This is a genomic window from Ensifer sp. M14, assembly GCF_003355565.1.
GTDB lineage: Bacteria > Pseudomonadota > Alphaproteobacteria > Rhizobiales > Rhizobiaceae > Ensifer.
In genome coordinates this window covers 743404-797467 of sequence record NZ_QJNR01000007.1, presented here as the reverse complement: position 1 = coordinate 797467, position 54064 = coordinate 743404, and the positions used below count along the sequence as shown (strand labels likewise).

Annotated in this window: 59 protein-coding genes and 1 pseudogene (2 of these 60 running past the window's edge); 23 read left to right on the top strand and 37 right to left on the bottom strand. The window is 62.2% G+C overall.

Annotation, left to right across the window (positions count from 1 at the left end):
* The 3 genes in view from BLJAPNOD_RS25470 to BLJAPNOD_RS25460 are tightly spaced (at most 2 nt apart) and all read left to right on the top strand, a layout consistent with a single transcriptional unit that may run on beyond the window.
* Positions 1–361, top strand: partial view of a transketolase gene (locus BLJAPNOD_RS25470; RefSeq protein WP_077501468.1) — the end only. It extends 575 nt beyond the left edge of the window; 361 of the gene's 936 nt are visible here — the last part of the coding sequence; its start codon lies beyond the left edge, outside the window; the stop codon is at positions 359–361.
* Positions 362–363: 2 nt separating this feature from the next.
* Positions 364–1365: a transketolase C-terminal domain-containing protein gene (locus BLJAPNOD_RS25465; RefSeq protein WP_077501469.1), complete on the top strand. Its 1002-nt coding sequence runs from the start codon at positions 364–366 to the stop codon at positions 1363–1365.
* Positions 1365–2483 carry a RuBisCO large subunit C-terminal-like domain-containing protein gene (locus BLJAPNOD_RS25460; RefSeq protein WP_077501470.1) on the top strand — a complete coding sequence of 373 codons (1119 nt, stop codon included), beginning with the start codon at positions 1365–1367 and terminating at the stop codon, positions 2481–2483. The genes BLJAPNOD_RS25465 and BLJAPNOD_RS25460 overlap by 1 nt, the downstream gene beginning before the upstream one ends.
* Positions 2484–2596: 113 nt before the next feature.
* On the opposite strand, the gene BLJAPNOD_RS25455 is transcribed toward BLJAPNOD_RS25460, so the two are convergent.
* Together BLJAPNOD_RS25455 and BLJAPNOD_RS35225 are read right to left on the bottom strand one after the other, a co-directional pair.
* Positions 2597–3859, bottom strand: a complete 1263-nt coding sequence (locus tag BLJAPNOD_RS25455) for an MFS transporter (RefSeq protein ID WP_115421851.1) — start codon at positions 3857–3859, stop codon at positions 2597–2599.
* Positions 3860–4379: 520 nt separating this feature from the next.
* A complete protein-coding gene (locus tag BLJAPNOD_RS35225) occupies positions 4380–4565 on the bottom strand; it encodes a hypothetical protein (protein WP_139353897.1) in 186 nt (61 codons plus the stop codon).
* Between the two features lie 315 nt (positions 4566–4880).
* Between BLJAPNOD_RS35225 and BLJAPNOD_RS25440 the strand changes: the two genes are divergently transcribed.
* From BLJAPNOD_RS25440 to BLJAPNOD_RS25430, 3 genes are read left to right on the top strand one after another with little or no spacing between them, the layout of a single operon-like run.
* The gene (locus BLJAPNOD_RS25440; protein ID WP_115421849.1) at positions 4881–5675 is read left to right on the top strand and encodes a helix-turn-helix domain-containing protein; all 795 of its coding nucleotides are present in this window, start codon (positions 4881–4883) and stop codon (positions 5673–5675) included.
* Entirely contained in the window at positions 5675–5854 is a 180-nt protein-coding gene (locus BLJAPNOD_RS25435; RefSeq protein WP_115421848.1) for a hypothetical protein, read from the top strand. Before BLJAPNOD_RS25440 ends, BLJAPNOD_RS25435 begins: the two co-directional genes overlap by 1 nt.
* Positions 5851–6699 (top strand): CoA ester lyase, encoded by an 849-nt coding sequence (locus tag BLJAPNOD_RS25430; protein WP_115421847.1) that lies wholly within the window; start codon positions 5851–5853, stop codon positions 6697–6699. Before BLJAPNOD_RS25435 ends, BLJAPNOD_RS25430 begins: the two co-directional genes overlap by 4 nt.
* A gap of 121 nt (positions 6700–6820) precedes the next feature.
* Here BLJAPNOD_RS25430 and BLJAPNOD_RS25425 read toward each other — a convergent pair whose 3' ends face one another.
* The 6 genes from BLJAPNOD_RS25425 to BLJAPNOD_RS25400 form a co-directional block, all read right to left on the bottom strand.
* On the bottom strand, positions 6821–7252 hold the full coding sequence (locus BLJAPNOD_RS25425; protein ID WP_077501477.1) for a heme-binding protein: 432 nt from the start codon (positions 7250–7252) through the stop codon (positions 6821–6823).
* A 268-nt stretch (positions 7253–7520) separates the two neighbouring features.
* The gene (locus BLJAPNOD_RS25420; RefSeq protein WP_244611085.1) at positions 7521–8366 is read right to left on the bottom strand and encodes an ABC transporter ATP-binding protein; all 846 of its coding nucleotides are present in this window, start codon (positions 8364–8366) and stop codon (positions 7521–7523) included.
* Entirely contained in the window at positions 8363–9127 is a 765-nt protein-coding gene (locus tag BLJAPNOD_RS25415) for an ABC transporter permease (RefSeq protein ID WP_077501478.1), read from the bottom strand. The genes BLJAPNOD_RS25420 and BLJAPNOD_RS25415 overlap by 4 nt, the downstream gene beginning before the upstream one ends.
* Before the next feature lie 168 nt (positions 9128–9295).
* Complete coding sequence (locus BLJAPNOD_RS25410; protein WP_199566026.1) at positions 9296–9838, bottom strand: VOC family protein; 543 nt, start codon at positions 9836–9838, stop codon at positions 9296–9298.
* 27 nt (positions 9839–9865) lie between these two features.
* On the bottom strand, positions 9866–10864 hold the full coding sequence (locus tag BLJAPNOD_RS25405) for an ABC transporter substrate-binding protein (protein WP_077501481.1): 999 nt from the start codon (positions 10862–10864) through the stop codon (positions 9866–9868).
* Between the two features lie 40 nt (positions 10865–10904).
* Positions 10905–11843: a fumarylacetoacetate hydrolase family protein gene (locus BLJAPNOD_RS25400; RefSeq protein ID WP_210189526.1), complete on the bottom strand. Its 939-nt coding sequence runs from the start codon at positions 11841–11843 to the stop codon at positions 10905–10907.
* 110 nt (positions 11844–11953) lie between these two features.
* Between BLJAPNOD_RS25400 and BLJAPNOD_RS25395 the strand changes: the two genes are divergently transcribed.
* Positions 11954–12733, top strand: coding sequence for a glutathione S-transferase family protein (locus BLJAPNOD_RS25395; protein ID WP_158556171.1), 780 nt, complete (start codon positions 11954–11956; stop codon positions 12731–12733).
* Positions 12734–12767: 34 nt separating this feature from the next.
* Positions 12768–13376 carry a malonic semialdehyde reductase gene (locus tag BLJAPNOD_RS25390; protein WP_115421845.1) on the top strand — a complete coding sequence of 203 codons (609 nt, stop codon included), beginning with the start codon at positions 12768–12770 and terminating at the stop codon, positions 13374–13376.
* 56 nt (positions 13377–13432) lie between these two features.
* Here BLJAPNOD_RS25390 and BLJAPNOD_RS25385 read toward each other — a convergent pair whose 3' ends face one another.
* The 3 genes from BLJAPNOD_RS25385 to BLJAPNOD_RS25375 are packed head-to-tail and all read right to left on the bottom strand — an operon-like array spanning position 13433 to position 15720.
* The gene (locus BLJAPNOD_RS25385) at positions 13433–13840 is read right to left on the bottom strand and encodes a RidA family protein (protein ID WP_115421844.1); all 408 of its coding nucleotides are present in this window, start codon (positions 13838–13840) and stop codon (positions 13433–13435) included.
* Positions 13837–14757, bottom strand: a complete 921-nt coding sequence (locus BLJAPNOD_RS25380; RefSeq protein ID WP_115421843.1) for a dihydrodipicolinate synthase family protein — start codon at positions 14755–14757, stop codon at positions 13837–13839. Before BLJAPNOD_RS25380 ends, BLJAPNOD_RS25385 begins: the two co-directional genes overlap by 4 nt.
* 6 nt (positions 14758–14763) lie before the next feature.
* On the bottom strand, positions 14764–15720 hold the full coding sequence (locus BLJAPNOD_RS25375; RefSeq protein ID WP_077501491.1) for an alpha/beta hydrolase: 957 nt from the start codon (positions 15718–15720) through the stop codon (positions 14764–14766).
* Between the two features lie 192 nt (positions 15721–15912).
* Here BLJAPNOD_RS25375 and BLJAPNOD_RS25370 point away from each other — a divergent pair, with 192 nt between their 5' ends.
* The 3 genes from BLJAPNOD_RS25370 (at position 15913) to BLJAPNOD_RS25360 (ending at position 18089) form a co-directional block, all read left to right on the top strand.
* Positions 15913–16317 (top strand): VOC family protein, encoded by a 405-nt coding sequence (locus BLJAPNOD_RS25370; RefSeq protein ID WP_077501493.1) that lies wholly within the window; start codon positions 15913–15915, stop codon positions 16315–16317.
* A gap of 104 nt (positions 16318–16421) precedes the next feature.
* Positions 16422–17357: a 2-hydroxyacid dehydrogenase gene (locus BLJAPNOD_RS25365; RefSeq protein WP_115421842.1), complete on the top strand. Its 936-nt coding sequence runs from the start codon at positions 16422–16424 to the stop codon at positions 17355–17357.
* A gap of 81 nt (positions 17358–17438) precedes the next feature.
* Entirely contained in the window at positions 17439–18089 is a 651-nt protein-coding gene (locus tag BLJAPNOD_RS25360; protein WP_077501495.1) for a GntR family transcriptional regulator, read from the top strand.
* Between the two features lie 81 nt (positions 18090–18170).
* Here the strand turns inward: BLJAPNOD_RS25360 and BLJAPNOD_RS35450 are convergent, their stop codons facing one another.
* Positions 18171–18473: a hypothetical protein gene (locus BLJAPNOD_RS35450; RefSeq protein ID WP_158556170.1), complete on the bottom strand. Its 303-nt coding sequence runs from the start codon at positions 18471–18473 to the stop codon at positions 18171–18173.
* Between the two features lie 45 nt (positions 18474–18518).
* On the opposite strand from BLJAPNOD_RS35450, the gene BLJAPNOD_RS25355 reads away from it, so the two are divergent.
* Both BLJAPNOD_RS25355 and BLJAPNOD_RS25350 read left to right on the top strand, forming a co-directional pair.
* Positions 18519–19451 (top strand): sugar ABC transporter substrate-binding protein, encoded by a 933-nt coding sequence (locus tag BLJAPNOD_RS25355; protein WP_158556169.1) that lies wholly within the window; start codon positions 18519–18521, stop codon positions 19449–19451.
* Between the two features lie 203 nt (positions 19452–19654).
* Positions 19655–20356: an L-2-amino-thiazoline-4-carboxylic acid hydrolase gene (locus BLJAPNOD_RS25350; RefSeq protein ID WP_115421840.1), complete on the top strand. Its 702-nt coding sequence runs from the start codon at positions 19655–19657 to the stop codon at positions 20354–20356.
* 191 nt (positions 20357–20547) lie between these two features.
* On the opposite strand, the gene BLJAPNOD_RS25345 is transcribed toward BLJAPNOD_RS25350, so the two are convergent.
* The 7 genes from BLJAPNOD_RS25345 to BLJAPNOD_RS25315 all read right to left on the bottom strand — a co-directional run bounded on the left by BLJAPNOD_RS25345 (position 20548) and on the right by BLJAPNOD_RS25315 (position 28256).
* Positions 20548–21309, bottom strand: coding sequence for an ATP-binding cassette domain-containing protein (locus BLJAPNOD_RS25345; RefSeq protein ID WP_077501498.1), 762 nt, complete (start codon positions 21307–21309; stop codon positions 20548–20550).
* A gap of 10 nt (positions 21310–21319) precedes the next feature.
* The gene (locus BLJAPNOD_RS25340) at positions 21320–22519 is read right to left on the bottom strand and encodes an alanine racemase (protein WP_115421839.1); all 1200 of its coding nucleotides are present in this window, start codon (positions 22517–22519) and stop codon (positions 21320–21322) included.
* A 13-nt stretch (positions 22520–22532) separates the two neighbouring features.
* A complete protein-coding gene (locus BLJAPNOD_RS25335; protein WP_077501500.1) occupies positions 22533–23510 on the bottom strand; it encodes an ABC transporter permease in 978 nt (325 codons plus the stop codon).
* Positions 23511–23561: 51 nt separating this feature from the next.
* Positions 23562–24626 (bottom strand): substrate-binding domain-containing protein, encoded by a 1065-nt coding sequence (locus BLJAPNOD_RS25330; protein WP_244611083.1) that lies wholly within the window; start codon positions 24624–24626, stop codon positions 23562–23564.
* A 65-nt stretch (positions 24627–24691) separates the two neighbouring features.
* On the bottom strand, positions 24692–25750 hold the full coding sequence (locus BLJAPNOD_RS25325; protein WP_199566025.1) for a substrate-binding domain-containing protein: 1059 nt from the start codon (positions 25748–25750) through the stop codon (positions 24692–24694).
* 35 nt (positions 25751–25785) lie between these two features.
* Positions 25786–27045, bottom strand: a complete 1260-nt coding sequence (locus BLJAPNOD_RS25320; protein ID WP_115421838.1) for a M20/M25/M40 family metallo-hydrolase — start codon at positions 27043–27045, stop codon at positions 25786–25788.
* Complete coding sequence (locus BLJAPNOD_RS25315; protein WP_077501503.1) at positions 27042–28256, bottom strand: ROK family transcriptional regulator; 1215 nt, start codon at positions 28254–28256, stop codon at positions 27042–27044. Before BLJAPNOD_RS25315 ends, BLJAPNOD_RS25320 begins: the two co-directional genes overlap by 4 nt.
* A 334-nt stretch (positions 28257–28590) precedes the next feature.
* Between BLJAPNOD_RS25315 and BLJAPNOD_RS25310 the strand changes: the two genes are divergently transcribed.
* On the top strand, positions 28591–29442 hold the full coding sequence (locus BLJAPNOD_RS25310; RefSeq protein WP_115421837.1) for an alpha/beta hydrolase: 852 nt from the start codon (positions 28591–28593) through the stop codon (positions 29440–29442).
* 128 nt (positions 29443–29570) lie between these two features.
* Here the strand turns inward: BLJAPNOD_RS25310 and BLJAPNOD_RS35445 are convergent, their stop codons facing one another.
* Both BLJAPNOD_RS35445 and BLJAPNOD_RS25300 read right to left on the bottom strand, forming a co-directional pair.
* Positions 29571–29744: a hypothetical protein gene (locus BLJAPNOD_RS35445; RefSeq protein WP_158556168.1), complete on the bottom strand. Its 174-nt coding sequence runs from the start codon at positions 29742–29744 to the stop codon at positions 29571–29573.
* A 115-nt stretch (positions 29745–29859) separates the two neighbouring features.
* Positions 29860–30030: pseudogene (locus BLJAPNOD_RS25300) on the bottom strand (MOFRL family protein); the annotation flags it as partial.
* A gap of 296 nt (positions 30031–30326) precedes the next feature.
* On the opposite strand from BLJAPNOD_RS25300, the gene BLJAPNOD_RS25295 reads away from it, so the two are divergent.
* The 3 genes from BLJAPNOD_RS25295 (at position 30327) to BLJAPNOD_RS25285 (ending at position 33628) form a co-directional block, all read left to right on the top strand.
* Positions 30327–32105, top strand: a complete 1779-nt coding sequence (locus BLJAPNOD_RS25295) for a PAS domain-containing methyl-accepting chemotaxis protein (RefSeq protein ID WP_115421836.1) — start codon at positions 30327–30329, stop codon at positions 32103–32105.
* A 73-nt stretch (positions 32106–32178) separates the two neighbouring features.
* The gene (locus tag BLJAPNOD_RS25290) at positions 32179–33138 is read left to right on the top strand and encodes an HD-GYP domain-containing protein (protein ID WP_115421835.1); all 960 of its coding nucleotides are present in this window, start codon (positions 32179–32181) and stop codon (positions 33136–33138) included.
* A 103-nt stretch (positions 33139–33241) separates the two neighbouring features.
* Positions 33242–33628 carry a YciI family protein gene (locus BLJAPNOD_RS25285; protein ID WP_115421834.1) on the top strand — a complete coding sequence of 129 codons (387 nt, stop codon included), beginning with the start codon at positions 33242–33244 and terminating at the stop codon, positions 33626–33628.
* Between the two features lie 72 nt (positions 33629–33700).
* Here BLJAPNOD_RS25285 and BLJAPNOD_RS25280 read toward each other — a convergent pair whose 3' ends face one another.
* Positions 33701–34411 (bottom strand): DUF6198 family protein, encoded by a 711-nt coding sequence (locus BLJAPNOD_RS25280; protein WP_077501509.1) that lies wholly within the window; start codon positions 34409–34411, stop codon positions 33701–33703.
* Between the two features lie 168 nt (positions 34412–34579).
* Positions 34580–36307, bottom strand: coding sequence for an amidohydrolase family protein (locus BLJAPNOD_RS25275; RefSeq protein ID WP_199566024.1), 1728 nt, complete (start codon positions 36305–36307; stop codon positions 34580–34582).
* A gap of 193 nt (positions 36308–36500) precedes the next feature.
* On the opposite strand from BLJAPNOD_RS25275, the gene BLJAPNOD_RS25270 reads away from it, so the two are divergent.
* Positions 36501–37403: a LysR family transcriptional regulator gene (locus BLJAPNOD_RS25270; protein WP_077501511.1), complete on the top strand. Its 903-nt coding sequence runs from the start codon at positions 36501–36503 to the stop codon at positions 37401–37403.
* 21 nt (positions 37404–37424) lie between these two features.
* Here BLJAPNOD_RS25270 and BLJAPNOD_RS25265 read toward each other — a convergent pair whose 3' ends face one another.
* The 4 genes from BLJAPNOD_RS25265 to BLJAPNOD_RS25250 all read right to left on the bottom strand — a co-directional run bounded on the left by BLJAPNOD_RS25265 (position 37425) and on the right by BLJAPNOD_RS25250 (position 40388).
* Positions 37425–37883 carry a MarR family transcriptional regulator gene (locus BLJAPNOD_RS25265; RefSeq protein ID WP_115421833.1) on the bottom strand — a complete coding sequence of 153 codons (459 nt, stop codon included), beginning with the start codon at positions 37881–37883 and terminating at the stop codon, positions 37425–37427.
* A 20-nt stretch (positions 37884–37903) separates the two neighbouring features.
* Positions 37904–38815, bottom strand: a complete 912-nt coding sequence (locus BLJAPNOD_RS25260) for a twin-arginine translocation pathway signal protein (protein ID WP_244611082.1) — start codon at positions 38813–38815, stop codon at positions 37904–37906.
* 361 nt (positions 38816–39176) lie between these two features.
* Complete coding sequence (locus BLJAPNOD_RS25255) at positions 39177–39740, bottom strand: GNAT family N-acetyltransferase (protein WP_077501517.1); 564 nt, start codon at positions 39738–39740, stop codon at positions 39177–39179.
* A gap of 9 nt (positions 39741–39749) precedes the next feature.
* Positions 39750–40388 (bottom strand): FMN-binding negative transcriptional regulator, encoded by a 639-nt coding sequence (locus BLJAPNOD_RS25250; RefSeq protein ID WP_077501519.1) that lies wholly within the window; start codon positions 40386–40388, stop codon positions 39750–39752.
* A 74-nt stretch (positions 40389–40462) separates the two neighbouring features.
* Here BLJAPNOD_RS25250 and BLJAPNOD_RS25245 point away from each other — a divergent pair, with 74 nt between their 5' ends.
* Entirely contained in the window at positions 40463–41941 is a 1479-nt protein-coding gene (locus BLJAPNOD_RS25245; protein ID WP_115421832.1) for a PLP-dependent aminotransferase family protein, read from the top strand.
* A gap of 14 nt (positions 41942–41955) precedes the next feature.
* Here BLJAPNOD_RS25245 and BLJAPNOD_RS25240 read toward each other — a convergent pair whose 3' ends face one another.
* The 4 genes from BLJAPNOD_RS25240 to minC all read right to left on the bottom strand — a co-directional run bounded on the left by BLJAPNOD_RS25240 (position 41956) and on the right by minC (position 44986).
* Positions 41956–43056 carry an NAD(P)/FAD-dependent oxidoreductase gene (locus BLJAPNOD_RS25240; protein WP_077501523.1) on the bottom strand — a complete coding sequence of 367 codons (1101 nt, stop codon included), beginning with the start codon at positions 43054–43056 and terminating at the stop codon, positions 41956–41958.
* Positions 43057–43135: 79 nt separating this feature from the next.
* Positions 43136–43399, bottom strand: coding sequence for a cell division topological specificity factor MinE (gene minE, locus BLJAPNOD_RS25235; protein WP_077501524.1), 264 nt, complete (start codon positions 43397–43399; stop codon positions 43136–43138).
* Complete coding sequence (gene minD / locus BLJAPNOD_RS25230) at positions 43396–44211, bottom strand: septum site-determining protein MinD (RefSeq protein ID WP_077501525.1); 816 nt, start codon at positions 44209–44211, stop codon at positions 43396–43398. Before minD ends, minE begins: the two co-directional genes overlap by 4 nt.
* A gap of 31 nt (positions 44212–44242) precedes the next feature.
* Entirely contained in the window at positions 44243–44986 is a 744-nt protein-coding gene (minC, locus tag BLJAPNOD_RS25225) for a septum site-determining protein MinC (protein ID WP_077501526.1), read from the bottom strand.
* Positions 44987–45338: 352 nt separating this feature from the next.
* On the opposite strand from minC, the gene BLJAPNOD_RS25220 reads away from it, so the two are divergent.
* Positions 45339–45677, top strand: a complete 339-nt coding sequence (locus BLJAPNOD_RS25220) for a hypothetical protein (protein ID WP_077501527.1) — start codon at positions 45339–45341, stop codon at positions 45675–45677.
* 379 nt (positions 45678–46056) lie between these two features.
* Here BLJAPNOD_RS25220 and BLJAPNOD_RS25215 read toward each other — a convergent pair whose 3' ends face one another.
* Positions 46057–46773 carry an SDR family NAD(P)-dependent oxidoreductase gene (locus BLJAPNOD_RS25215; RefSeq protein ID WP_158556167.1) on the bottom strand — a complete coding sequence of 239 codons (717 nt, stop codon included), beginning with the start codon at positions 46771–46773 and terminating at the stop codon, positions 46057–46059.
* A 51-nt stretch (positions 46774–46824) separates the two neighbouring features.
* On the opposite strand from BLJAPNOD_RS25215, the gene BLJAPNOD_RS25210 reads away from it, so the two are divergent.
* Positions 46825–47451: a Crp/Fnr family transcriptional regulator gene (locus BLJAPNOD_RS25210; RefSeq protein WP_115421830.1), complete on the top strand. Its 627-nt coding sequence runs from the start codon at positions 46825–46827 to the stop codon at positions 47449–47451.
* Between the two features lie 57 nt (positions 47452–47508).
* Positions 47509–48078: a methyltransferase domain-containing protein gene (locus BLJAPNOD_RS25205; protein ID WP_077501530.1), complete on the top strand. Its 570-nt coding sequence runs from the start codon at positions 47509–47511 to the stop codon at positions 48076–48078.
* Between the two features lie 44 nt (positions 48079–48122).
* On the opposite strand, the gene BLJAPNOD_RS25200 is transcribed toward BLJAPNOD_RS25205, so the two are convergent.
* From BLJAPNOD_RS25200 to cyoA, 5 genes are read right to left on the bottom strand one after another with little or no spacing between them, the layout of a single operon-like run.
* Positions 48123–48863 carry an SURF1 family protein gene (locus BLJAPNOD_RS25200; protein WP_115421829.1) on the bottom strand — a complete coding sequence of 247 codons (741 nt, stop codon included), beginning with the start codon at positions 48861–48863 and terminating at the stop codon, positions 48123–48125.
* 22 nt (positions 48864–48885) lie between these two features.
* Positions 48886–49293 (bottom strand): cytochrome o ubiquinol oxidase subunit IV, encoded by a 408-nt coding sequence (cyoD, locus tag BLJAPNOD_RS25195; protein WP_077501532.1) that lies wholly within the window; start codon positions 49291–49293, stop codon positions 48886–48888.
* Entirely contained in the window at positions 49290–49913 is a 624-nt protein-coding gene (gene cyoC, locus BLJAPNOD_RS25190) for a cytochrome o ubiquinol oxidase subunit III (protein WP_077501533.1), read from the bottom strand. Before cyoC ends, cyoD begins: the two co-directional genes overlap by 4 nt.
* Before the next feature lies 1 nt (position 49914).
* Complete coding sequence (gene cyoB / locus BLJAPNOD_RS25185) at positions 49915–51918, bottom strand: cytochrome o ubiquinol oxidase subunit I (protein WP_115421828.1); 2004 nt, start codon at positions 51916–51918, stop codon at positions 49915–49917.
* A 31-nt stretch (positions 51919–51949) separates the two neighbouring features.
* Positions 51950–53143, bottom strand: a complete 1194-nt coding sequence (cyoA, locus tag BLJAPNOD_RS25180; protein ID WP_115421906.1) for a ubiquinol oxidase subunit II — start codon at positions 53141–53143, stop codon at positions 51950–51952.
* Positions 53144–53407: 264 nt separating this feature from the next.
* On the opposite strand from cyoA, the gene BLJAPNOD_RS25175 reads away from it, so the two are divergent.
* Positions 53408–54064, top strand: the start of a protein-coding gene (locus BLJAPNOD_RS25175; protein WP_077501536.1) for an MFS transporter. Its footprint extends 666 nt past the window's final position; only the first 657 of its 1323 coding nucleotides appear in the window; it begins with the start codon at positions 53408–53410; its stop codon lies off the right edge, out of view.

Here is a 54064-nt window from a genome sequence, read left to right as displayed (position 1 = left end):
CCACGGCATCGACAACGTCCGCGTCATCGTCGACGTCAACCGCCAGCAATGCGACGGCGCCATGTCCTCGGTTCTCGATCTCGGCGATCTTGCCGGCCGGGTTGCCGCTTTCGGCGCCACCTGCCGCTCGATCGACGGCCACGATTTGCAAGCCATGCGCGATGCAGCCGACAGCGCCGAGCCGGGCAAGCCGCTGGTCATCCTCGCCAATACCTCGCCGTTCCAGGGCATGAACTTCCTCAAGAAGCGCTTCCCGCGCCTTCACTATGTGCGCTTCAAGAGCGCCGAGGAGCGGCTTGAGATGCAGGCGGCACTGGCTGTCGAACTGGGCGTGAGCCCAAACGAAATGGAAGGGGCCTGACCATGGTCGAAATTGTCAACCGCCCTTATGCGCGAGCATTCGAGGATTTTGCGACAGTGCGCCCGGAAGTGCTTTGCCTTTCCGCCGACCTCACCTCATCCTGCGAGGTCGATGGTTTTCGCGACCGGCATCCGGAGCAGTTCCTGTCGCTGGGCATGGCCGAGCAGAACATGCTCTCCTTCGCCGGCGGGCTGGCCATGCAGGGCTACCGGCCGTTCATCCACACCTTCTCGGTCTTCCTCTATCGGCGTCCCTACGATCAGCTGATCAATTCGATCGCCTACTCCAATCGCAAGGTGCGTCTGATGGGCTTCCTGCCCGGCATCACAACACCCGGTGGCATCACCCACCAGGCGATCGAGGACATTGCAGTCCTGCGCGCCGTGCCGAACATGACGATCCTGGAAACCGGCGACGCGACCGAGGTCGAAACGGTGCTCGAGGTGGCCGACGCGATCGACGGGCCGGTCTATGTCCGCATCCTTCGCGGTGAAGTCCCCCGGCTCTTTTCGACGCCATTCGCGTTCAACAAGCTACGCACGCTATCGGAGGGCGACGACATCCTCGTCGTCAGCTCCGGCGTCTGCACCGAGGAAGCCTTGCGCGCCACAAAGCCGATCGAAGCGCGCGGCATCGGGCTTCATCATCTGCACGCCTCGACGCTGAAGCCGTTTGACCGCGACGGGCTCATCAAGGCCGCGCGCGGCAAGAAGGGCATCGTCACGCTCGAAAACCACACCATCGTCGGTGGACTTGGTTCGATTGTTGCCGAGATCGTTGCCGAAGAGGGTCTTGGCGTCCGCCTCAAGCGTCTCGGCCTGAAGGACACCTTTGCCCATGGCGCCTCGAAGCCTTACCTGATGAAGAAGTATGGCCTCGATGCCGGCGCGTTGGTGGTGGCGATCGAGGAGCTGACCGGCAGGTCGCTCGAAATCGGTGAAGACGAACTGACCGAAGTTCGCCTCGATCATGTGCACTCCGCGCAGAAGGCGGAGGCGCTCTGATGGCTCCGCGGTTCACCGTCAGCTACTACGTCAGGGCCGCGGACGAGGCCGAGGCGCGCGCACGGGCGCTGGATATCGCCCTGGAACAGACGGTCGAAATCCCGCGGGATGTCGTGCCCAAAGGCTATGTCGAGGACGAAATCCTCGGCAAGCTCGAAGCCCTCGACAAGGACCCGAACGGCCGTCCCGGTTATCTCGCCGATATCTCCTACAGCGAAGACGATGTCGGCGGCGACTTCCTCCAGTTCCTGAACATCGTCTTCGGCAACAGTTCGATCAAGCCGGGCCTGAAGGTCGAGGACATCGGACTGTCCAAGGGTATCCTCGCGCTTTGCCCAGGCCCAAGGCATGGCATTGCCGGCTTACGGCAAAGGGCCGGCATCGGCGCGCAACCGCTGTTGATGTCGGCCATCAAGCCGGTCGGCCTGTCTTCGGTCGAGCTTGCTCGGCGCGCCCATGATTTCGCGCTCGGCGGCATGCATTTCGTCAAGGACGACCATGGGCTGGTGGATCAGAGGACGTCGCCATTTGCCGAACGGCTGGCCGCCTGCGTTGATGCCGTCGGCGAAGCCAATGCCAAGAGCGGCGGGCGGGCGAGTTTCGTGCCAAATATCACTGCGTCGTCAAAAGAGCTGTTCGATCGGGCGAAGATGGCGGAAGAGGCCGGCGCCGGCGCGGTGATGATTTCTCCGGCCCTTGCCGGCTATGACGTCATTCACACGCTGGCGTCCGACCCGGATTTCACGTTGCCGATCGTTTCGCACCCCGCATTTTCGGGCGCCAACGTCGTCTCGCCGGATACCGGCTTTTCGCATCGGTGCTTCTACGGCGCCTTGCAGCGCCTGATGGGCGCCGACGCAGCGATCTATCCGAATTTCGGCGGCCGCTTCGGCTTCACCCGCCAGGAGTGCCAGTCGATCGCCAAGGCCTGCGCCACCGATATGGGCGGCCCGAAGGCAATCGTACCGGCCCCCGGCGGCGGCATGAACCTTGGCCGCGTTCCAGAGATGCGCGAGGCCTACGGCAACGACGTCATGTACCTGATCGGCGGCGCTTTGTTGCAGGACACGGATATTGTTTCGGCCAGCCGCCGGATCGTCGAAGCGGTTGCAGGCTAAGCGCCCCGCCGTTCAGCAATGAGATAGCCTCCCAAGGCTCTGCCGGGCGCGCTGGTGCGCCCGGCAGGTTCGATCTACCTCCCCACCGGTACGCGGCGATAACGCCCGTCCATTTATTTCGGCCCAGCGCAAGGCGCTGTTGCGGCTGCTTGCTCCTTCGCACCGACAACATCGCCGGCCACCGGCCGTGTCGTGTGCGCGGTTCGCCTGAGATCGAGCTGCTTCAAGCCCGGCAGAAACACGGCGAGCAGTGTCGTCGCAGCCAGGGCTGCGGCGCAACCAAAGAGCAGCCATTGCGCGCCAAAGATTTCGACCGCCCCGCCGGCAAGAATGATAGCCAGCGGGATCGCCGAAAGTTCCAGCGCATCCGCCGCCCCCAGCACCCGCCCGCGCAGCTTGACCGGCACACGGCGAAGCGCGGCGGTCGCGACGATCGGCCCGATCGGTCCCGTCGCAAAACCGGCCACGGCGCCGGCGGCGATCAGCACCGAAACCGGAGGTGCGAGCGCGAGGACGAGAATGGCGAGCGCCTCGACGGCGCAACCGAAGATCAGTATCCCGCGCCCGGAAAGCCGGTGTCCCCAGGCGGCATAGGCAAGGGTTCCGACGATGGCGCCGCCGCCGCTTGCCGACAGAAACAAGCCGAGGCTCATGGCGCCTTGCCCTGTTGTCTTGAAGAAGGCCGGCATGACGACCGCCTCCATCGCACCGAAGATGATGCCGAACAGCGTCCCGAGCATGATCAGGCTGCGCAGCAGCGGATCGCCTAGCAGAAACCGGACGGCTTCCCATGCGCCAGCCAGACCGATCGCGACATCCTCGCCGCCCGCCGATTTCCGGCGCGTCGGCAGGGAGATGACGTCGAGCATCGCTGCGGCGAGCGAACATCCGGCGGTCAACCACAAGGTGTCCTCGACGCCAACAAGCGCGATCATCACGCCGGCAAGCGCCGGCCCGACGAGCACGCCGGCATTCTCGATCAGCTCATCCACGGCCTTGACCCGCTCCAGCCGGAACCCCGCAAGACGCGCCAGTTCCGGATGGCGGCTTTCGGCAGCGATCGATGCCGGTCCGTCCATTGCCGCGCCGATCGCAATCAGGACGACGAGCGTGCCGATCCCGAGCATATCGAGATGATAGAGAAACGGGACCGCTGCGACCGCAAGCGCGCTCGTCAAATCACCGGTGAATGCGATCCAGCGCGGGCCGAAGCGATCGACAAGGCCGCCACCGAACAGCGAGCCGGCAATCATCGGCAAGACGCCTGCGGCAGCCGCAATGCCGGTCCACAAAGGGCTTCCGGTCAACGTCAGCACGAACCACGGCAAAGCCACCATGGCGACGGCATTTCCGAGCGTCGAGAATGCGCCAGCCATGACGACTGCCCAGCACCGGCAGTCGCCGCCTTACGCGAATAGAATGGGGTTTCATGCGCGGGCCATCGGGCATAAATGGCGCTGGGATTGCCTGACGGAGGCGAGCATCGGAACACAGTTGGTGCTGGAGGACTGGGCAAGGCTGCACGCAGCCGGGTGAGATCGAAGCATCGGATTTAATTAACCGATTACTTGATCTATTATTCGCATGCGCTATTTCCGACGTCAAGCGGGCGCGCCGGCACGCTCGAACCAAGCCGATCCGCGCCGGCATGGGCCGACCAGATTGCGGAACCTATGCCCGTGCTTGAACAGGAAACAACCGAGTTCCGGCGGAGAACCTGCCTGAGCGGCGATATGCTCCGCGGCGGTCCCCTTGTCGCGGGATAATGTTGCGGGCGCTTTGCGCCAGCTGGCGGCGCGAAATAAAGCCGTCTTCGCGACCTTCGAAGACGGCTCCTATGTGGAACTGGACCACCGGACGCTCCTGCGCCTGGGAAAATCGGCAGACTTCAGATCGTCAGTCGGTGTCGCGATCGAACTGATTGACGATGCGCATCGTCGCCGCTCTCTGAGCGTGGCGCACGTCGGCATCGCGCTTGCTTTTCAGCATCAGGTGGGCGGCACGGACAGCCGGAAGGGCCACCGGCTTGTAACCTGGAACGGGGATGGGGCGCGCGGCTTCTGTCAGTTTAGGCTTACGCATATGTTCACTCCTCATTCGAACACTGGCCAGGTTGCGGCTCGACAGGAATGGTCGAGGACCGGGCAAGAAGGCAGCGTGCCTGCCAATGGAGGCAAGCGTTTGATCGGCCGTTTCAAGATTTATTGCGGACTGAAATGACGACACGGCTCGATTGCATCAGCCAATCCGCCGCGAAAGTCTTCGGAAGGAGCGGATCAACCGAAGCGTTCGTGTCGGCCACTGGCGGGCGCATAGCCCAAGGATACCTCCTAGGACGGCCAAGCCGGCGGCACCTTGACGTGGGTGCTCGCGCTCAGTAGGTTCAATATACGGTGTATGTTCAATATACTGAACAAAAGGATCGCGATGGGCGGCCGAGGCGCGGAAAGAATTTTAGACCTGGTCGAGTGGTTGGCATCGCGCAGCGAAGCCGTCTCGCTTGTCGAGGTCGTGCAAGCGCTGAGCCTGCCGAAAAGCAGCACGCTGCTACTGCTGCGCACGTTGGTTGAAGCCCGTTACGTCACCCGCCAGGCCGACGGACGCTATCTGCTGATCCGGCTGCCCGGCGAGCCGTCGGAAGCAAATAGCGGCTGGGGCACGATCCTGAGAGTAGCGGAATCGATCCTGCGCGAAACGGTGGCTGCAATCGAGGAGACAGGTTTCATCGCCGTGCTGACGGATGACCGGCAGGTTCGCTATCTCAACAAGATCCTGCCGATGCGGGAGATCCGCTATGACCGCGACATCGCAACGCAGCGTGTCGCCCACTATGTGGCAAGCGGGCTGATGCTGCTGTCCGGCCTGACGGATGAGGATCTCGAAGCCTATCTCCGCCTCTCCGTCTCCGAAGAGGACGACCCGGGAGCCATCTCCGCGCGCGTGAGCGCCGCGCGCCGGGAAGGCTATGTCGCCAATCTCTATGGCCGGGTCGAGGGAGCGGCGGGGGTCGCAGCGCCAATCCGCGACCCCGCGGGTCGCATCGTCGCCGTCGTCAACGTGTCCGGCCCGCGCGAACGGATCGCCACCAACCTCGGTCGCGTCACCGAGGCGACGGTCGAGGCAGGGCGCCGCGCAAGCGAGGCGCTTTCGCGGCGGATGTTCAAGAGCGGGAAAACCCCAGCGAGGAATTGATGTCCTATTTGCCAAAAGCTTCCGTCGACTTTGCCTGCCGCATCGGCGTGAATGTCGGTCGCGCCGAACCCCAGGCGCGACCATCGCTTTCGCTTGCACAGAGCACCCGTGGCATACTCGGCGCCGCCGATCTGTCGGCCGACGAACGCGGCGTGGCCATGGGAGGCCGGTCCGAATGAGGTTACGTTCGCTGCTTTATGTTCCCGGCAGTTCGCCGCGCTTTCTGGAAAAGGCCCACGAGCGCGGCGCCGATGCTGTGATCATCGACCTGGAGGATGCCGTCGCCGCCAACGAGAAGGACGCAGCGCGCGCAGCACTCGGTCGATCCGTAACCATGGTCGGTCGGGGCGGCGCTCAGGTGATAGTCCGGATCAACACCCACGACGAACCCGCCATGTTGGCCGATGCCGCTGCCGCCCGCGAGGCGGGCGCGCAGGCGCTTTACATTCCCAAGGTGTCTTCGCCCGAAATTCTCCACCGGCTCGACGCGTACCTGCGGCCGCTGGAAGGGGCTGCAAGCCGCCAGCCGATGCAGTTTGCACCGCTGATCGAGGACCCGGCCGGACTGCTGAACGCCGCGTCGATCGCCGCGGGGCCGCGCGTCTTTGCGCTCTCCATCGGCGGCGAAGACCTTGCCACCGCCATGGGCGCCCAGCCGACACCGGAAGTTCTGCGACTGCCGAAGCTGATGGTCCATTATGCCGCGAAGGCCGCCGGCGTTCTGTCCTTCGGACTGCTGCGCAGCACCGCCGACTATGCCGACAAGCCGGCATTGGCGGCGGCCATCGCCGAAGCGAGGGATTTCGGTTTCGACGGCGCCACCTGCATTCACCCGAGCGTCGTTCCCCTCCTCAACGACGGCTTTTCACCTTCACCAGAGGAACTCGAGCGGGCAGGTCGCCTGATCGCGGCCGCCGATGAAGCCAACCAGGCCGGGATCGGCGCTTTCACCTTCGAAGGCAAATTTGTCGACATGCCGATCGTCAACCGCGCCCGCGCACTTCTTGCGCGCGCCTCGGGCTGATCGCATCACCCGAGGATAGGGCGTCGCGTCAGGCGCGGCCGCCGCGAAACGCATCGTTCCGACTTGTGCTTGATGGGCTTGGGCACACGCTGTTTGAGGAGCCTGTGCCCTCAGGCTCTATTTATCCGGCATCCGCCACGAGGCCGACCGCCTCGATACCGGCGACGGCACAGGCTTCATCATTGTCGGACGTATCGCCGGTGATGCCGACCGCACCGATGAGATCGCCGTCAGCCGTGCGCACCAGCACGCCGCCGGGCACCGGCACGATGCGGCCGCCCGAGACGGCCGAAAGCCCTTGCACGAAATGCGGCCGCTCGATCGCCGTATTGCTCAGCCAACGCGAGCCCATGCCGACGGAAAGCGCGCCGTAGGCTTTGCCCGAGGCGATCTCGAAGCGCAGCATCGAGGATCCGTCCTGCTTCTGGAAAGCGATGAGATGGCCGCCGGCGTCGAGAACGGCCACCGAAAGCGGCTTCATCCCGCCCTTTGCCGCCGCATCGAATGCGGCGCGGATAATCCCATTGGCGAGTTCGAGTGTCAGTTGAGGCATAACAATTCCAATCGCAATTTTGCCGGTGCACGCCGGCCTGATGATTTCCGTTGATGGCAGGAAAGGCAACCCGGATTCCCGAATGCCAGTCCGCTTCGTAAGTCACGACAAACGCAACTTGCCCGCCTCCCCGGAGATAATCTTCCGAAGAGGCGGGCAAGATCGAGCCGCTTGTGCGTTTCCGTTTAGGCGGAACCGCAAAACCGCTCTATCTCTCGTCCTCGCGCATTTCGGGCGGAGAGGCGTTTGGCATTTGCCTCCAAGGGCTCTAGCTGGCGACGCCCATGACCTTGCCGAGATAGGCGACGTATTCGCCGAACTTCGGCATCGCGCGGGTGGTGGCCGCATTGCGCGGACGCGGCAGATCGATCGTCACTTCCTCGACGATCTTGCCGGGGCGATCGGCCATGACGAGCACGCGGTCTGAGAGGAATACGGCTTCGGCGATGCTGTGGGTGATCAGCATCACGGTCTTGCGGGATTCCTGCCAGATGCGCAGCAATTCGACATTGAGCTTGTCGCGGGTCAGCGCGTCGAGCGCGCCAAAGGGCTCGTCCATCAGCAGGATCTGCGGATCGAGGACCAGCGCCTGGCCGATCGAAGCACGCTGGCGCATGCCGCCAGACAGCTGATGCGGATGCGCATCGGCAAACTTGGTCAGCGACAGCACGTCGAGGATCTTGTCGACCGCCGCGTCGCGGGCGTCTGCCGGCATGTTGCGGATGCGCGCGCCAAGCTCGACATTGCGGCGGACCGTCAGCCACGGCAGCATGTTGTTGGTCTGGAAGACCACGCCGACATCCGGGCGCGGCGCCCGTACCTTCTCGCCCTTGATCGTCGCCGAGCCGCTTTCATAGGGGATCAGGCCGGCAACGATGCGCAGCAGCGTGCTCTTGCCGCAGCCGCTCGGGCCGAGCACCGACACGAACTCCTGATTGTTGATGGTAAAGTCGATATCCTCAAGTGCCTTGAACGAGCCGAAGGTCTTGTTGAGACCTTGCGCCTCGATATGGTTGACGGCAGGCTCGGCCGCAACGTTCAAACCCTTACCTGATTTCGGCACTTCGGCCGTGGCTGTCGACACCATCTTTTCCTCCCGAACTGAAATGTTCATACCTGAATTCCCCGCCACCAGACCGACTTGGCCGCAAACTCGATCAGGGCGTAGAGCGCCAGCGAAATCAGCGTGATCACGATGATGCAGCCGAAGACGAGGTCGGTGCGCGTCGATGCGGTTCCCAGCATGATCAGGTTGCCGAGGCCGCGCTCGGAGCCGACGAGTTCGCCAATGATCGCGCCGATCATCGCAAGCGGCATCGCCACCCGACATCCATCGATGAAGCTTGGCAAGGCGCTTGGCAGCCTGAGCGTCGTAAAGGTGCGCCAAGGCCCGGCATTGAGCGCGCGAAAATGTTCCTCCAGGTTCTTCGCCGTGCCGGCAAAGCCGCCGAGCGTCGCCACAACGATCGGGAAGAAGGCAAACAGAAACGCCATCGCCACCTTGGAGATGAAGCCGTAGCCGAACCAGACGATCATCAGCGGTGCCAGCGCGCTTTTCGGCGTCGTCTGCAACGCGGTGACAAGCGGATAGATGGTGCGCTGGGCAAAGGGCGAGACATAGACGACCATGCCGAGCATGACGCCGACGACGACGGCGGCGCCGAAGCCGATCAGCACCTCGGCAAGCGTGTACATCGAATTCTCGAAGATTTCGCTTCGCGCTTCCCAGACCGCGACGGCGATCGCCGAGATCGGCGGAAGGATGTAGCTTTTGACTTCGAAATATCGGACGCCAAATTCCCAGAAGAGTAGAAAAGCACCGAAAAACAAGACGACTTGGCTATAGGCGGCAAGTCGCGAAGTAACGCCTGGCATGTGGGCCTCCGAAGAGCGAGTTGGCATCCGTGGTGAGACGCGACGACTGGCGTCGGCGCGCTGGAGCATCTCCGGGAAACGCCTGAAGCGGCGTTCCCCAGGCAATGCCTTGGGAGCAAGGAGAGCGAGCGTTCCTGTCACGCAGGTTGAACCGAAACGCTCGGGGACTCATTGACCCTGCTTGTCCTTGACCACCTGGTGCGGTGGCGGCACGACGAAGCGCTTGAAGCGCCATTGGTCGAACGCGTCGATGTTGCGCTCCCAAACCTGCGGCGTATGCGGGTTGTCCTCCGTGACCTGGATCATGTCACAGTAGATCTCGCAATTGTTGCCGTCGGGATCCTTGAACACGAGGAAGCAGTTGGCGCCCGGACCGTGCTTGCCGATACCGCGGACGATCTCGACGCCGCGCTCCTGCAACATCTCGGCGGCAGCTTCCATGTCTTCGAGGCTGTCGACGAGATAGGAGAAGTGCTCGAGGCCCGGCCTCGTGTACTTCGGCAGATCGTCACGATCGGGCGAATCCGCCGGCAACTGCGACAGAGCGAGATCGTGATGGTCGCTGCCTGCACGCAGGAACACCATCTTGTCCTCGATCCAGTCCGAGACCTCAAGGCCGACGACATTGGTATAAAAATCGACGGACTTTTGGATGTCGCGGACCATCAGCACCATATGGCCAAGCTTCCGCACGTTGATCTTCTTCTTCATGTTCCTCATCCCAGGTTTGGGCCGACCTCAGCGACTGATGTTGCGGTAGAGGTCGACGGTCTTGATGCTGTCGTCGACGACGAATGCTTCACGCACGAAGCCCATCGTCTTTTCCATGCGATCGGCGCGAACGAAGCCGAGATCCTTGTTTTCCGCGTGCGGATCGCGCACGAGCGCGTTGATCTGCTTGATCTGGTTGAGCACGACGCTCTTCTTCAGCGTCGGATACTGCTTGACGATCAGATCGGCGGATTCTTCCGGATGCGCGGCCATGTATTCGTAGCCGCGGTAGGAGGCGTCGAGGAACTTGTCGACGACCTCGGGCTTCTCGGCCAGCATCGCTTCGGTAGTGACGAAGCCGCTGCCATACATGTCGAGACCGAAATCCCGGTACTTGATCATGCCGATCTTCTTGCCGGTCTCCTGTGCATTCTCGTTGAGAATGGGCAGGCTGGCACCTTCCCAGCATTCGGCAAGGTCGACCTGTCCTTCAAGGAAGGACGAAGTAATGACCGCCGGGTTCATCCGGAGCAGCTTCAGGTGATCCTTCGGCAGCCCGTTCTGCTCGAGCCAGGCCGGCACGATGTTCTGGACCGGCGATGTGGCACCGCCACCGACCGATTTGCCGCTGAAATCGGCAAGCACCGGCGTCTTCTCGCCGTCCTTCTGGATGTAACAAAGCGCGCCCGGCCAGACGGTGTTGATCGAGCCGACAAAGACGGCCTTGCCGCCGTTGACGCGGTTGAGAATGACGCTCACCGGGTCGCCGTAGCCGATATCGAACAGGCCCTGGTCGATCTCGTTGACGGTGCGCTGACCGCCATAGCCCTGATAGACTGACACATTGAGATCGGCCTCGTCGTAAAAGCCCTTGGCCTTGGCAACGAGAACGCCTCCCACGCTCCCTTGCGGCAGCCACGACATGTTGAACGAGATTTCCTCGGCCGCCTGGGCAGCCGTCATCATCGAAGCGAGCGCTCCGGCCAATGCGGCCAGGCGAAGTGAATTTCCAAACTTTTTAGCCATACTGTCCTCCTCAGTTTAGCCATTGCTGGCGGTTTGGGTGTTAGTCGATCCGAGCTCCTCTGATCGGATTGGTGATGGTGCCGACCTTCTCCACGGCGGCCGTGACGATATCGCCGGCATTCAGGAATTCTCCCGTGCCCATTCCGACCCCGTCGGGAGTTCCGGTTGCGACGAGATCGCCCGGACGCAACGTCAGGATCGACGACAGATAGGAAATCTGCTCGGCCACCGAGAAAATCATCGAGCCGGTGCTGTCGTCCTGCTTGCGGGTTCCGTTGACGTCGAGCGTCAGGCGCAGGTCCTGCGGGTCGCCGACACAATCGGCCGGGACCAGCCAGGGGCCGAGCGGCGCGAACGTGTCGAAGCTCTTGCCGCGGAACCAGTCATGCTTGAAGGGAAAGTCGCTGCGGCGTGTCAGGTCGCGCGAGGTGATGTCGTTGATGACGGTATAGGCAGCGACATGGTCGAGTGCCTTTTCGACCGGAATGTCGCGGCCGCCGATGCCGATGACGGCTGCAAGCTCGACCTCCCAGTCGACCTTCTGTGCCCGCTGCGGAAGAATGATCGCCTCATCGGGTCCGATCACGCTCGAATCCGCCTTCATGAAGACGAAGGGCTGACTCTCGGACTTCGCCGCTAGCACCGTCCCCATCTCCTGCGCATGCTCGACATAATTCGAAGCGGTAGCAAAGATCCGGACCGGACGATAGGGCGCGCAAAGCTTCGTCCCCGTTCCAAGCGGCTCGAACTTCGGGCCGCTGGCGGCAAGGTTGTCGGCAAGCGCTGCCAGCGCCGGCTCGACCTCGGTCCAGGCGTCGAGCATCGCGGCGATGCCGCCTGCACGCCACCGGCTCCAGTCCTCGCCCGGCCGCCCCAGGACGCGCGACACCAGATCCAGATCGTAGACCCCCTGCTCGGTCACGATGACCGGTCGTATTTCTTCCCTGATGAGCCTTTGCCCAAGCGCATGCCAAACCACCGGCTGTCTCCTTCCATGCTGTCGGTATCGTCTTGCATACAATTTCGTCATTATGTATTCTTGTCAAGTACACTGGTGCACACAGAGACGAAAGTTGCGAAAAAATGCACATGGGGCGTATCGAGCTGTTTCACGAATGGGGGTCGATCCAATCCCACAAGGTCCGCCTCTGCCTCGCCGAGCTTGACCTTCCCTGGATTTCCCGCCGCGTGGATCTCGCAGCCTTTGCCAATCTCCAGGCGGACTTCCTCGCCATCAACCCACTCGGCCTCGTGCCGGCATTGAGGTTCGGCGATGAGATCGTCACCGAATCGTCGCGCATCAACGAGCGACTGAATGACCTGGCGAGCGGCGGGCTCTTGCCGACGGCGCCTGACGTGCGGCAGCGCGTGCGTGCGTGGACGTCGGTGGCGGACAACGTGGTTCATCCGGCCGTCAGGCCACCGACATTCAACCTGATCCTGAAGGTGCGCGTACAGCGGCTGCCGGCGGGCGCGCTCGACGCCGCGATGGACCGCCATCCGATCGCGGCCCGCGCCGATGCTTACAGAGAGGCAGCAACAGCCCCGATCGATTGCCCGGCGATCATCCGTTCGATTGCGACGATGAAGCAGGTCCTTGCCGAAATGGACGAGGCACTCTCGCAACGGCGATGGCTTGCGGCAGAAACCTACACATTGGCGGATGTGGCGATGTCCGCCTTCATCGACCGGCTCGATCGGCTCGCCATGTCGACCCTTCTTGATGCCGTTCCGAATGTTCACGCATGGGCGACGAAAATCAGAAACCGGCCAAGCTTTCCTCTGGCCAAGGGGCCTGAAACCGAACGCCCCGATCCGCTCGTCGATTGCGCCCTGGTCGAACGGCTGATCGCTGCCGCCAATTCATAAACCGCCGAGATAACCAACGTCCGAAAGGGAACCCATGGACCATCGAAGCCTCCCATCCACGCAACCGGACACCGGCCTGCTGGAAAGAATGTTCACCCAGGCAAGAAGCCAGAACGGCTGGCTCGATCGGCCCGTGCCAAACGCGCTGATCGAGCAGATCCACGATCTCGCCCGCCTGGCACCGACGAGCATGAACTGCTCGCCGCTGAGGATCACCTACCTCGTCACGACAGAGGCGAAGGACCGCCTGCGCCCGGCGCTTGCCGCCGGCAATGTCGAGAAGATGATGACCTGCCCTGTCGTCGCCATCTTCGCGACCGACTTCGCCTTTGCCGAGCGCCTGCCGTTTCTGTTCCCGCATACGGACGGCAAAGGGTTCTTCGAGCGCAATCCGCACCTCGTCGAGGACACAGCTTTTCGGAACGCCACGCTGCAGGCGGGCTACTACATGCTGGCGGCCCGCGCGCTCGGGCTAGACTGCGGCCCGATCTCCGGCTTCGACGCCAAAGCGGTGGATGCGATCTTCTTCGAGCATACGCAGCTGAGATCGAATTTTATTTGCGGCCTCGGCCATGGCGACCCGTCCAAACTCTTTGCCCGGCACCCGCGGCTGCCATTCGAAGAGGTCTGCCGGATCCTCTAACGGCAAAAGCCCCCGGTGAGATCACCGGGGGCCTTCCGTCAGAACATCGCCAAGACTCAGGCCGGCGCGCGCGCCACCACCTTCAATTCCACGACCATATCGGGATGCGGCAGCTCGTTGACGCCAACCGTTGTGCGGGCCGGCCCATCGGCGGCAAACCACATATTGTATTCGTCGTTCATCGCCCGGTAGTAGCGCATGTCGGTCAGAAACACCGTGACATCGACGATATCGCCGAAACTCCCGCCGTTGCGGGCAAGCGTCTCGCCGACCTTTCGCAGGATCGCCCGCAACTGCTCGGCGACATCGTAGGTCGTTTGACCGTCAGCGTCGCTTGCTGAGCCAGCAATTGTGCCATCCGCCTGCCGGGCGCTCATGCCGGACAGGAAGAACAATCCGCCCGCCCGCTTGAGATCGGGATAATTGGCAAGCGGCTTTATGGCCCCCGGAACCGACGCGTTCATGCGGGCTCCATCGTCGCAGCCCAGGGCTTGAAGCCGATCTCGGTGGAGGCGGAGACGAACTTTTGCTCGGCCTGACGGTCAAGTTCGACCAGCGGCGGCCGCACGGCCCGCCAGGTCTCGTCGCCGGTATGGCGAGCCATCGCCACCTTCATGGCCTGGATCATCGGGAACTGCTGGAACATTGCACGTACCGGCGCTATCGGAGCGAAAGCCTGTGCGGCACCCAAAGTCCTTGAAGCCGCGACCGCATCGACCATCGCCTTGGCGTTGACATTGGCGGTTGCCGAAATGCAGCCGACCGCACCGCGTTCGATGGTCTCGCCGAGCAGGATCTCGGAAGCGGGAAAAACGCGGAACCCGTTGCCGACCGAGAGAAAGCCGTTCAGCGTATCGCGATCACCGGAACTGTCCTTCACGCCGAGAATGTTGGCGGGATACCGGCGCCGCAGGGTCTCGATCAGCTCAAGGGTGATGGGCACGCCGGTGAATTGCGGGATGTGATAGAGAACGATCGAGAGGCGATCGGATCCGACCGCTTCGATCAGCCGGCCGTAGTATCGGGCGAGACCGTCCGTCGTCAGCGGCTTGAAGAAGAACGGCGGCAAGACGAGCACTGCGGGCGCGCCGGCATCGACGGCCGCACGCGTAAGCTCGATGGTTTCCTCCAGGCTGCAGGCACCGACCCCCGGCATCAATGCCTTCGTCGGGATGCCGGCCATGACGACCGCATCGAGCAGGTCGCGCTTCTTGCGCAACGCCAGCGACGCGGCTTCGCTGTTGGTGCCGAAAACCGCGAGCCCGGCGCCCTGTTCGACGATCCAGCGGCAATGCTCGATGAACCGGGGTGTGTTGCAGCTCAGGTCAGCCTTGTAGGGTGTCAGGACCGGAGCGTAGACGGAAAAGAGGTCTGGATTCATGGCTGTTCACTTTCGATTTTGACAGGTGAGACCGCAGGAAAAGAAGCCGCATTCCTGCTGGGCGAACCGGATAATCTCGCGTCCAAGCTCCTCCTCGCGCGTGTCGAAATGCGCGACGATGGACGTGTGATTGTGGCGGTTGAGCTGCAGGAAACGCGGCGCCTTGCCCTTGCGGAGCGCATGGCGCTGGACGAATTCGGCACCATAGGCATCGATGTAGCGGTTCTCGTGCTCTGCCACGGCGACCAGCACCGGCAGGTCGCGCGTGCCCGCATGGGTCACGGGGGAGCGCGCCTCGTACGTGGCGATATCGTCCCCGAAATACTGCCGGACATTGGCGGCGTTGGGATTGTCGGCCAGTTGATCGGCGCGAAGCCGTGCGCTGATGAAGACCGCGCCCTTGACCGCGGGGCTCGCTAATCGCCCGGCTTCCGGATCATAGAGATAGCCCGCGACATGGCAGCCGCCGGCCGAATGACCGATGAGCAGGATGGATTGCGGATCGCCGCCGTAATCGGCGATCGAGGAGGTTATCCAGTCGATCGCCGCGGCGACGTCGCGCGCGCCCTGCGGATACTGTGCCCCGGGTGCCAGGCGGTATTCGATGTTGACGCCGACAAAGCCCTGGCGGGCGAACCAGCGCAGCACGTTGTCGTAGATCAGCCCGTCGGCGCTCTTTGATCCGCGCGTGAAGGCCCCGCCGTGAACGAAGGCAACGACATTGCGCCGGCGGCCGCCGGCGCAGGAATAGGCGCTTTCGAACACGTCCAGGCGCTGCGCGCCGTCTTCGCCATAGGGGATGTCGCGGTGTTCAGCCAGTGGCTGGCGGGCAACGCTTGCTTCGACATGCGGCCGGTAGACATCGAGCACGACCTTGCGGCTTGCCGCCAGGTCGTCGTTCCAGATGGCGCCGACGGCGTCCAGCCTCGCCTGATCCGTGACCGTCAATCCCGCAAACCTCATCCCGCACCTCCATGCTGATCTGACGGCGTTTTCCGTGGACCGGCGCCGTTGTGCATTTCGATAACACCCAAAAACACACTTGACAACCATTTTGCATACACAGATTAGTAATTGCATACACGAAACGATTTGACTTCGTGTTGCGCGCCGCATGTCGCGTCGCGCTCTTCATCGACAGAAGGAAATTGACCCATGGCAAAGTTGCGCCATCTCGCTATCGCGGTTTCGGATCCGGAAGCTGCAGCCCAGTTCTTCGAAAAGGCATTCGGCATGACCCGCGCCGGCCAGGCCATGCGCGGCGTCTACATGACCGACGGCATCATGAACGTGGCCCTGCTCAATTTCGGCGAAGAGCCCGTCCCGGGCTTCGAGACCGAGAAGGACTATAACGGCCTCATCCACTTCGGCGTCTGGGTCGATTCCGTCGAGGAAACCGACCAGCTGGTGCGCGCTGCCGGCGGCTCCTACATGGCCGGCCGCAAGGAAACCAATCCGAACGTGTTCTACGAGGTCAAGTACAAGACGCCCGAAGGCATCGTCTTCGACGTCACTGAGAACGGCTGGAAGGGCGCGGTCAAGAACGTCAACGCCGCCTGATCACGGCCTGTCGCGGCCGCGCCTCCGGCGCGGCACGCCACCTGCCTGAAATATCGTCGGCTCGCAGAACGGGACGACACGACAAACACATTGGAGATACTGACATGGCGAGAAAGACGATTGTGGTTTCGATACCGGTTTCCGAAAAATGCCTGTCACGTCTGTCCAGTGCCTACGATGTGATCACGCTGCCCAATGGCTTGGGCAGCGGATCACCGGCTCTCGACACGAGCACCGTCTGGGCGGTCGTGACCAACGGCAGCACCGGATTGTCGCAAGCCGACATGGCGCAGCTGCCGGGCCTCGATCTCGTCTGCTCCTATGGTGCCGGTTACGAAAATATCGATCTCGGAGCAGCCAGGCAGCAGGGCGTGCGCGTCACCCATGCGCCGAACACCAACATGGAGACAGTTGCCGATCACGCGCTGGCGCTGATGCTGGCGGTCTCGCGCGACATCTGCGCCCGTGACCGGGCGCTGCGGACAGGCGCATGGGCGGCAATCCGTTCGCCCCGCCCGACGCTGTCAGGGTCAAGGCTCGGCATGATCGGGCTTGGCAATATCGGCCAGGCCATTGCCCGGCGCGGCGAAGCCTTCGGGATGACGGTGACCTACACGACACCGGAAACCATGTCCGGGGTCGCCTGGCCGCGTGTCCCCGACGCGGTAGCGCTTGCCGGTATCAGCGACTTTCTGGTCGTTGCCTGCCCCGGCGGGCCGGCGACGCGGCACCTGGTTAACCGCGAAGTGCTGGAGGCACTCGGACCGAAGGGTTTTCTGGTCAACATTTCGCGCGGCATGGTCGTGGATACCGCGGCACTCGTTGAGGTGTTGCAGCGCGGCGGCATCGCCGGCGCCGGGCTCGATGTCTTCGAAGGCGAACCTGAGCTGCCGACACCGCTTCGCGACCTCGACAATGTCGTCCTCACGCCGCACATGGCGGGACGCTCGCCAGCGGCAGAAGAGGCCCAGGTAACCGCCCTGTTGCACAACCTTGACGCGGCCCGCGAGGGCCGCGCCCTGACAGCTCAACTTGCATAAATCCCTGGCTGTCATTAAATCGATTCCAAGCACCTTCGGCTGAAGGTCGCTCAATGTCGTGAAGACAGGAAAGCTGCGCGCATGACAACTATCGCCTCTCAGATCTATCAGGCTCTGGCGGAAGAGATCGCCAAGGGTGTGATGACCCCTGGGCAGAAGCTTGAGGAAAAGATGATCGCCGAGAAATTCGGCGTTTCCCGAACCCCCGTGCGCGAAGCGATGCGCGAACTGGGCGCACGCGGACTGATCGAGATGAATCCTCGACGCGGCGGCATCGTCGCGCGCATCGACGTCGAGCAGATGGCCGACATGCTGGAGGCCGAATGCGAGATCGAGGCGTCCTGCGCCCGGCTGGCCGCCCAGCGCATGACGGGCATGGAGCGCGAACAGCTCTACGAACTCCATCGGCTCTATGCCGAATGCGTCGGCAACCAGGATCTCGACGGCTGCCGCGACATCAATCGCAAGTTCCACGACGCGATCTGCCGCGGCGCCCACAACACCACGATCGCCGCCATGGCGGTCGAGCTCAGGGTCAGGCTGGCGCCGTTCCGCCAGCACCAGGCGGGTCCTGCCGACGTACGGTTGCAGCAGTCGCTCGACGAGCACCAGAAGATCGTCGACGCCATCCGCGCCAACGACGCCGCCGGCGCCTATGCCGCCCTTTCCGAGCACAATGCCCGCCTGAGCGCTGGCGTCATGCGACGGTTTACGGCAGCAGCCAGCAAATAGTCTCGCCCGCCGGCATTTGCGGATCTGAACCGGTCGCGGGGCGAACCCGCTTGCGCGGCCTCTCGCGGGCTGGTTGACCCATCAACCCATGGCTTTGCCTGGCTGCGCGTCGACGCTGCCCCGTCTGCCTTCGTCGACCAACAGACAGCGCCAGTTCCCGGCGCTGCTTTCGCTCTTCTTCGTCCCATTATCCTGAATTTCCTGACGCTGCGGCCGCTTGCCGGGGCATGTCGGGGCGTCACTCAAGGTGGGCTTTCTCCAATGCGCGCCAACTTCCAGATGTGCAAATTTATGTGTTTGCATTCTTACAATCATCTGTGCATACATAATATCTGTATTGAATGCACAAAGGTCGGCGCGCCACAACGCCCCGACGAAATTCATGACCCGAGTTCTGGAGGAGAAATCATGGGCAGGAATGCACGATATATGACGTTGGTTCTGGCGGTCGCCACTGTCGGCGCGCTGGCCACTCCCGCTTCAGCCGAAACGCAGAAGACGATCGGGGTGACGGTCCCCTATTTCGCCTCGCCGTTCTGGAAGGCCGGGTTGTACGGCGTTGAAACGGCGGGCAAGGAGAAGGGCTACGCCGTCATCAAGGGAGATGCCAAAGACAAGGCCGAACTGCAGATCGAACAGATCCGCGGCTTCATCGACAAGAAGGTTGCCGCCATCATTATCGGCGCTGCCGACGCCGTGGCCGTGGCGCCGGCCGTCGAGGAAGCCATAGACAAGGGCATCCCTGTCATCGCGCTCTCGGTTCCGCCGAAGTCCGATCGGCTGACGTCCTTCGTCGGTGCCGACAATATCGGCATGGGCCGGCTGCAGGGCATCTGCCTCGGCCGGGCAATCGGCGGCAAGGGTGAAGTCGGCCTCTTCGCCGGCCCGGACGAGATCTGGGCGAAGCTTCGCGTCACCGGCTTCAAGAACACGATCGAGGCTGATTTCCCCGACATCAAGATCGTCGCGGAAAAGGCAGGCGGAACAAAGGATGCCGGCGTTGCTGTCGCCGAATGGGCCAAGGCCTATCCCGGCATGCACGGCATCTTCACCGCAGCAGACACGATGGCGGTGGAATCGATCAAGTCGCTCGACGAAGCCAAGGCCATGGACAAGTTCAAGGTATCCACCTCGAACCTGAACGACGAGGCACGCGCAGCGCTCGACAATGGCACGTTGACCTGCGCGTCGCTGCAGCCCGCGGTTTCGATGGGACGCGACGCGATGCGCGAAGCCACAGCCGCGATCGAAGGCGGCAAGGTGCTCGGCCGGATCGAAGCGCCGGCACTGCTGGTCACCCGGGAGAAGGTGGCCTCCTACGACTTCAGCAAGATCATCGCTCCGGCCGACTACCAGCCATAGGCATCCACGGTCTTTCGAAGACAAGCGCAAATCGACAGGGCCCGGCTGAGCTTGGCCCTGTTTGCGTTTCTGCCTATCTTCAAGACCGACGCAAAAGCGCACACCGGCTTGCGGCTCGGTTCAACTTATGTGCTATTCCCCTTGAGGGGATTGACGCACCAGTGTGCCAACCGGGTACCATCCAGCGGAGTGTTTTGGGGAAGATGGGCTTCGTTTCGTCATTGGCGCTCTGCCTGCCAGGCGTGGCGTTCAAGCGCGCTGCCCGGCGGCGTCTCTCTACATCGGTCTCGCCACAGATGGCGACCTTGATCTGGAGTGACGCCCGGAACCTCCAGCACGCTCTCAGACAGCAACAGCCGAAGCACTCCATAGGCGTCAATCTTCTGCTGCGTTACATGGAGTGGGATTGCGCGCTCTATCGCGCCGCGCGGGAACAGGGCCTCAGCCGTGACAGAGCCGGGGCGTTGATCGAGGAGATCAACTGGGATTTGTTCAAAGCGCCGATCGGATCGGCTTTCCGCATGACGCGCCTGCTCACCCGTTGGCAGAAAACCCGAATCCGCTGGATGCTGGACGCCATGTTCGCGCTGGTTTTCACCGCCCCATTCAAGCGATCACGAACGCCGTCGGGAGAAGGGCTCGTGTTTGATGTCCTCGCATGCCCGCTGGCAGCCTATTTCAAGCAGCAAGGCGTTCCCGAGCTCACGCGCCATGCCGCCTGCAGCCTGGACTATCGGATGGCGGCGCAATGGGGTGCTGTCCTTCATCGCAAGCAGACCATTGCCGAAGGCGCTCCCCACTGCGACTTTCGCTTCACCCTCCAAAGCGGCAATGGAGCTGAGTCGGTTTTGTCGCCCGAACCTTGCAAAATCTCGCAAACGCACAAAGCGCGTCGCGATTTCTAAGATTCGCTTCCGGCGCCTTAAGCTCTTGTGCCTGCATATGTCGCGATCGCAAAACCGGTGCGCACTTTTGCGGCAACGACACGCTATAGCGGCTCACCGAGAACCACGGCGCCGGTCACGAACCGGCGCTCCTTGCGGCTCACCCGTCGCCGAGATCCGCCCGGCCGTGCAGACAGCCGCCGGCTTCTTGGCTAGCTGTGCTGCAGACCGGTTATCATCGCGATGATCTCGTTCTTGTCGGTCTTGGCGGTTTCGCGCACGCCGATCTGCTTGCCGCGCCGCAGGACACAGATGCGGTCTGACAATTTGAACACCTGGTCAAGACTGTGACTGATGATCAGGACGCCGATGTTACGGCTCTTCAGCGACTGCACGATTTCCTCGACCTTGGCCGTTTCGGCAACTCCGAGCGCTGCCGTCGGCTCATCGAGCAGAATGAGCTTGCTTGCCCAATGGGTGGCACGCGCGATCGCCACGCCCTGGCGCTGTCCGCCGGAGAGATCCCGGATCGTCGCATGGGCTGACGGGATGCGAACATCCAGCTCCTTCACGAGCTTGTCGGTCTCGTCGATCATCCGTCGACGGTCCAGCAGGCCGAAGCGGTTTGTCGGCTCGCGGCCAAGGAACATGTTCATGTAGACGCTCTGCTGATCGGCGAGCGCAAGGTCCTGATAGACGACCTCGATGCCGTGCGCCCGCGCCATCGTGGCGTTCGACATGGTCACCGTTTCGCCCTCGATCGTCATCGTTCCGGACGTCGGCGGATGGACGCCGGAGATGATCTTGATCAGCGTCGACTTGCCGGCACCATTGTCGCCGACAAGCGCCACGATCTCGCCGGGATAGACCTCGAGCGAAAAATTCTCGATGGCAACAATGCCGCCGAAGGACTTGCGGATGTCCTGCAGCCGAAGAACCGGCGCACTCTGTGTGGCTTCTGCATTCACAGTCATGCTCGTTCTCCTAAACCGGCCAGGCGGCGGTTTCGCCGAACCCGTTTTCGATTGTTTCGACAACCGGCTCGCCCTTGGCGATGCCGGACACGCCCACGACATAGGCACGCGTTACGAACGCCTGGCCGCGGAAGCCGAACACTGCTGTGTCGCCGGGCTTGGGTTCGGCAGCACCGGTCGCGTCAATCATCGCATAATAGTCGATGGCCGAAGGTGGCGGCACCTCGACACTGCGTAGCGCGTCGGCAGCCGTGGTGGGCTCAGCGCCGACAATCGCCTTGACGTCATAGGGCGGGAACACCGGATCAATGTAGAAGCCGCCACCAAAACAATAGGCCTTGCCACCCGACAGATGCGACACCTCAGTCAGATAGAGCACTGCCGGGACTTCCGGCAGATCCTCCATCGCATGCAGGGCGGTCGTGCCGTGCAGGCCGTTGCCAGGTTCACATTGTGTCGCACCTGCCTCCGCAAGTGCCGCAAGCATGACACTCGACGTGGTTCCAGGGGCATTGACTTCGATGTCCTTGCGGCCGGCCCTGGCAAGGGCCTCCGCTGCCCTCGAAAGGGTGGCAAGGTTGTGCGTCGGCAGCACCTTGCGTGTGGCAAGATCAAAGAGCAGGGCCGGAAAGGTCGTGATGCCCGCGAACCGACCGCCATCAAGCGCATCCAGCCGGTCGGCGACAGCAGCGACCTCGCTGGCATCATATCCGCCTTCATGGCCGCGATAAAACGTATCCCCCTCGGCGCGAATGCGCGCCAGGAGACCCTGCGTTCGTCCTGCAGCCTTCGCACCCGCCGACGCTTCGGCGGCCTTGGTGTCATTGAAGACCGTCCAGTATTCGGGTTCGAAGCGCTTGGATGCCGCTGCCGCTTCATGGCGTGCGACTTGCTGCAGATGGCCGAGGTGGGCGAGCTTCAGACCGGCATTGTGGGTTGCCCGCGCGCAGGCCATATCCACCGCCACGGCCCGCTCGATACCGCCACGCTTGACCGCACGGCAGAAGGAGCTCGACCGGCCGACCTGTTTCGTCATCGCGAAGGTCTTCAGCCCCAGGCGAGCCGCTTCATCGCTCAGAATGCGGGCGTTGCGTTCGACCGCGTCCAGGTCGAGCACGTAGGCGTTGGCAGGGATTTTACCCTGCTGATGCAGGGCCATTGCAGCCTCGATGAAGGCGGGGTTGCGGCGGCGCAAAACGTCGAGAAACATGGTGGATCTTCCTTCAGCGGGATTTTTCGCGCAGCGATACCGCGACCGCCGCAAGGATGATGAGACCGCGAACGATCATCTGGTCGGAGACGGACAGGCCCATCAGGATCAGCCCATTGTTCAACATGCCCATCATCAGCGAGCCGACCAATGCCCCGATGATCGAGCCCTTGCCGCCATTGAGCAACGTGCCGCCGACGATGACGGCCGCGATGACCGTCATGAGATCAGTCTCGCCGAGCGTGTATTTCGCCGCCTGCAGACGGCCGGCGTAGAGCAGACCGGCAAGGCCGGCGAGGCCGCCGCTGATCATCAGGACGGTGAGCCGGATGCGCGGCACGCTGATGCCGGACACGCCCGCTGCACGGCTGTTGTCGCCGACGGCAAGCACATGCGCGCCGAAACGGGTTTCACGGTAGATAAGATGACCGATCGCGACGGCGATCACCGTCCACCAGATCAGCGAGGGGATGCCGAGGAATGCGCCCGAGCCGAAAAAACCGGTGAAGGTACCATTCGTGACCGGAATCGACCGCAGATCGGTCATCGAGCGCGACACGCCGGCAAAAAGCCCCAACGTCGCCAAGGTGACCAGAAACGAGGGCAGCTTCACATAGGCGACCAGCACGCCATTCAGCAACCCGACCAGCAAGCCAGCACCGAGCCCGGCGAGTACGCCGGCGACCAGCCCGTAGTCGTTCATCGTCACGGCTGCGGCAAGCGCCGAGACCGCCACGGTCGAGCCGATCGACAGGTCGATTTCTCCAGCCGACATGACGAAAACCAGACCGATCGCCATGATTGTCGCCGGCGCCGTCTGCAGCACAATGTTCGACAGGTTGCGGACGGTCAGAAAACCGCTGTCTTTCAAGACGATGGCGAAGAACAGGAAAATCGCCAGAAAGCCGAAATAGACGACGTATTGTTGCAGGTTTATGCGGTTGGCAAAGCCATTCGGCCTGCCTGACGCAGCGGTATTGGCACTGGGCATCCTATTTCCTCCAGAAGGCAGCAGGGAGACAGGCGCCCCCTGCGGCAGGCATCACTTCAGCGCATCGGCAATGGTCGCAGGAACGTCCTTGTTGAGGGACTTCTTCCAACCGTCGACAACGGTGTCCTTGGTCACGGCCAGCGAATCGACGACCAGGAACGGTTGCGACGGCTTGCCGACCAGAGAACCGGCAGCGGCGCGGGCGACTGTCACGCCGATGTTGTAGGCCTCGTCGGCGACGAGTGCCGCGACATTGCCGCCCTTGACCATGTCGAGAGCCGCGGGTTCATTGAGATCCAGGGTGACGATTTTCGTATGTGTGTTCCCGGCACCCCGCAGACTCGACAGAACACTGAGCGCGGGCTCGGCCCAGGTGACATAGATGCCGTCGAGATCAGGGTTCTGCGTGATCATGCCCTGTGCGATCTCCTCGCTGCGGGCTGGATCAGCCATGCCGGCTTCGGCGACGATCTTGATGTCGGGATAGTCCTGCACGATCGTCGCTTTGAACGCGCCATCACGCTGGTTGGTGACGTAGAAATCGGCGTCGTGATAGATGTAGCCGATCTTGCCCTTGTTACCGAGCGCCTGGGCCATGGCGATCGCAGCCTTGTTGCCCATCTGGAACAGGTCGTCGGAGACGATCGTCACATAATCCTTGCCGTGCACGTAGCCGGCCGGAGAGTTGTCGACGAAGGCGAGTTTGGTGCCGGCGGCGCGCGCAGGGTCATAGACGACGGCTGCGGTTGCCGGATCGACGGGCAATGAGACGATGATCGAAGGTTTTTTTGCAAGAACCGTCTCGACATCGGCCTTCTGTCGGGCGGCATCGAAGCCCGCGTCGGTCTGCGCAACGACCTCGACGCCGAGGCGCTTGAACTCGTCCTGCGCACCGTTGTTGACGGCGTTGGTGTATTCGCTCATCTCGTGCCAGACGAGCGCGGCGGTAAATTTGCCATCCTTGATCCGGGCTTCCTCCGCCGAGGTCAGCACCACGCCTGAAGCGGGCGCAGGCTTTTCGCCGTGCGGACCCGTTGTGACGCCATCGGCCGCGTAAACACTCGTCGTTGCCCACATCGTCGCCAGCAGGGCCAGCCTTGTGACTTCCTTACGCATCGATCTTCCTCCCTTAAGACGAATCCAGCGACCCCGGCGACGGCGAGCGTCGCCGGGGTCGAGACTTATTTTGCGGCGTCGAGCACCGACTGCGGCGCATCGCGATTGAGCGACTGCTTCCAACCGTCCGAGACGTTGTCCTTGGTGACGGTGAGGGCGGGAGCGACGACAAAGGCCGGCGTTGGCTGACCGAGCAGCGATTTCAACCCTGCGGCAGCCATGGCGCGACCGAGTTCATAGGCCTTGTCGGCCACAAGCGCGGTAACGCTACCGCCCTTGACCATGTCGAGCGCAACCGGTTCGGCCAGGTCAAGCGTCACGATCTTGGTCTTGGTATTGCCATTGGCGCGCAGCGCCGACAGCACGCCGTCGGCAGGCTCTGCCCAGGTGACGTAGATACCGTCGAGATCCGGGTTCTGCAGCAGCATTGCGCTTGCGAGTTCCTCGGCCCGCGCCGGATCGGATATGCCTTGCTCGGCAACGATCTTGATATCGGGATAATCCTTTTCGATCGTCGACTTGAAAGCCTGATCCCGCTGGTTCGTCACGTAGTAGCTGGCGTCATGAAAGATGTAGCCGACCTTGCCCTTGCCGCCGATCCCCTTGGCGAGCGCATCGGCCGCCTGTTTGCCCATCTGGAAAAGGTCGTCGGTGACGATCGAGGCATAATCGGTTCCCTGTTTGTAACCGCTTGGCACGTTGGACAGGAAGACCAGCTTGGTCCCATCCGTGACGGCCTGGCGGAACGCTTCGGCTGATGTGACCGGATCAAGCGGCAGGGCCAGGATGACGTTCGGCTTGGCGGCCAGCGCCGTTTCGATGTCACTGCGCTGACGGGCTGCGTCAAACCCGGCGTCAGTCGTTACCGCCACCTCGACACCCGCGCGGGTGAACTCGTCTTTCGCGCCGGCTGAAACCGCATTGGTGAAATCGGAAGATGTGTGCCACAGGAGCGCGGCCTTGTAGCCTTTGCCCGTCAATGCGGCGATGTCGGCGTCCGACAGCGTAACGTCGGCGCTCGGTGTTGCCGTTTCGCCGGATGGTCCGACCGTCTGGGCATTAGACGGGCTGGCGGCGAACATCAGCCCTCCGGCAATCGCCGCCGCAATGATCTTGTTCAGCATGCTCTTTCTCCCTTTTCTCCTCTAGGGGTGGCAGTTCAGACGGTCACGCCGCAGTAGCGGGCGATGAACGCGGCAAACCCGACGACGCCGGCGAGGTATTCCTCCACCTCGACCCGCTCCTCGTACGTATGGCAATTGCGGATATCTCCCGGCGCGCAGTAGACCGCCGGCACGCCAAGACGATTGACGAAGAACGGGGACTCCGACCAGAACGGCGCGCCCTCGATCACACCTCGCCCACTCAGTGCCTCGGCCATAGACGCCGACAGCAAACCGACCTCGACGCGGCCTTCATCGATCTCGGCGGCCGTTCCGCCGAGCGCGTGGTCGCGGCCCGCCGGGTAGGCGAACTCGACCTTGATGTCCGGATCGGGGATGGCGGAGCGCACGGCCGCTTCGATTTCAGCTGCGGCCGTATCCAGGGATTCCCCCGGCAGAAGCTTGCGGATCAGCGACAGCGTGCAGCGCTCGGGCACGGCGATGTATCCACCACCGGCCAAACCGGTGATGAGCAGGAAACTGCGCCCGACAAGCTTGTGTTCGGCACGGGCGGCGACCTCGTCGGAATGGTTCCACAAGGCGCTCATCGCCGCGTGGCTGGCGCGCAGCGCATCCTTGCCGAGCTCGGGCACGCCGAAATAGGCAGACTTGCCGGTGATGGTAATGTCGGCAATGAAAAAGCCGATCTGCGCGGGATAGACCGAGAGCCGGGTCGGCTCGACATAGACAACGAAATCGGGCCGTGGGATTTCGCCCGCCTCGATGCGCGAAACGAGATCCTTGATGCCCGCCGAGACGCCGGTATCCGGCTGACCGCTCTCCTCATCGCCGATGAAGGCGAAGGCGACGTCGCCGCGAAGGCTTATCGATGCCTTGTCCAGCAGCGAAAGTGCTGCAAGCGAGGCCGAGATGCCGGCCTTCAGGTCACCCGATCCACGTCCCCAGACTGCGCCGTCGATGATCGGCGCTGCGAAAGGGTCTTCGCGCTCCGTGCCGGCCCAGTGCTCGCGCCATCCATCGACATGCACCGTATCGGTGTGGCCGATAAACAGCAGCCGCGGACCATCACCCGCACCCTTTCTTTCGCCCCATATGTTCGGCCGACCCGGCATGAAATCTGCCGTCTCAAGGTTGTTCAGACCAAGGGCAGCCATCTTTTCGCGGAGATAGGCAACGAAATTGGCCTCGTTGCCGGTGATGCTCTGACGCCCGATGGCGCCGCGGAAAAGCGCGATCGCGGCATCACGATCCAGAGTCTCCGTCAAACGGGCGATCAAGTCGTTCGGCACCGTCATCGTACAGCCTCCTGCAGTGCGGTCATGCTGGCCCGCGGCAATGAAATCCGGCCGTCCGGCGCATCGACGCCGAACAGCGTGTTGTGCAATTGACCAAGGCCGATGGCCGCAGCCCCGATGATGGCCGCACGCGACCCAAGCTCCCCGGTCTCGACGGTGACGGGATAGGGGAAGCATTGTGGCAGGAACGTCTTGACCCGATCGAGTATCTCCGGCCTAAGGCCGATCGATCCGCCGAGAATGACTTTTTCCGGATTGGCAATTGCGGCGATCGCGCCGATGCCCCGAACGAGGTAACGGGCCGTTTCGTCGAGAACGGCGAGTGCCGCCTCATCACCATTCTGGGCATTCTCGAATATTGCCGGCACACTGATGACCCGGCCCGAGAGCGCGGCGTAACGATCCGCCATCCCATGCGATGCGACGGCGCGCTCGAATGCGCCCGTTCGCAGCGACTCCGCCTCGAACGGATCGGCGCCAAGCGGAAGAAACCCAAGCTCGCCTGCCGCATTGATGGCGCCGCGAACGAGTTGCCCGCCGACCATCAGGCCGCTGCCGACGCCCGTGCCGAGGGCCACATAGGCCAGATTGTCGATGCCCTGTCCCTGCCCGAGCCAGTTCTCGCCCAGCACCGCCAGGTTGACGTCATTCTCGAGCATGGCGTCGAAACCGAACGCACGCTCGAAGGCCGCGACCACATCCATCTTGTCGAAGCCGGCAATGTTGGGGGCAAGCAGAACCCGCCCGGTCCGGGCATCCGGCGCACCCGGCACGCCGACGACGGCAAGACGTATCTTATTGCGGGCAATGCGCTGCCGTGAGGCCGCCTGAAAGGCGAGCTGTGCGATCTGGTCGACGATGAACTGGCCACCGCGCGGATCGGTCGGCTCGGTATCTTCGGCAAAAATCTGACAAGCCAGGTCGGTGATCGCCACCCTCACCTTCGTGCCGCCGAGATCGACCGCGACAATGTAGGCGGCGTCGTAGACCAGCTCGTACGTCACGGCCGTGCGCCCGACATGGCCACTGGTTCGACCAGTCTCCTTGACCCAGCCCTCCAGCTCGAGCGCGCGCACGATTTCCGAGATCGTCTGCTTGGAGAGACCCGTCTGCTTGGCGATGGAGGCACGGGATATCGGCCCGCCCTGGACAATGGCCTCCATGACGGAGCGCTGAGAGAACTTTCTGGAAATACGAAGACTGTCGCTCACGGCATCCTCTTTAATTCGTTCTGTTACCGAACTTATTATCAAGCCAGGCGTTTTGTCAAATGCTTTGCGCAGGCGATAGCGCAAGCCGCCGCATTTCTGCCGCGCCTATCCTTGAGCTACGCGTTGATGCGGTGGCACAAATGCCCCGATATTGTCCGATCTCTCTCTCGAGTAAGAAGCGCGGGCGCCCTAGTGTCTGCCCATGCCGACGTTCGATGTCGTAAGGGAGACGAGGATGAAAAGCACGCTAGAGACCCATAGGACCAGCCGACGCCAGTTCCTGCTCGTGGCGGCAGCCTTGGCCGCGACGGGCACAATTTCGAGGAGTGAGGCCATGGCCGCCGTAAAGTCAGAGAAGGTTGTCAGCGCCAATGGCGTCACGATCGCAACGGAGGCCTTTGGCGATCCCGCTGCGCCGCCGGTGCTTTTGATCATGGGAGCGATGGCTTCGATGCTGTGGTGGCCGGATGCATTCTGCCGCAAGCTGGCAGCAAGCGGCCGCTACGTGATCCGCTACGACAACCGCGACACCGGGCTTTCGACCAAGTATGCCCCGGGCAATCCACCCTATTCGATGGACGACATGGCCGGCGACGCGGTTGCCGTGCTCGACGCCTACGGCATACCTGCCGCCAACGTCGTCGGCATGTCGCTCGGCGGCATGATCGCCCAGATCCTGGCATTGTCGGCGCCAAGACGCGTCTCGTCGCTCACGCTTGTCAGCACGACGCCGATCGGCCTCGGGCTTGAGCTCCCGCCGATAAGTGCTGCCTACATGGAACACGCCGCTTCAGCCGAAAGCCTCGACTGGTCGGATCGAACCCAGGTGATCGACTTCATGACCAGGGATGCTCGCATAATCGCCAGTTCCACGCACCCCCATGACGTGGACCGGATCCGTGCCTTCATCGAGCGGGACTACGACCGTTCAGGCGGTCTGCTCTCCGCCACCAACCATTTCATGCTTCAAGGCGGCGACAGCGTCAAAGGCAAGCTCAAATCGCTCGAAGCGCCGCTCCTGGTCATTCACGGCACCACCGACCCGATTTTCTCGGTCGAGCATGGGATGGCAACCGCCGACGCGGTGGCAGGCTCGGAATTTCTCCCGATCACCGGCGGCGGCCACGAACTCCATGGCGACGATTGGGGTCTCATCCTTGCTGCCATCACAAGGCACACGGAATAAGAGACGCATGCCAGTCATCATTTTCTTGGCAGCACGCAGGGTCGAACGCTTCGCGTGCTGCTCTCCCTTGCACTCGTTCTGCGTCGCCAAAGGCAAGAAGCGAGCAATGCCGTTGCCGCCAGCAGCCTTCAGCGGCAACGGGTCCTGTTGCGGGCAATGTCGCGTCGGATTTCCTTCAGCGTGTGCCGCAGCTCCGTGAGAGTGCCATCATCGCTCATCGCGGTGCTGGTGCACTCGAGAAGATCGAGCTTGAGCTCCAGCTCATCGTGCCGTTCGATCAGTCCGGCCAGAATTCGAGACATGCGCATGTCATACCCATCAAACGTCGACGCCGCCACGGGCGAGCGCGGACGTCAGGATTGCTTCGCAGTCTGCGATACCGTTCCTGTGCGACAGTTTGTTGAAACGTGAGGCCTTTCACGCGAAGTCTTCTGCATCGATAAGCACCGCGCGGAAATCGTTGACGTTCGTTCTGGTCGGTCCGGTGACGATCAGGTCGTCGAGCCGTTCGAAGAAACTGTAGGCATCGTTGTTTGCGAGGTGTTCGGCAGCATCGAGACCGAGCGCCTTTGCGCGCGTCAGCGTATCCGCGGCAGATCAAGCCGGCCTTACCTGCGTTTGCGCGCACAACATATCCATCACAACCCAGGATTTTAGATTGGTAAAGAATCGAAGCGATCTTTCGGCCGTCGTTTCTGGATTAACGCAGCGTTAATTTGTGAATGCGAAATATAGCCAGGCAAAATCTGGGGGTTGCGCATGCGCATGATGCGCCGATGGCAATCCCGGTTGCAATGATGTGCGTTTAGCTGTGCGGCAGCTCTCTTCCCATGAGAGCTGGCGAGGCCACTGCTGCAGGTCGTACTCTACAAAGGACATTCAAGATGAAACGTTTTTCGGTTGCCCTCGGCTCCGAGGCCAAGGCCGTGCGCGATGCGATGTCTCGCTCCCAGGCGATTATCGAGTTCGACCTCACCGGCCGGATCCTGGACGCGAATGCGAACTTCTGCGCCGTCTTGGGCTACGAGCTTGGGGAGATCGTGGGGCAGCACCATCGGCTCTTTGTGGACCCAGTCGAAGCGGCATCGGCGGACTATCGCGCCTTCTGGGCAAAGCTTGCCCGCGGCGAATTCGACCGCCGACAGTACAAGCGCTTCGGCAAGGGCGGCAAGGAGATCTGGATTGAAGCGTCGTACAATCCGGTCTTCAGAGCGGGCAAACCCTACAAGGTTATCAAGCTTGCAACCGATATCACCGAATACAAACGCAGGAGCGTGGAAGATGCCGGCAAGCTTGCCGCACTGTCGCGAGCGCAGGCTGTTATCGAATTCACGACATCAGGTGAAATCCTGACCGCCAACGAGAACTTCCTGGCGACACTCGGCTACGCGCTTTCGGAAATCCAAGGCAGACACCACTCGATGTTCTGCGACCCGGCCCACACCGCCAGCGAAGCTTATCGCCGTTTCTGGCAGAGACTGGCCAGCGGCGAGTTCGTGACCGATGAGTTCATGCGGCTCGGCAAGGGCGGCCACAAGATGTTCATCCAGGCGTCCTACAATCCGATTTTCGACATGAACGGCAAGGTGTTCAAGGTGGTGAAGTTCGCAACCGACGTCACCGGTCGTGTCAGCAATGTGGAGGTACTTGCCCGTGCACTGCAATCCCTCTCCGATGGCGACCTGACGCAAACCCTGGATACGGCGTTCATCCCGACACTCGACAAGCTGCGGGTGGATTTCAACACCGCGGCTGCCAAGCTGAAGAACGCCATGCAGACCGTCGCCGACAATGCGAGCGCGATTGCAGCCGGCGCGCAGCAGGTTCGCGCTGCCTGCGATGATCTGTCGAAACGCACGGAACAACAGGCGGCATCGGTCGAAGAAACAGCCGCGGCTCTCGAAGAGATCACCACCACGGTTAGCGATTCCAGCCGGCGCGCGGAGGACGCTGGAGAGCTGGTGCGCAAGACCCGCGAGAACGCGGAACAGTCCGGCTCGGTGATGCGCAGCGCCGTCGAGGCGATGGGACGGATAGAGAGCTCATCGGCAGAGATCTCCAACATTATCGGCGTCATCGACGAAATCGCATTCCAGACCAACCTGCTGGCGCTCAACGCCGGCGTGGAAGCCGCCCGCGCTGGCGATGCCGGCAAGGGTTTTGCCGTGGTGGCGCAGGAGGTGCGCGAACTCGCCCAGCGCTCGGCAAAGGCGGCAAAGGAAATCAAGGCTTTGATCACCGCATCCAACGGGCACGTGAAAAACGGCGCGACGCTTGTCGGGCAGACGGGAGCGGTGCTCGAAGAGATCGTCACGCAGGTCCTTGCGGTCAATGGCAATGTCGGAGCGATCGTCGACGCATCGAAGGAACAGGCGACGGGCTTGAAGGAGATCAATCAGGCCGTCAACGTCATGGATCAGGGCACGCAGCAGAACGCCGCCATGGTCGAGGCGTCGACTGCCGCCGCACGTCGTTTGTCAAACGAAGCCGACGCCCTTTTCCAGCTCCTCAGTCAGTTCAATATCGGTGCGAACACGGCACCCCTGGAAGCCGTCCGGGGCGTCACAGCGGCCCTGTCGAGATCGGCCTTGCTCCCTGCGCAGGGTGCGGCTGCGAGAATGACTGCGGCCGTTCGTGGCAATGTAGCACTTGCCGGCGACTGAGAGAATTCTGATCATATCCGAGGTTCGCACCGGCCACCGCGTTTCATGATTTGACGAGCAATTCAGGAGAGGCATGCACAAGCGAATACGACGACATCAGGTCCGGCTCGGCATGTTCGTCGAGGAGCTTGAAGGTGGAACCACCGCAGCGGGTCTGCGGCGCGGCTTCCTGTTGAATACGGAGCTGGAGGTTGATCGTGTCCGTGCCAGCAATGTCATCAGTGTTCTCATCGACGTGCAGAAGGGTTGCGACATCGCCGGCCGAACACGGGACGCGCCGCCTTTTGGCAACGCGGCCCTGGGCACCATTACCGCTGCCGAAAACAGAGCGGTTTCGCGAACGATCGACCAGACGAAACACCTGCTCGCCGGCGTGTTTACCGATGCCCGCATGGGCAGAACGGTTGCGCTCGACCAGGCGGAAGAAGCCGTCGAGAAAATCGCGTCGGCCGTGGAGCACAACCCGATCGCCTTGATCGGCATCAGCCGCCTGAAGAAGAAGGACGAATACACCTTCCTGCATTCGATCGCCGTTAGCGGTTTGATGGTCCATTTTGGCCGCTGGTTGAAGCTCGACGAACGAGCTGTTCAGATCCTGGGGTTGAGCGGGTTGCTTCACGATATCGGCAAGCTGCTGCTACCGAAGGGGCTGTTGAACAAGGCGGAACGGCTCGACGATCAGGAGATCGCGCAAATTCGTACACACACCCGGCGAGGCTATGACCTGCTCAGCGCCAATGGCGACGTCCATGAGACGGTGCTAGATGTTTGTCTTCATCACCACGAACATGTCGACGGCAGCGGCTACCCCGACCGTCTTCGCGGCGATCAGCTCAGCACGCCGGTTCGGATTGCCGCCATTTGCGACGTCTATGACGCCATGACGACGCTCCGGCCCTACAAGCGCGCGTGGACGCCGGCCGAGACAGTTCAGATGATGTTTGGCTCGAGGGGCCATTTCGACCGCGAGCTTCTCTGCGAATTTGTCGAAAGCCTCGAACCGTTCCTTCGACTGAAACCTGCAAGCCCGTAGTCTGCGCGCCGATCCGGCCATATAGTCGCGGCGAGGCTCATCCCGAACTCCGTCTCACGGTTGCCTGGCTGAGCAGACAAAGGGCGCAGAAGGGAGCTGCCACATGTACTATGCCATCCTCGCCTATCACGAAGAGGGAGTGGTCGATGCCTGGTCGAAGGAAGAAGACGCCGCGTTGATGACCGACCTTCTCCAGGTCAACGATCGTCTCGTGCGCGAAAAATCCTTGGGTCCGGCGGCACGGCTTGGCCCCACAGAGCGCGCCGCGACGCTGAGAGGCAATGGCGAAGGCATCGTCATCGATGGCCCCTTTGCCGACACCAAGGAACAGCTGCTCGGCTTCTACGTCGTGGACTTTCCAACGCTTGAGGCAGCCGTTGCCGCGGCCCGCGAACTGCGCCGCGCCAACCCGACTGCGGTCTACGAAATCCGGCCGATTTCGCTGTTTCTTCCCGGTGCGCCGCTGGGATTTACCGAACAGAAATCGTAAGTACTAACTCACGGAAAGCGACAGGGCTCTCCGGCATGGAGAGCCCTGTCTTGTTGCGCTTTCGGGCCCGTCCTACTTGGCGGCCGGCTCGAGCCTGTTCGATGAAGGAGCAGCTTTCCTCGCCTGCAGCTTCTTGTAGAGGAAGAAATAGAGCCTGATGTACTGGCCGACCAGGACTGCGTTCAGCACCGTGCCTTCGCGGATGAAGGGGATGTCGGCCAGGAAGGCGAGACCGATGCCGGCCGACACCACCAGCAGCGCGCAGTCATAGCCGGTCTTGATATTGCCCCACTTCCAGCCCGTCCGCTTGCACAGCGTGTTGACGAACATGTCCATCGGCATCAGCACGAGGTTGGCACGGATCATCAGGAACAGACCATAGGCCAGCGCCGCATCCGCGAACACCAGAAGGGCGACTTTCGCATAGTAGATGTCGAGCTTGACGAACTCGGTCATGCTCAAGTTGAAATCCAGGAACACGGCCAGTGCAAATGCCGGAAGCAGCGAAGCAAAACTCTTCAACTTGAAATCCTTGGGCAGGACCAGATAGGTCAAGGCCAGCATGACAAGTTCGGTCATGAAATTGTAGGTGCCCTGGCTCAGGGGCGGATAAACCAGCGTCATGGTCCGCGTCAGGCTGCTTAGCGGCGATACGCCGATACCCGCCCGGATCGCCAGGCTGACCCCGAAGGTGAGCACGTAGATGCCCACCACATACATGATCCATCGCCGGGTCAGGCTACCGGTATCGACGATTTCGACCTCGTCCGTCTTATGTCCCATTGCTAATTATCCTCCCAGATTATCCTGATGCCTTTTCGCTACCGCCATTTCAACGGCTGCGGGCATGTCGCGTCATGATTTCGTGGATGCCACGGACTCCTCCCGGTCGATCCACGCCCCATCGTCAGCAGGCGCCGCAGCGCCTGCCTTGATTTCCTCCCCCGCCAATCAGGCCATCAATCGGAACCGGTGCAGCGAGATGAACAGGCTCAAAAGCTTGTTCACGACCGGCTCGCCTTCATTGCGGTTGCCCATCTCCTCAAGGGCCGCATCGATCTCGCTGGCGGCGGTCGTCAGTTCGGACACGCTCATGTTCGCCATGACGCCGTAGATATCGAGCGGCATGACGGCCTTCTCGGCCTCGTCCTCGGTGACGATGCAGGCGCCGGCATAGGTATCCACCCGGCGGGCGCAATGACACATTTCCGCGCTGTCCTGGCCAACCACGACGAAATAGGGCTTGGGCGCTGGCCAGAAGGTGGCAACCGCGCCGCGCTCGACATGGACGCCCTTGAACAGGCCGTTGACCACATGGCGCTTGCCGCTGGCATAACGCTGGATCACCGACAGCCGGCTCAGTTTCACGCCTTCATGCTCGGCAACGACCTTGCCATCCCGTAGCGGCACCCAGACCTCCTGGTAGAATTTCGCATGGCCACGGCCGTAGACGTCGAACAGGTAGACCTTGGCCTGGCTTCCGTCTTGCGAGACTTCCAGCGGCACGATGTCGAGCTGCTCGGGCGTCAGGTCATCGAGGCCCGGCACGCCCTGCTTGCACATGCCGGAGTAATCGATGTCGGCGTTCTTCAGCAGCTTGCGATCCTTTGCGACCAACTCGCCATCCTTGAAGACGTAGAGCGGGTTGATCTGCGACAGGCTGTCGGTCAAGACGATGTCGGCAAACCGGCCGGGGGTGAGCGAGCCAATCCGGTCTTCCATGTGGAAAGACCGCGCCGTGTTGTAGGTGGCCATCTTGATCGCATGGATCGGGTTCAACCCCATCTCGGCGCAGAGCGAAATGATCCAGTCCATGTGACCCATCGTCAGCAGGCGCTCGACGGAGATGTTGTCGGTGCACAGCATGAAATTGTCGGTCGGCCATTTGCGATCGACAATGGCGCGCAGCAGGATCTTGATCACCTCGCTGCTGCCGACGCCGAACTTGATGTGCGTCGGAAAACCGTAGCGAATGCTCTTTTCGATGTCCTTCTCGTTCCAGACGTCGTGATTGTTCGACACGCCGATCGCCGGCAGATAGTTCAGGACCATGTCGGAAAGCGCGGTTACGCCCCAGTGGCCGTTCATGAAGCCGCCCTTGGCGCGCACCCAGGCCGCTTTGCGGAAATCGTCGTCATCGCCCGAGCTGTAGGTGAAGTGCTCGAATTCACCCAGCCCGATGACCGGCTCCATCTGCAAAACCGCCTCGGTGACGGACGCCGCCGTCTTCTTGCCCGGTGCAAAGGCATAGAGGCGATAAGGCAGCTTGTCGTAGTCCTTGAACAGGCTTTCGGCCGCCTCGACGCCCTCGTCGCCCGCCGCACTCAAAAGATCCAGGCATTCCGCATAAATCGTCGTCGTGCCGCAGGGAACCATGGCCTCGGCCAGTGCCGTCGGATGCGCCAGCTGGGATTCGAAATGGATGTGCGCGTCGATCAGGCCCGGGATTGCGTAGAGCCCCTTGCCATCGAAAACATCCTTCACCTTCAGGATCGTCTCATCGGGATTGAGCGCAACGATGCGCTTGTCATAAACGAGGATGGATCCCTGATAGACGGTCTCGCCGTGCACATCGAGGATGTTGAGGTTCTTCAGAAGAAGGTCCGCCTCCCTCTTTCCGTTCAGGATATCAAAGATGGCGCGCACTTTGTCGTAGTGCACGGCTTCGGATTTGTTCACGCGTCTTTCCTCCACTTGCAAGTCTCGTCGGCACGGGCAGAGCCAGGTGCTCAAGCCCTCCCGGGGCATCGCCTGCGCCGATCTCTCCTCGTTGTCGAAGGCCATAAGAAGTTATTGCACCGCTTCCGAAAAGCAGTATTTTCTGCGCGCAGCGTACTCTTTTTGAGATCGCTTGAATTGGAGGAGACTGGGCATGTTGCACTCGCGCGTGCTGCGCTACATCGACGAAGTCGCCCGCTCAGGCTCCATCCGCGCCGCCGGCGAGCGGCTGAACGTGGCCGCTTCGGCGATCAACAAACATGTGCTGCAGCTGGAAGAGATGATCGGCGAGCCGCTGTTTGAAAGGCTGCCAAGAGGGTTGCGGCTGACGCCGGCCGGCGAAATTCTCGTCGCGCATGTGCGCCGGACGATTAAGGAGTACAGCCAGGTCGAGGCCGAGATCCGCGACCTGAAGGCGCTCCAGAGCGGCGAGGTGATCATCGCCACCATGAACGGCCTTGCCGGCGGCATCGTGCCGAAGGCGGCGGCCACCTTCTGCGCCCGCCATCCACGCCTGAAGATCTCGATCCGGGTGATGTTCATCCACGACATCGTCCAGGCCGTCATCGACGGCGAGGCAGATCTCGGCCTCGCCTTCAACCTGCCGCCTTCGCCGCAGCTCGAAACACTGTGGAAGATGGACACGCGGCTCGGCGCCGTGGTCGCCCCCGAACATCCGCTCGTCGGGCTCGACACGCTACCGCTTTCGCACTGCGAGCCCTATCCGCTGATCTTCGCCGACAAGTCGATGCTGATCCACGGCATCGTCGCCGACGCCTTTGCCAATGCCGGGCTGACCGTCGAGCCGGCGTTCCTCACCAACTCGATTGAAGCAATGAAGTGCCTTGCCGCCGCCGGCGACGGCATCGCCTTCCTCAGCAAGTTCGATATCGCCGAGGAGCAGCGCAACGGCGTGCTCACCTATCTGCAGATCCGCGATCGTACCTTTGGAAAGAACGTGCTTTCCCTCGTCCAGCGCGAAAAACGCAGCCATGGCCTTGCCACCTCGATGTTTGCCGAGGAGATCATGCGGGCGTTACGGGCGACGACGGAGTGACGGGCTGCCGGGCCGGCGCTGTCAATCGCCGCCCGGGCGATTGGCGCGCTCGGTGTCGAGGATCTTGCGGACCCGCTGCAATGTGGGAAGGCTGGCTTCCAGCTCGGCGCGATCGAACAGCGATGCGACGGTTGCCATCGCGGCGGTTACCTCGCCGATCGCTTCCAGGCGGAACGCCCTCCCGGCTGGCGTCAGAAAAACCTTCTTTGAACGGCCATCCCGGGGGTTCGAGCTGATCTGCACCAGCTCACGTTTCTCCAGCACCGACAAGGTGTGCGTCATCGTCGCTTTCGTCACCTGCATGGCATTGGCGATTGCCAACGGCGTACTGCCGTCGCCCACGCGGTAGAGATGGTTCAGCGTCGCAAAGTGCGAACTGTGCAGCCCATCGGGAAGGTGGCGATTGAGGAAGGCCTGGGACAGCTGGCTGACAATGCCGATTTCATTGAAGAACGTAAAGATGAGGGTGTCGTCGTCCAAGGCCCATGCTCCAGCCGCGTTCAGATGATCTTAGCATCCAGCGGCCATCTCGGGCTGGGCTCAACGGTGCCAGCATAGCCGAGCCGGCCCAGCATTTGAACGGTCCCGCCTTCCGGCGACAGCATTTTGTGCACCTGCCGGTAATGTTCGTCCATTTCAGGGAATTCCTGCAGGGCCTGGCTCAGCGGTTGCAGGCCTGTTCCAAGCGCGGTGGCCGTCAGATTGATCCGGGCCCAATCGCGGCCGGCGGCGATCTGCTCGACTCGGCTGTTGCCCGATGTCGTCAGCCAGATATGCGCCATCGCGGTGTCCGTGTTGGCGAGCAGCGCCGCCCGTCCTTGCGCAAACGCGGTGGACGTCGTGTCGAGCGCCTGCTCGCGGCTCAGTTGCCCGAGTGCCGCAAGCCCATCGAACAGGGGACCGCCGAGGTCGATGCCGTCAGGGCTGGCTTCGATCTCGGCCTTGCCGATCCGCAGAAGGTCGACGCTTTCCCTGTAGGTTCGTTGCGTGTTGATCTCCAGGTCAAGGGCTGCATGGGTCATTTCCCTCAGGGTCGCGACCACAGAAGGATCGTTGCTGGAGCCCGCCAGCGTGCCATGGCGGACGGACGCGCCAAGGGCGCCAAGCACCTCCCAGGGCACGGGTTTGGTCAGATCAAACGGCTCCTTCAGCGACCGACGCCGCAAAATCTGCGCGAAGAGGGGATCTGCGCCGATCGTCGGATCACGCTCGAAACGGACGACGGCGACCGGACGGGCGTCGAGCGCCTGCGCGTCGCTCCCTTCAGGAAAGAGGGAAACGTCCAGCCTGTAATTCTGGATGGAGGCGGCGATGGCCATCTGCTCGATGAAGCAACCTAGCCCGATGGTGATCTGTCGGTTGTGGGGGTCGGTCTCGGGCAGCAGGCGGGTCGTATCGACATAGAGCGTCACCTGATCCTTGACCCCGAGATCGACGAGCCACGGTTGCCGGTTGTGCGGATTGGGCGCCAGGATCGCGTAGGAAAGCGCCCTGCGCCGCGGCTCTTGGTCGGGCATTCCTGCCACCGTCCAGGGCGCCAACGCGCGATCGGGCCTGCGGGTCAGCAGGAATGCCGTGGATGCACCGGCAGCCGCCAGGACGACACCACCACCCAACACGGCCAAAAACTGTCTTCTCTTCATAACTCGCCCTATTTAGTTCGACATCAAACCACATAGTATGATATCGAACTAAAGTCAATCGGAGCAGCCGTTGAAGAGAAGCCTTCACACGTTCGGGACGAGAAGGAGCCCGACCACCGTCAAAAGCGCATCAGCTGCCGCCGGCCTTGGCCACAACGACCCGGATCCAGTCATCCTGTCTCAGGCGGAAACACATCCACGGCGATGGCGTACCCGACAGGTCCAAGGTCGCGTCGTAGACATGTTCCGCACCGAGCTTTGCCGTCGCCTTTTGCGAGCGAATGTTTGTCGGCGCGATATGAAACCAGACATCGCGATAGGCGTGAAATGCATGACCGAGCATCAGCCGCTTCATTTCGAAATTGGTGCCACCACCCCAATAGGCGTTGTTGAGGAAGGTGAAGCCGATCGAGACGCTGTCCGGCATGTCGGGGGCGACGTAGTAACGGGAGCATCCGATAATCACGTCGCTCTGCTGATCGACGGCCACAAGCGTCGCTTCGCTCGCAAGCAGCACCGCGAAATAGGGTTCGAACTTGTCCCGCTTGTAGCGGTCCGTTGCCGGGTGCCCTGCCCAGACGCCGGGGTCACTTGCGGCGGAATACAGACCCTCCAGATCGTCTAGTCCCAAGGGCCGGAGATGAATGGCCACGCCACGCAGCGTCGGCTGCGGATTGAAATCAGGTCTGAACATGCATGTGTCTCACGATGACGATGGGGGAACGGGGATCATGCTCGCAATGGTGTGGTCAAGATCGCGATGGCTTTCCGCAAGGCCGTTCCTGATGCCCACCCGGTCCGGTTCGGAGCGGTTCTGGCTGAGCTTGCGCTTGCCGGTCAGGTGGGTAATCGGCATTCGGATCCCGACGATGCCACGCAATTGCGCGGCGATGAATGCCGGCGGGGCGTCGCTGACTGCCCATGGCTTTGCCGCTCCCGCCTCGTGAAGGTCTGTCAGCCGCTTGACGACATCGAGCAGCCGGGCCGTATCATCGAAGAATTCGACCGGCCCTTCAGCCTGAACGGCGGTGTAGTTCCAGGTGGGAACGACCTTTCCATGCTCCGCTTTCGCGGCATACCAAGCTGGAGTGATGTAGGCATCAGGGCCCATGAAGACCGCCAGTCCGTTGCCTATCACAGGCATTTTCCACTGCGGGTTCGGGCGGGCGAGATGTGCGTATAGCGTGCCGCAGTCGCCCTCCCCGGCGTCGAGAAACATCGGCAGCGGTGTCGCCACCGGGCCTTCAGCCGTCGCGGTAATGAAGTTGGCGATGCGGCATGCCCGCATCATGGCATGTATCTCGCTAGTGTCGTCGACCACAAAAGCTGGCGGCGTGTACATCGAACTCTCCTTGAACTGGGCGCAGCATCGGCGTTAACTGGCCCAAGATAAACATCCAGTTTTGGAGATTTTCATTGGGCCAGCCGGATGGTCGGAGATCAAGACGCACAGGAGCCGCCCGCCGCATCTACCTCGATCTGCGCGAACAGATCGGCGCCGGCGTTTACGCCCCCGGCGACAGGCTGCCATCAAGCAGGGCGCTCGCCGAAGAGCTGGGCGTGTCACGCACGACAGTCACGGCAGCTTTCGACCAGCTCGTCTCCGAGGGCTATGTGACCAGCCGCCAAGGCTCGGCATCCATCGTCACCGACATGGCCAGGCCCGGAACGTTGCACGGCAGACACGCTGAGCATCGCCTGGAGTGGCCGCTATCCGACTATGCCGTCCGGCTGATGGAACTTCCGATCCGTTATGCGGAGCGGCGCAAGGCACTGGAGTTCGATTTTCGCTACGGCGATATTGCAGCCGCCGACTTTCCGACGCTCCTGTGGCGGCGGGCGATGAACGCGGCGCTGCTTCGCCGTCGCGACAGCCTTTCCTACGAACATCCTGCCGGCTCCGCCGCCCTGAGGCAGCAACTCCAGGGGTATCTCTGGCGTGGACGCGGCATCCGCTGCGATGTCGACCAGATCATCGTCGTGTCGGGCTCGCAGCAGGCGCTGGATCTTTGCGCACGCGTTCTCGTCAATATCGGCGATCGCGTCATCCTGGAGGAACCGTGCTACGCCATGGCACGCAACGTCATGGCCGCCGCTGGTGCCGACATCGTTGCTGTTTCCTGCGACAATTCCGGGCTTCTTGTAGGGGAATTGCCGCATCGGGAAAAATCCGTTCTCGCCTTTGTGACGCCGAGCCACCAGTTCCCGCTGGGCGGCGTCCTGCCGCAAAGCCGGCGGGATGCGCTGTTGCAATGGGCCTATTCGGTCGGAGCCTATATCGTCGAGGACGATTACGACGGTGAGTACCGCTACGATGTGAAGCCGATACCGCCGCTGTTTCAATCGGATCGGGAGCGGGTCATTTATGTCGGCACGGTCTCCAAGACGCTCTCGCCGGCGCTCCGGCTTGGTTACCTCATCGTTCCCAGACCGCTGATCGACGTGTTCACGCGATGCAAGCAGCTCGCCGACCGTCATAGCCCAAGCCTTGAACAGGAGGCACTCGCGATCCTTCTGGAGGCAGGCTCATACGAGCGGCATGTCCGCAAGATGCGCCGGTCCAATGCGGAACGCCGCGCCGCCCTGATCGCGGCACTGACATCATGCTTTGGCGAAAAGATAGACATCGTCGGCACATCGGCCGGGCTGCATGTCGTCGTCTGGTTTCGCGGCATCGGTGCGCGGCATGAGGCGCGGCTGATCGAAGCCGCCAGGGCTGCGGGGATTGGCATCTACCCGGTGTCACCGCTCTATCTTGCCCGCAAACCCGACGTCGCCGGCCTTGTACTCGGCTATGCCGCGCTGACTCCGGACGAACTGCGCCGAGGAGCGGAAAAGTTGGCGTCGACCATCTACAGTTTTGCGCCGTTCCCACGCAACGAAAACCGCGGCTGAGCGGAGCGAAGGCGTTAGGTTTCCGCCACAAGCTTCGCCAGTGCCAGAGATGCGGTCAGGCCAGGCGATTCGATGCCGAACAGGTTGATCAGACCGGGTACCCCGTGCACGCCTGGCCCTTGCACGACAAAGTCCTGGCTCGCCACATCGGGCGGCACGATCTTCGGCCGGATACCGGAATAGGCCGGCACTAGCGCGCCGTCCTTCAGATCGGGAAAATAGCGGCGGACACCGGCATAGAACGAAGCGGCCTTCGCCGGGTCGACGTCGTAGTTCAATGTGTCGACCCATTCGATATCGGGTCCGAAGCGCGCTTGCCCGGCCATATCGAGCGTCAGATGGATACCAAGCGCGCCCTTGACCGGCACAGGGTAGATCAGCCGCGAGAACGGTGCCTTGCCGACATGCGAGAAGTAGTCGCCCTTGGCATAGTACTCCCTCGGCACGAGTGCTGGAGGCAGGCCCTTGATCAGCCGCGCCAGCTTCGGTGCGGCGAGACCCGCGGCGTTGACGAACAGGCGGCAGGCAAGTCTCACAGGCTCGGCGCCACCGACATCGAGGACAATGCCGTTGTCAGTCACCCTGCCCCGCTCGACGGGACTGTTGAGCGCCAGAACGGCGCCGGCATTCTCAGCATCGCCGAGCAGCGACAGCATGTAGGCGTGGCTGTCGATGATGCCCGTTGACGGGGACAGCAGCGCACCGGTCGTGGCAAGCGCCGGCTCAAGGATGCGGGCATCCGCGACCGAGATCTGGCTCAGATCCGTCACGCCATTTCGGGCCGCCCGGGCGGCGATAGCAGGCAGTTGCTCAAGCTCGGTGGCCGACGTCGCGACGATCAACTTGCCGCACTGTCGATGGGGGATGCCGCGTTCGCGGCAATAGGCATAGAGCAGCGTCCGACCCTCGACGCACAGCCGCGCCATCAGGCTGTCTGGCGGATAATAGATGCCAGCGTGGATGACCTCGCTGTTGCGCGACGACGTTTCGCTGCCTATGCGATCGGCCGCTTCGATGAGGATCACCTCGCGGCCGGCCTGGGCGAGCGCACGAGCGACGGCAAGGCCGACAACGCCGGCTCCGGCGACAATGCACTCGACTTGCGCAAGAGGCATGGCGGACCTCGACATCAGCGCGCATCACGGATGACGCGCGCCGCACTACGATGCAGTAACACAGAAACGGCGGGAGGCGTCAGGCCGCCCGAGCGCTTGCGGCGAGCGGGATCTCGATATCGACTTCCAGCGTCGTCACGTGTTCGCCGCGATCCATCTTGACGGTGACCTTGTCGTCGTCGATCTGAACATGCTTGGAGATGACCGCAAGGATCTCTTCCCGGAGGATGGCAACGAGATCCGATTGGCCGACAGAGGCGCGCTCATGGGCCAGCAGCACCTGCAGGCGCTCGCGCGCCGTCGGCGCCGAGGTCTGCTTCTTGAAGAAACGGAAAATGCTCATGCTGCCCTCCGTCCGAAGATCTTGCCGAACAGACCGCGCTTTTCACCCGGGATGGTCATCGGCACGGTTTCGCCCGCAAGCCGCCGGGCAGCGTCGAGATAGGCGAGCGCCGGGGCAGACTTGCTGTCGGCCAGCGTCACCGGAGCGCCGATGTTGGATGCCCTGAGCACGTCCATGCTCTCGGGGACGATGCCGAGAAGCGGGATCGACAGGATCTCGAGCACATCTTCGACCTTCAGCATGTCGCCGCGCTCGGCGCGCAAGGCGTCGTAGCGGGTCAGCAGCAAGTGCTTCTCGACCCGTTCTCCGCGCTCGGCCTTCTCGGTCTTGGCGTCGAGCAGTCCGATGATCCGGTCGGAGTCGCGAACCGAGGAAACTTCCGGATTGGTGACGATCACAGCCATATCGGCGTGACGCATCGCAAGCGTCGCGCCGCGTTCGATGCCGGCCGGGCTGTCGCAGATGATCCAGTCGAAATGCTTCTTCAGGTCGTTGATGACCCGTTCCACGCCTTCCGGTGTCAGGCTGTCCTTGTCACGGGTCTGCGATGCCGGCAACAGGAAGAGCGTGTCCAGTCGCTTGTCGCGGATCAGCGCCTGCGGCAGCTTCGCGTCGCCCTGAATGACATTGACCATGTCGTAGACGACCCGACGCTCGGCACCCATGACGAGGTCGAGATTGCGCAGGCCGACATCGAAATCGACGACGACGGTCTTCTCGTTGCGCTGCGCGAGCGCTGCGCCAAGAGCAGCGGTCGACGTCGTCTTGCCGACGCCGCCTTTGCCCGATGTAACAACAACTACTTTCGCCATCTTCCGCTCCTGTTTCCTGGCCGGCACCGGCTCAGTTAAGTCTCTCTGCCATGATCGAGTCGTCTTCGAGCCAAAGCTGCACCGATTGTCCGCGAAGGTCGGCCGCCATGTCGTCGGCGGTCTTGTAGACGCCGTCGATTGCCAGCAATTCCGCCTCGAGCCGCCTGCAAAAGATGCGCGCCGAGGTGTTGCCCACCGACCCCGCGAGCGCCCGTCCCCTGAGCGCTCCGTAGATATGGATCGAACCACCCGCGATGATTTCCGCACCCGATGCGACCGAGCCGATCACGGTGACGTCGCCTTCCGGGAAGATCACCGATTGCCCGGAGCGAACCGGCTCCCGGACGATGATCGAGGCCGTCGCCCGCGCCGCCGGCGTTTCCTGTCCGACGACGGAAATCTGCTCGGGCGCGTTCGGCTCTCCGGCGATCAATTCGCCCGCGGCCGCCTCGAAATCCGGCGCCGGCCGGCCGCCTCTCATCGAGGGTGGCATGCCCGGCTCGAACAGCGACGGGCGCCCGCCCTCGATGCCCAGCACCCGGACGTTTCTGTTCGCAAGCTCTTCGAGCAGGCCCTTCAGCTGCGGCCGGTCGATTTCGAGATCGGCGATATCGAGCACGACAGGCCGGCCGAGAAAAAAACCGGCCGAGCGGGCGGCCAGATCGTCGAGCCGCGTCAGCCACGAATCGAGCGGCAGCTCGGGCGACAGCGCCAGGCTCAGGAACGAGCGGCCCTTGATACGGATCGAACGAGCGTCTGTTAGCACTTTGATCATCTTCGTTAATTTTTCGTTGACGGGATCTAGGCGACGGATGGTTAACAAAAGGTTAACACCGACCTGTCGCTTCTCGCAGGCGGGCTCGGAGAAAGCTCCGCGATGCGTTCTCTGACTGTCCCCGACACCGTCCGCACACCGTCTGGAATCCCGTCCCGATCGCCCTTTGAGCACGAAGAGGCCCTGCGACGCCGGCCAGTCGATGCCTTGAATTTTTTCTGGTGCCGGATGGTCATTGCCGCACGCTTGCACACCAAAGCAGCCAGCATCCCGGGAACCGAATGCAACCTCACGACGTTGAGCGGTGCGGCGGAGGTCGTCGCATCTCGCAAACGGAAGGTGATTCCCTCAGATGGCGCCCAAACACTTCATCGTCGCATCGCTCTTGTCATTACCTTGCGCTGCCCCCGCAGTCGCCCAGACCCCCGAGGATCCCGCAGTCACCGCCTGCAAATCGACCGGTCTTGTCGCGCTTCAGGAGCATTCCGCCGACATTACCGGGCTGGTCCTCGATCCGGAAAGCCTCGCGATCACCGCCGCCGACACGAAGGTCGAAGACGTGTCCGTCAAGACGGTGATCCTCGGAGAGGCCTATATCGAGCGCAACGGCACTGCCGGCAAGGCGGATCGGTTCGTGTGTCTGCTCGGCGAGAAGGGAAAGGTCCTCTTGACGTTCTTCACCGCGAAATGACCGTCCGCCTTCGCCCGGCATTTGTCGAAACCAGCCGGGCCGGGACGGGCTGACAGCCATGACTGGCTTTTTTGGCAGCACGCCGGCCTCCGCTGAGCTTGCCACGAACTGATGCATTACCCGTCCGAATGACGCCAGGTCGACGGCGCTCGCCATGCAGCCGAATGGACAAAGTGTTCCATCGACGACGGGCGCACCGATTGCCCAAGACGCTGCGGTTCTCAAAGCCGGATTCGACTTTGCGGACGCGCCCAACGCGACATTCGACCTCAGCGACACCGGCCAAGTGGCAAAGGACACCAACGAACATGGTTTGGTGGCCAAGCTGTCCGTGAGGTTTCAGGCCAATCGTCAGCGGGCGCCGGCATCCACTTGCCGCTCAGAGCTTTCTGATGATCGCTGCCGCAACAGGCGGAGCGACGAGTTGCAACACCCTCAACAGTTTTGCCTTGCCTATATGAATACGCGTCTTGCCTGGCCCAAGAGCACGCACGATTGCCGCGGCCGCGGTGGTGGCCGTGATTTTGCCATTTCCTCGCCCAGCCGTCATGGGCGTGTCGACCAGCGGCAGAACAACGTCCAGCACCCTGACGGACGTGTCCTCGTATTGCACCCGCAGGGCATCGGAAAACATGCGCAGGCCCGCCTTCGTGGCGCTGTAGACTGCGGACGTCGCTTTGGGATAGCACGCAAGTGCGGAGCCGATATTGACGATCACGAACGGGCGCGCGGGCGAGTTCGGCAAAAGAAGTCGCGACAGGATGACGGGCGCGATGAGATTGGTTTCGACTTCGGCGACGATCTGGTCGATGCCGTAATGTGGCTCATCGAGCCTGACATTGTGCTGGATGGCCGCGTTGTTGATGAGACCGTCGATGAAATCCGCCTCCGCCAATTCGGCGCCAAGGGCGGCAACAGCGACCAGGTCGCGGAGATCCAGCACCCGCACCTCGATCCTTTGATCACGGTGCGCCAGGCCTCTCAGGCGCTCCCTGTCGCGGCCGAGCGCAACGACGCTGTGGCCTTTCGCGGCCAGGTGCAGGGCAATTTCCAGACCTATCCCGGAACTTGCCCCAGTGACGACATATCGTGCCATGTTATCTATTCCCATTGATTGCACAATCGAGCCTGGAGCAAGAGGAAGCGGATGGCATTAACCGAGGTTAAGCACCCGAAAGGCGCAGCGATTTCGCTGTTCGAACGCATTGCAGGGCAACCGCTTGCAAACACGGAACGTCTGGCCGAGGCAATTCATGTTCGCCCGGTGAAATCAGGAGAGACGATTTTCGGCCAGGACGAGCCGCATCCCTACATCTATGTGATCGAGACCGGCCTGGTTAAGCTCACCTACCTTCGCGCCGATGGCGAGGAATGGATCAAATCCTTCGCTACCGAAGGGCGGTTCTTCGCAAGTCTTTCGGCCTTGCTGCCGATGGGACGCGCCACCTTTTCCGCGGTCGCCATCGAAGCCTGTCGTCTGGAGAGAATACCGTTCGCGACCCTGCAAGCGCTGGTCGACACCGATCTCGGCTGGTCGCGGATGCTGCGCAACGCCCTGATGATCCTTGCCGAACGCAAGGAGCGTCGCGAGCGCCAGTTCCTGACACTCGATCCGGAGGAACGCTACCGATCGTTGATCGCCGAGGAACCGGATCTGGTCTTGCGCGCACCACAGAAGGACCTTGCGGGCTATCTCGGCATCACGCCGGTCGGCCTCAGCCGCATTGCCAAGCGCGTTCGCGCCGAAGCACATACCAGACTTAACCCGGGTTAATGCTTGAGGTGCTGCAAGGCGCAATACCTGCTCCCGTTCAACAACGGGAGCGACACCTTGACCAATACCGCATCGGACACCCTGCTCTTCCTGCGCTCATGGCTGACAAAGCCATTGGAAGTCGCCGCCATCGCACCTTCGAGCACGCGATTGGCCGCAGCCATGACCACCGAAATCGGCCGGTACACAGGTGATGTCCTAGAGCTTGGCCCAGGAACCGGCATTTTCACGCGCGCACTTCTGCAAAATGGTGTCCGACAGGACCAACTGGTTCTGGTGGAACGAAATCCGACCTTTGCCGCGTTGCTGCGGGCTCGTTTTCCCGAGGCAACGCTGATCGAGGGTGATGCGCAGCACTTGCGGCTGGCGGCAACACGCAAGATCGGCGCCGCCATCAGCGGCCTGCCGCTGCTCTCCATGCCGAGACAAGCGGTTCGCGATATCCTTGAGGCGGTCTTTCGACACCTCACTGATGACGGTTGCCTCTTCCAGTTCACTTACGGACCGCGTTGCCCCGTGCCGGCAGCGCTGCTCGAAATACTTCACCTCGAGGCGTCGTTCTTGCGGTGGGTGCCGCTCAATCTCCCGCCGGCCAGCGTCTACCGGCTGTCCCGTCGTCGGGCGTAACAGGGCGATCGGACCGGGCGCGAGCGCTCGAAGCGGTTCGCAGCTCACCTGCGCACGCGATGGACGACCACGATGCCCGCGGCGCTCATCAGGGCAAGCACATACCAGGTTGCCGCGTAGACAAGGTGGCTATTGCGGAAGCTGACCACGGTCAAGCCGCCGACCGGCAGACCGCCGGGATTGGGCGTGGCGTCTGCATCGATAAAATAGGGCGCGACATCCACCAGGTCCTGCGCTCTGGCGATCGCATCGACATCGCGCGAATACCACCGGCTGGCGGCCGGATCGTTGGAGCGCAGGAAACCGCCATCCGGCTCGGTCATGCGAAGAAAGCCTGTCACCCGGCCAGCCCCAGGCAATTGGCTTTCCGGGCGTGCGGCAGCATCGCGTCGATCCGCTGGCACGAAACCACGGTTGATCAGGATGGTCGTATGGTCGTCAACGACCATGGGCGTGATCACCCAGAAACCGGCGCCCCGTTCGGGGACAGCCTGGACCAGGACCTCCTTGTCATGCGCGAAAAGACCCGTCGCAGTGACCCGGCGATATTCGTCCTTGTCCGCGCTGATGCCGGGCCATTCCGATTGGGCTGGAGCCGGCACCGGTTCGGCAAGAACCCGGGCGTCGACCCGCGCGATCAGGTCGAGCTTCCAGAAGAGCCGCTTCACCTGCCAGGTGCCGAGAGCGATGAAAGCCGCCATCAGCACCGACAAAGCGACCGTCAGAACGAGACGCGAGCGTGAGGCTTCTGCCCCCGCCCTTGTCTCTGCCGATCGGTCGTCCATCGCCGGACCGGTCAACAGGCCGTCACGGCATGTTCTTCATCATCTCGTGGGTCATCGGCATCATGTTGACGTTGAGGTGATGCATAACCCAGAGCGAACCGGCGAGCGCGATGCCGACGATGATGAGGGTGAAGATCAGCGCCATCATCGTCCAGCCGCCTTCCGAGCGCTGGTTCATGTGCAGGAAGAAGATCATGTGCACGACGATCTGGATGGCCCCGAGGCCCATGACGACCACGGCCGTCGCCATCTTGCTGTCGAGCGCACCGCTCATCACCAGCGCGAAGGGAATGGCGGTCAGGACGACGGAAAGCGCAAAGCCGATCATGTAGCTACGGAGCGAGCCATGGCCCGCTTCATGGCCGTGACTATGGCCATGATGTGCCTGGCCGGCATCTTCGTGCGCGAGGCTGTGTGGCTGTGAGCTCATCCGATGACTCCGATCAGATAGACGAAGGAGAAGACGCCGATCCAGATGACGTCGAGGAAGTGCCAGAACATCGAAAGGCACATCAGCCGGCGACGGTTTTCCGGGATCAGTCCGTGCATTCTGACCTGCACCATCATCGTCACGATCCAGACGATGCCGAAGGTGACGTGCAGGCCGTGGGTGCCGACGAGCGTGAAGAACGACGACAGGAAGGCACTGCGCGTCGGCCCCGCACCCTCCTGGATCAGGTGATAGAACTCGTAGAGTTCGAGACCGAGAAACGAGAGCCCGAACACGGCGGTGACGCCGAGCCAGAAGATCGTCTCCATCTTGGCGTTGCGCTCCATCTGGAGCATGGCAAAACCGTAGGTGATGGAGGAGAACAGCAGCATCGCCGTGTTGATGGCAACGAGCGGCAGGTCGAACAGATCGGCAGGCGACGGGCCGGCCGCATAGTTGCGACCGAGTACGCCGTGGGTGGCAAACAGCACGGCGAAGATGAGGCAGTCGCTCATCAGGTAGATCCAGAAGCCCAGCATGGTGCTGCCTTCGGGATGGTGATCTTCCTCCAGGTAGAACTGCGGCGCTTCGGTTGCTTCAGCTTGGGTCTTGCTCGCCATGTCAGTTGCGCTCCGCCAGAAGTTCGGACCGGGCGTCCTCCGCTGCCGTCACGGTCTCGGCGGGGATGTAGAAATCCCTGTTGTAGTTGAACGTGTGGCCGATCGCCACGACCAGTATGGCAACGAACGAGACGATAACCAGCCACCAGATGTACCAGATCAGCGCGAAGGCGAGCGCGACGCTGATGCCGGCGAGGATGACGCCGGTGCCGGTGTTCTTCGGCATATGGATCGGCTTGAAGCCGCCGAGCGGGCGCTCGTAGCCGCGGTTCTTCATGTCGTACCAGCTGTCATGGTCGTGCACGACCGGGGTGAAGGCGAAGTTGTAGTCCGGCGGTGGCGACGAGGTCGACCATTCGAGCGTGCGGGCATTCCACGGATCGCCTGTGGTGTCGCGCAGCTGGTCACGCCTCAGGTAGCTGACGACGAGCTGGACGACGAACGAGGCAATACCGAGCGCGATCAGCACCGCGCCGAAGGCGGCGATGACGAACCAGATCTGCAGCGAGGGGTCCTCGAACTGGCTGACGCGGCGGGTGACGCCCATCAGGCCGAGCACGTAGAGCGGCATGAAGGCGAAGAAGAAGCCGATCTGCCAGAACCAGAAGCTCATCTTGCCCCAGAACGGATCGAGCTTGTAGCCGAACGCCTTCGGCCACCAGTAGATGAGGCCCGCCATCAGGCCGAACACAACGCCGCCGATGATGACGTTATGGAAGTGGGCGATCAGGAACAGTGAGTTGTGCAGCACGAAGTCGGCCGGCGGGATCGCCAGCATCACCCCGGTCATGCCGCCGATGACGAAGGTGACCATGAAGCCGACGGTCCACAGCATCGGCACTTCATAACGGATGCGGCCGCGATACATGGTGAAGAGCCAGTTGAACATCTTCGCGCCCGTCGGGATCGAGATGATCATCGTGGTGATCCCGAAGAAGGCGTTGACCGACGCACCCGACCCCATGGTGAAGAAGTGGTGCAGCCAGACGAGATAGGACAGGATCATGATCACGCAGGTGGCGTAGACCATGGAAGCGTAGCCGAAAAGGCGCTTGCCGCAGAAGGTGGCGACCACTTCGGAGAAGATGCCGAAGGCCGGCAGGATGAGGATGTAGACCTCCGGATGACCCCAGATCCAGATGAGGTTCACATACATCATCGGGTTGCCACCAAGGTCGTTGGTGAAGAAGTTGGTGCCGGCGTAGCGGTCGAGCGAGAGCAGCGCCAGCGTCGCCGTCAGGATCGGGAAGGTGGCGACGATCAGGATGTTGGTGCAGAGCGACGTCCAGGTGAAGACCGGCATCTTCATCAGCGTCATGCCCGGCGCGCGCAACTTGACGATGGTCGCGATCAGGTTGATGCCCGACAACGTCGTCCCCACACCCGCCACCTGCAGGCCCCAGATGTAATAGTCGACCCCGACGCCCGGACTGTAATCGGCGCCCGACAGCGGCGGATAGGCAAGCCATCCGGTGCGCGCGAACTCGCCGACGAACAGCGACATCATGATGATGACGGCACCGGCCGTCGTCATCCAGAACGAGAAATTGTTGAGGAACGGGAAGGAAACGTCACGGGCGCCGATCTGCAGCGGCACCACATAGTTCATCAGGCCGGTGACGAAGGGCATGGCCATGAAGAAGATCATGATCACGCCATGGGCGGTGAAGATCTGGTCGTAATGATGCGGATTGAGGTAGCCCTCGTTGCCGTTGAAGGCGATCGCCTGCTGCAGGCGCATCATGATCGCGTCGGCAAAGCCGCGCATCAGCATGACCAGCGCCAGGATCACGTACATGATGCCGATCTTCTTGTGATCGACCGACGTGAACCACTCGTGCCAGAGATAGCCCCAGAGCCTGTACTTGGTGATCAGCGCCAGAACGGCGATGCCGCCGATCGCAACGGCGATGAAGGTCGCGACCAGGATCGGCTCGTGATAGGGGATCGCCTCCCAGGTGAGCCGCCCGAAGATGAATTGTGTGAGGTTGGTGCTACCGAACATAGGGCTATCCAAATTCTCTTGAAATGCGGCTTCAGGGCTGAGTGGTGGTGCCGGAATTGTTCAATTGCGCCGGCGCCGGACCGTCCTGGCTCTCGGCGGGCGGCTTCTGATCGCCGTGCATGTTGTGCATGTCGTGGTTCATCGACTGCGGTTGTTGGTCGATGCCTTCGGCCGGCTCTTCGCTCTTCGACGGATTGCCCGTTGCCGGGAAGGTGGCGCCGGGTGCAGCTTCGCCGACATGGCCGGTCTCGCCCGCATGACGGTTGTCGTGCTCGAGCTTGGCGCGGTTCTCGTGGCTTTCGACGCCGCCGCCGCCCATCAAGTCGATGTGCATCATGTCCCTCATGCACATCTGGCCGGGGCGCACGCACATGTTCAGCACGGCTTCAAAAAGCCCATCCTCGACGCTTGAAAAGTAGCGGACCGGTTCCTTGGTACTCGGCTTCTCAAGCTTCAGGTAGGCGTCGCGGTTGAGCATGGTGCCGTTGCTCTTGACCCTTGCGACCCACTGATCGAAGCCGCCCTGGTCGAGCCCATGAAACTTGAAGCGCATGTGCGAAAAACCGTCGCCGCTGTAGTTCGACGACAGCCCTTCATACTCGCCCTTTTTGTTGATGACGGCGTGCAGCCGGGTCTGCATGCCGGGCATCGTGTAGATCATGCCGGCGAGCGCCGGCACGTAGAACGAGTTCATCACCGAGGAGGCGGTGAGCTTGAAATTGATCGGCACGTCGACAGGTGCCGCCATCTCATTGACGGTGGCGATGCCGTAATCCGGATAGAAGAACAGCCATTTCCAGTCGAGCGCCACCACCTCGACGGTCAGAGGCTTGATGTCGGCGGGAACGGGTCTGTTGGCATCGAGCCGGTCGAGTGGCCGGTAGGGATCGAGCTTGTGGGTGCTGATCCAGGTGACGGCCCCGAGCGCGATGATGATCGCCAGCGGCGCGGACCAAATGACAACTTCGAGCCCGGTCGAGTGATGCCATTCCGGATCGTATTTTGCAGCCGTGTTGGACTGGCGGTAGCGCCAGGCGAAAAACAGCGTCAGGAAAAGCACCGGCACGATGATGATCAACATGAGTATCGTCGAAACGACGATCAGATCTCGCTGCTGCGCCGCAATATCGCCGGACGGCGACATCACGACCATGTCGCACCCGGCAAGGGCGAGCGTCGATAGAAGAACGGCCGATCGTCCGGCGAGCTTCAATGGAGTGGGCATTTCGGGCTCCATTTGCGTTTTGTCTATTCGGCACTAGTCGCGTATCGGGCTCGGCGGAATGAGGTTGTTCGTCGCACTGCAGCATTCTGTCGCATCGCAGCAGAATAGACAGCGACGTCCGCAAGTGCCCAATCTAGTGCATCCTCGCCGGCTGACCATTGGGAAGATGCCGGTGAGTCCACGTTTTTTTTCGCCGCTTCCTTGATCTCGGGCGTTGATTGATCAACATTTCGACGAGGCGGCACAAATCGCCGGGAGGAATTCATGAGCTCGGTCGTCAATCCTACGTCTTCAGGCCTTGAGCGGGACGCCCGTCGCATCCATGACGACAAGCCTTTGTCACCGGGCAGCATCGCCATCGGCGTTGTCATCGGCCGCATGTCGGAGTTCTTCGACTTCTTCGTCTACGGCCTCGGCTCGATCCTGGTTTTTCCAAAGCTCATCTTCCCGTTTGCGCCCAATCCGGTGGCGGCAACATTGTTGTCGTTCGCGATCTTTCCGCTGGCCTTCATCGCGCGCCCTGTCGGCTCGCTGGTTTTCATGTGGATCGACCGCAACTACGGCCGCGGCACCAAGCTGACGATTGCCCTGGTGATCCTTGGTGGCTCGACCGCATCGATCGCCTTCCTGCCGGGCTTTGAGACCATAGGCTTCTGGGCGGTGGCGCTGCTGGCGCTGTTCAGATTGGGCCAGGGTTTCGCGCTCGGCGGCGCCTGGGATGGGCTGGCGTCGCTGCTCAACCTCAACGCGCCCCCGAACCACCGCGGCTGGTATGCAATGATCCCGCAGCTCGGCGCGCCCATCGGCTTCGCGCTCGCCAGCGTCATCTTCTGCTACTTCGTTGCCAATCTCTCTGAGGAGGATTTCCTTTCCTGGGGCTGGCGCTATCCCTTCTTCGTGGCGTTTGCGATCAACGTCGTG

What these genes read in the sequence shown, in the direction of transcription:
- BLJAPNOD_RS25375 (WP_077501491.1), bottom strand. Translation starts at nt 15,720, where the DNA reads ATGAGGTTTGCGGGATTGACGGTCACGGATCAGGCGAGGCTGGACGCC.
- BLJAPNOD_RS25290 (WP_115421835.1), top strand. Translation starts at nt 32,179, where the DNA reads ATGCACAAGCGAATACGACGACATCAGGTCCGGCTCGGCATGTTCGTC.
- BLJAPNOD_RS25270 (WP_077501511.1), top strand. Translation starts at nt 36,501, where the DNA reads ATGTTGCACTCGCGCGTGCTGCGCTACATCGACGAAGTCGCCCGCTCA.
- BLJAPNOD_RS25390 (WP_115421845.1), top strand. Translation starts at nt 12,768, where the DNA reads ATGGACCATCGAAGCCTCCCATCCACGCAACCGGACACCGGCCTGCTG.
- BLJAPNOD_RS25240 (WP_077501523.1), bottom strand. Translation starts at nt 43,056, where the DNA reads ATGCCTCTTGCGCAAGTCGAGTGCATTGTCGCCGGAGCCGGCGTTGTC.
- BLJAPNOD_RS25455 (WP_115421851.1), bottom strand. Translation starts at nt 3,859, where the DNA reads ATGGCTGGCGCATTCTCGACGCTCGGAAATGCCGTCGCCATGGTGGCT.
- BLJAPNOD_RS25350 (WP_115421840.1), top strand. Translation starts at nt 19,655, where the DNA reads ATGGGCTTCGTTTCGTCATTGGCGCTCTGCCTGCCAGGCGTGGCGTTC.
- BLJAPNOD_RS25465 (WP_077501469.1), top strand. Translation starts at nt 364, where the DNA reads ATGGTCGAAATTGTCAACCGCCCTTATGCGCGAGCATTCGAGGATTTT.
- BLJAPNOD_RS25325 (WP_199566025.1), bottom strand. Translation starts at nt 25,750, where the DNA reads ATGCTGAACAAGATCATTGCGGCGGCGATTGCCGGAGGGCTGATGTTC.
- BLJAPNOD_RS35450 (WP_158556170.1), bottom strand. Translation starts at nt 18,473, where the DNA reads ATGAATTTCGTCGGGGCGTTGTGGCGCGCCGACCTTTGTGCATTCAAT.
- minD (WP_077501525.1), bottom strand. Translation starts at nt 44,211, where the DNA reads ATGGCGAAAGTAGTTGTTGTTACATCGGGCAAAGGCGGCGTCGGCAAG.
- BLJAPNOD_RS25320 (WP_115421838.1), bottom strand. Translation starts at nt 27,045, where the DNA reads ATGACGGTGCCGAACGACTTGATCGCCCGTTTGACGGAGACTCTGGAT.
- BLJAPNOD_RS25280 (WP_077501509.1), bottom strand. Translation starts at nt 34,411, where the DNA reads ATGGGACATAAGACGGACGAGGTCGAAATCGTCGATACCGGTAGCCTG.
- BLJAPNOD_RS25425 (WP_077501477.1), bottom strand. Translation starts at nt 7,252, where the DNA reads ATGCCTCAACTGACACTCGAACTCGCCAATGGGATTATCCGCGCCGCA.
- BLJAPNOD_RS25355 (WP_158556169.1), top strand. Translation starts at nt 18,519, where the DNA reads ATGACGTTGGTTCTGGCGGTCGCCACTGTCGGCGCGCTGGCCACTCCC.
- BLJAPNOD_RS25345 (WP_077501498.1), bottom strand. Translation starts at nt 21,309, where the DNA reads ATGACTGTGAATGCAGAAGCCACACAGAGTGCGCCGGTTCTTCGGCTG.
- BLJAPNOD_RS25255 (WP_077501517.1), bottom strand. Translation starts at nt 39,740, where the DNA reads ATGTTCAGACCTGATTTCAATCCGCAGCCGACGCTGCGTGGCGTGGCC.
- BLJAPNOD_RS25365 (WP_115421842.1), top strand. Translation starts at nt 16,422, where the DNA reads ATGGCGAGAAAGACGATTGTGGTTTCGATACCGGTTTCCGAAAAATGC.
- BLJAPNOD_RS25380 (WP_115421843.1), bottom strand. Translation starts at nt 14,757, where the DNA reads ATGAATCCAGACCTCTTTTCCGTCTACGCTCCGGTCCTGACACCCTAC.
- BLJAPNOD_RS25335 (WP_077501500.1), bottom strand. Translation starts at nt 23,510, where the DNA reads ATGCCCAGTGCCAATACCGCTGCGTCAGGCAGGCCGAATGGCTTTGCC.
- BLJAPNOD_RS25430 (WP_115421847.1), top strand. Translation starts at nt 5,851, where the DNA reads ATGAGGTTACGTTCGCTGCTTTATGTTCCCGGCAGTTCGCCGCGCTTT.
- cyoA (WP_115421906.1), bottom strand. Translation starts at nt 53,143, where the DNA reads ATGCCCACTCCATTGAAGCTCGCCGGACGATCGGCCGTTCTTCTATCG.
- BLJAPNOD_RS35225 (WP_139353897.1), bottom strand. Translation starts at nt 4,565, where the DNA reads ATGCGTAAGCCTAAACTGACAGAAGCCGCGCGCCCCATCCCCGTTCCA.
- BLJAPNOD_RS25220 (WP_077501527.1), top strand. Translation starts at nt 45,339, where the DNA reads ATGGCGCCCAAACACTTCATCGTCGCATCGCTCTTGTCATTACCTTGC.
- BLJAPNOD_RS25210 (WP_115421830.1), top strand. Translation starts at nt 46,825, where the DNA reads ATGGCATTAACCGAGGTTAAGCACCCGAAAGGCGCAGCGATTTCGCTG.
- BLJAPNOD_RS25250 (WP_077501519.1), bottom strand. Translation starts at nt 40,388, where the DNA reads ATGTACACGCCGCCAGCTTTTGTGGTCGACGACACTAGCGAGATACAT.
- BLJAPNOD_RS25460 (WP_077501470.1), top strand. Translation starts at nt 1,365, where the DNA reads ATGGCTCCGCGGTTCACCGTCAGCTACTACGTCAGGGCCGCGGACGAG.
- minC (WP_077501526.1), bottom strand. Translation starts at nt 44,986, where the DNA reads ATGATCAAAGTGCTAACAGACGCTCGTTCGATCCGTATCAAGGGCCGC.
- BLJAPNOD_RS25360 (WP_077501495.1), top strand. Translation starts at nt 17,439, where the DNA reads ATGACAACTATCGCCTCTCAGATCTATCAGGCTCTGGCGGAAGAGATC.
- BLJAPNOD_RS25410 (WP_199566026.1), bottom strand. Translation starts at nt 9,838, where the DNA reads ATGAAGAAGAAGATCAACGTGCGGAAGCTTGGCCATATGGTGCTGATG.
- BLJAPNOD_RS25385 (WP_115421844.1), bottom strand. Translation starts at nt 13,840, where the DNA reads ATGAACGCGTCGGTTCCGGGGGCCATAAAGCCGCTTGCCAATTATCCC.
- BLJAPNOD_RS35445 (WP_158556168.1), bottom strand. Translation starts at nt 29,744, where the DNA reads ATGTCTCGAATTCTGGCCGGACTGATCGAACGGCACGATGAGCTGGAG.
- cyoC (WP_077501533.1), bottom strand. Translation starts at nt 49,913, where the DNA reads ATGGCGAGCAAGACCCAAGCTGAAGCAACCGAAGCGCCGCAGTTCTAC.
- BLJAPNOD_RS25395 (WP_158556171.1), top strand. Translation starts at nt 11,954, where the DNA reads ATGGGGCGTATCGAGCTGTTTCACGAATGGGGGTCGATCCAATCCCAC.
- BLJAPNOD_RS25415 (WP_077501478.1), bottom strand. Translation starts at nt 9,127, where the DNA reads ATGCCAGGCGTTACTTCGCGACTTGCCGCCTATAGCCAAGTCGTCTTG.
- BLJAPNOD_RS25420 (WP_244611085.1), bottom strand. Translation starts at nt 8,366, where the DNA reads ATGAACATTTCAGTTCGGGAGGAAAAGATGGTGTCGACAGCCACGGCC.
- BLJAPNOD_RS25295 (WP_115421836.1), top strand. Translation starts at nt 30,327, where the DNA reads ATGAAACGTTTTTCGGTTGCCCTCGGCTCCGAGGCCAAGGCCGTGCGC.
- BLJAPNOD_RS25340 (WP_115421839.1), bottom strand. Translation starts at nt 22,519, where the DNA reads ATGTTTCTCGACGTTTTGCGCCGCCGCAACCCCGCCTTCATCGAGGCT.
- BLJAPNOD_RS25405 (WP_077501481.1), bottom strand. Translation starts at nt 10,864, where the DNA reads ATGGCTAAAAAGTTTGGAAATTCACTTCGCCTGGCCGCATTGGCCGGA.
- BLJAPNOD_RS25285 (WP_115421834.1), top strand. Translation starts at nt 33,242, where the DNA reads ATGTACTATGCCATCCTCGCCTATCACGAAGAGGGAGTGGTCGATGCC.
- minE (WP_077501524.1), bottom strand. Translation starts at nt 43,399, where the DNA reads ATGAGCATTTTCCGTTTCTTCAAGAAGCAGACCTCGGCGCCGACGGCG.
- cyoD (WP_077501532.1), bottom strand. Translation starts at nt 49,293, where the DNA reads ATGAGCTCACAGCCACACAGCCTCGCGCACGAAGATGCCGGCCAGGCA.
- BLJAPNOD_RS25330 (WP_244611083.1), bottom strand. Translation starts at nt 24,626, where the DNA reads ATGCGTAAGGAAGTCACAAGGCTGGCCCTGCTGGCGACGATGTGGGCA.
- cyoB (WP_115421828.1), bottom strand. Translation starts at nt 51,918, where the DNA reads ATGTTCGGTAGCACCAACCTCACACAATTCATCTTCGGGCGGCTCACC.
- BLJAPNOD_RS25215 (WP_158556167.1), bottom strand. Translation starts at nt 46,773, where the DNA reads ATGGCACGATATGTCGTCACTGGGGCAAGTTCCGGGATAGGTCTGGAA.
- BLJAPNOD_RS25310 (WP_115421837.1), top strand. Translation starts at nt 28,591, where the DNA reads ATGGCCGCCGTAAAGTCAGAGAAGGTTGTCAGCGCCAATGGCGTCACG.
- BLJAPNOD_RS25435 (WP_115421848.1), top strand. Translation starts at nt 5,675, where the DNA reads ATGTCCTATTTGCCAAAAGCTTCCGTCGACTTTGCCTGCCGCATCGGC.
- BLJAPNOD_RS25440 (WP_115421849.1), top strand. Translation starts at nt 4,881, where the DNA reads ATGTTCAATATACTGAACAAAAGGATCGCGATGGGCGGCCGAGGCGCG.
- BLJAPNOD_RS25370 (WP_077501493.1), top strand. Translation starts at nt 15,913, where the DNA reads ATGGCAAAGTTGCGCCATCTCGCTATCGCGGTTTCGGATCCGGAAGCT.
- BLJAPNOD_RS25200 (WP_115421829.1), bottom strand. Translation starts at nt 48,863, where the DNA reads ATGGACGACCGATCGGCAGAGACAAGGGCGGGGGCAGAAGCCTCACGC.